The 57671-nt window shown below is 60.5% G+C and carries 50 protein-coding genes, 2 tRNA genes and 1 riboswitch; of the genes, 20 read left to right on the forward strand and 32 right to left on the reverse strand.

Annotated features, from left to right (window positions below; genetic code table 11):
* Positions 1–277: 277 nt before the first annotated feature.
* Positions 278–439 (forward strand): hypothetical protein, encoded by a 162-nt coding sequence (locus CS903_RS09345; protein WP_164996671.1) that lies wholly within the window; start codon positions 278–280, stop codon positions 437–439.
* Between the two features lie 70 nt (positions 440–509).
* Here the strand turns inward: CS903_RS09345 and CS903_RS03990 are convergent, their stop codons facing one another.
* The gene (locus tag CS903_RS03990) at positions 510–1331 is read right to left on the reverse strand and encodes an META domain-containing protein (protein WP_099332279.1); all 822 of its coding nucleotides are present in this window, start codon (positions 1329–1331) and stop codon (positions 510–512) included.
* A 111-nt stretch (positions 1332–1442) separates the two neighbouring features.
* Here CS903_RS03990 and CS903_RS03995 point away from each other — a divergent pair, with 111 nt between their 5' ends.
* Complete coding sequence (locus CS903_RS03995) at positions 1443–2054, forward strand: methylated-DNA--[protein]-cysteine S-methyltransferase (protein ID WP_207203750.1); 612 nt, start codon at positions 1443–1445, stop codon at positions 2052–2054.
* A 15-nt stretch (positions 2055–2069) separates the two neighbouring features.
* Here the strand turns inward: CS903_RS03995 and CS903_RS04000 are convergent, their stop codons facing one another.
* From CS903_RS04000 to CS903_RS04025, 6 genes are all read right to left on the reverse strand, one after another.
* Positions 2070–3809, reverse strand: a complete 1740-nt coding sequence (locus CS903_RS04000; protein WP_099332281.1) for a VanW family protein — start codon at positions 3807–3809, stop codon at positions 2070–2072.
* A 103-nt stretch (positions 3810–3912) separates the two neighbouring features.
* Positions 3913–5316: a DUF2130 domain-containing protein gene (locus CS903_RS04005; RefSeq protein ID WP_099332282.1), complete on the reverse strand. Its 1404-nt coding sequence runs from the start codon at positions 5314–5316 to the stop codon at positions 3913–3915.
* Positions 5317–5919: 603 nt separating this feature from the next.
* A tRNA-Ala gene (locus CS903_RS04010) sits at positions 5920–5995 on the reverse strand.
* A 117-nt stretch (positions 5996–6112) separates the two neighbouring features.
* Entirely contained in the window at positions 6113–7237 is a 1125-nt protein-coding gene (locus CS903_RS04015; RefSeq protein ID WP_099332283.1) for a hypothetical protein, read from the reverse strand.
* A gap of 113 nt (positions 7238–7350) precedes the next feature.
* Positions 7351–8043: a GNAT family N-acetyltransferase gene (locus tag CS903_RS04020; protein ID WP_099332284.1), complete on the reverse strand. Its 693-nt coding sequence runs from the start codon at positions 8041–8043 to the stop codon at positions 7351–7353.
* 8 nt (positions 8044–8051) lie between these two features.
* Complete coding sequence (locus CS903_RS04025; protein ID WP_099332285.1) at positions 8052–9287, reverse strand: molybdopterin molybdotransferase MoeA; 1236 nt, start codon at positions 9285–9287, stop codon at positions 8052–8054.
* Between the two features lie 124 nt (positions 9288–9411).
* On the opposite strand from CS903_RS04025, the gene CS903_RS04030 reads away from it, so the two are divergent.
* The 3 genes from CS903_RS04030 to mscL all read left to right on the forward strand — a co-directional run bounded on the left by CS903_RS04030 (position 9412) and on the right by mscL (position 11082).
* A complete protein-coding gene (locus tag CS903_RS04030; RefSeq protein ID WP_099332286.1) occupies positions 9412–10047 on the forward strand; it encodes a 5-formyltetrahydrofolate cyclo-ligase in 636 nt (211 codons plus the stop codon).
* Positions 10048–10112: 65 nt separating this feature from the next.
* Positions 10113–10589: a hypothetical protein gene (locus CS903_RS04035; RefSeq protein WP_099332287.1), complete on the forward strand. Its 477-nt coding sequence runs from the start codon at positions 10113–10115 to the stop codon at positions 10587–10589.
* A 49-nt stretch (positions 10590–10638) separates the two neighbouring features.
* Positions 10639–11082, forward strand: a complete 444-nt coding sequence (mscL, locus tag CS903_RS04040; protein WP_306345673.1) for a large conductance mechanosensitive channel protein MscL — start codon at positions 10639–10641, stop codon at positions 11080–11082.
* Positions 11083–11088: 6 nt separating this feature from the next.
* Here mscL and CS903_RS04045 read toward each other — a convergent pair whose 3' ends face one another.
* Together CS903_RS04045 and CS903_RS04050 are read right to left on the reverse strand one after the other, a co-directional pair.
* A complete protein-coding gene (locus CS903_RS04045) occupies positions 11089–11337 on the reverse strand; it encodes a hypothetical protein (protein WP_099332288.1) in 249 nt (82 codons plus the stop codon).
* 14 nt (positions 11338–11351) lie between these two features.
* Positions 11352–15653, reverse strand: a complete 4302-nt coding sequence (locus CS903_RS04050) for a PDDEXK-like endonuclease domain-containing protein (protein WP_099332289.1) — start codon at positions 15651–15653, stop codon at positions 11352–11354.
* A gap of 330 nt (positions 15654–15983) precedes the next feature.
* Here CS903_RS04050 and acs point away from each other — a divergent pair, with 330 nt between their 5' ends.
* Entirely contained in the window at positions 15984–17882 is a 1899-nt protein-coding gene (gene acs, locus CS903_RS04055; RefSeq protein WP_099332290.1) for an acetate--CoA ligase, read from the forward strand.
* A 200-nt stretch (positions 17883–18082) separates the two neighbouring features.
* Entirely contained in the window at positions 18083–18706 is a 624-nt protein-coding gene (locus CS903_RS04060) for a glycerophosphodiester phosphodiesterase family protein (protein WP_242491766.1), read from the forward strand.
* 3 nt (positions 18707–18709) lie between these two features.
* Here the strand turns inward: CS903_RS04060 and CS903_RS04065 are convergent, their stop codons facing one another.
* Both CS903_RS04065 and CS903_RS04070 read right to left on the reverse strand, forming a co-directional pair.
* A complete protein-coding gene (locus CS903_RS04065; protein WP_129587594.1) occupies positions 18710–19972 on the reverse strand; it encodes a hypothetical protein in 1263 nt (420 codons plus the stop codon).
* A gap of 50 nt (positions 19973–20022) precedes the next feature.
* The gene (locus CS903_RS04070) at positions 20023–21081 is read right to left on the reverse strand and encodes an LLM class flavin-dependent oxidoreductase (RefSeq protein WP_099332292.1); all 1059 of its coding nucleotides are present in this window, start codon (positions 21079–21081) and stop codon (positions 20023–20025) included.
* 170 nt (positions 21082–21251) lie between these two features.
* Here CS903_RS04070 and CS903_RS04075 point away from each other — a divergent pair, with 170 nt between their 5' ends.
* From CS903_RS04075 to CS903_RS09695, 3 genes are read left to right on the forward strand one after another with little or no spacing between them, the layout of a single operon-like run.
* A complete protein-coding gene (locus tag CS903_RS04075; protein ID WP_099332293.1) occupies positions 21252–21863 on the forward strand; it encodes a DUF4956 domain-containing protein in 612 nt (203 codons plus the stop codon).
* Entirely contained in the window at positions 21856–22257 is a 402-nt protein-coding gene (locus CS903_RS04080; RefSeq protein ID WP_099332294.1) for a VTC domain-containing protein, read from the forward strand. The genes CS903_RS04075 and CS903_RS04080 overlap by 8 nt, the downstream gene beginning before the upstream one ends.
* On the forward strand, positions 22229–22492 hold the full coding sequence (locus tag CS903_RS09695; protein ID WP_370737642.1) for an ATP-binding protein: 264 nt from the start codon (positions 22229–22231) through the stop codon (positions 22490–22492). Before CS903_RS04080 ends, CS903_RS09695 begins: the two co-directional genes overlap by 29 nt.
* On the opposite strand, the gene CS903_RS04090 is transcribed toward CS903_RS09695, so the two are convergent.
* From CS903_RS04090 to CS903_RS04110, 5 genes are all read right to left on the reverse strand, one after another.
* Positions 22489–23310 (reverse strand): siderophore-interacting protein, encoded by an 822-nt coding sequence (locus CS903_RS04090; RefSeq protein ID WP_099332296.1) that lies wholly within the window; start codon positions 23308–23310, stop codon positions 22489–22491. The two genes, CS903_RS09695 and CS903_RS04090, sit on opposite strands and share 4 nt — an antisense overlap.
* 246 nt (positions 23311–23556) lie before the next feature.
* Positions 23557–23629, reverse strand: a tRNA-Arg gene (locus CS903_RS04095).
* A gap of 98 nt (positions 23630–23727) precedes the next feature.
* Entirely contained in the window at positions 23728–24654 is a 927-nt protein-coding gene (locus tag CS903_RS04100) for a universal stress protein (RefSeq protein ID WP_099332297.1), read from the reverse strand.
* Between the two features lie 188 nt (positions 24655–24842).
* Positions 24843–25472, reverse strand: a complete 630-nt coding sequence (locus CS903_RS04105; protein WP_242491753.1) for a C40 family peptidase — start codon at positions 25470–25472, stop codon at positions 24843–24845.
* A 116-nt stretch (positions 25473–25588) separates the two neighbouring features.
* Positions 25589–25754, reverse strand: a riboswitch (cyclic di-AMP (ydaO/yuaA leader).
* A gap of 84 nt (positions 25755–25838) precedes the next feature.
* Entirely contained in the window at positions 25839–26555 is a 717-nt protein-coding gene (locus CS903_RS04110; protein WP_277984871.1) for a metal-dependent transcriptional regulator, read from the reverse strand.
* A gap of 101 nt (positions 26556–26656) precedes the next feature.
* Here CS903_RS04110 and serC point away from each other — a divergent pair, with 101 nt between their 5' ends.
* Positions 26657–27775, forward strand: coding sequence for a phosphoserine transaminase (gene serC, locus CS903_RS04115; RefSeq protein WP_099332299.1), 1119 nt, complete (start codon positions 26657–26659; stop codon positions 27773–27775).
* On the opposite strand, the gene CS903_RS04120 is transcribed toward serC, so the two are convergent.
* The 4 genes from CS903_RS04120 to CS903_RS04135 form a co-directional block, all read right to left on the reverse strand.
* Positions 27772–29127, reverse strand: a complete 1356-nt coding sequence (locus CS903_RS04120; RefSeq protein ID WP_099332300.1) for an MFS transporter — start codon at positions 29125–29127, stop codon at positions 27772–27774. The two genes, serC and CS903_RS04120, sit on opposite strands and share 4 nt — an antisense overlap.
* Positions 29128–29157: 30 nt before the next feature.
* A complete protein-coding gene (locus CS903_RS04125; RefSeq protein ID WP_099332301.1) occupies positions 29158–30627 on the reverse strand; it encodes an NCS2 family permease in 1470 nt (489 codons plus the stop codon).
* Between the two features lie 153 nt (positions 30628–30780).
* Complete coding sequence (locus tag CS903_RS04130) at positions 30781–31641, reverse strand: DUF3027 domain-containing protein (RefSeq protein WP_242491754.1); 861 nt, start codon at positions 31639–31641, stop codon at positions 30781–30783.
* Positions 31634–32008: a cold-shock protein gene (locus CS903_RS04135; RefSeq protein WP_099332535.1), complete on the reverse strand. Its 375-nt coding sequence runs from the start codon at positions 32006–32008 to the stop codon at positions 31634–31636. The genes CS903_RS04130 and CS903_RS04135 overlap by 8 nt, the downstream gene beginning before the upstream one ends.
* A gap of 240 nt (positions 32009–32248) precedes the next feature.
* Between CS903_RS04135 and CS903_RS04140 the strand changes: the two genes are divergently transcribed.
* Both CS903_RS04140 and CS903_RS04145 read left to right on the forward strand, forming a co-directional pair.
* Positions 32249–34375 (forward strand): TPM domain-containing protein, encoded by a 2127-nt coding sequence (locus tag CS903_RS04140; protein WP_099332302.1) that lies wholly within the window; start codon positions 32249–32251, stop codon positions 34373–34375.
* Positions 34376–34457: 82 nt separating this feature from the next.
* The gene (locus CS903_RS04145) at positions 34458–35177 is read left to right on the forward strand and encodes a PspA/IM30 family protein (protein ID WP_099332303.1); all 720 of its coding nucleotides are present in this window, start codon (positions 34458–34460) and stop codon (positions 35175–35177) included.
* An 86-nt stretch (positions 35178–35263) separates the two neighbouring features.
* On the opposite strand, the gene glpK is transcribed toward CS903_RS04145, so the two are convergent.
* The 3 genes from glpK to CS903_RS04160 all read right to left on the reverse strand — a co-directional run bounded on the left by glpK (position 35264) and on the right by CS903_RS04160 (position 39521).
* Complete coding sequence (glpK, locus tag CS903_RS04150) at positions 35264–36781, reverse strand: glycerol kinase GlpK (protein WP_099332304.1); 1518 nt, start codon at positions 36779–36781, stop codon at positions 35264–35266.
* Between the two features lie 79 nt (positions 36782–36860).
* Positions 36861–37661, reverse strand: coding sequence for an MIP/aquaporin family protein (locus CS903_RS04155; RefSeq protein WP_242491755.1), 801 nt, complete (start codon positions 37659–37661; stop codon positions 36861–36863).
* Between the two features lie 132 nt (positions 37662–37793).
* Positions 37794–39521: a glycerol-3-phosphate dehydrogenase/oxidase gene (locus tag CS903_RS04160; RefSeq protein ID WP_370737643.1), complete on the reverse strand. Its 1728-nt coding sequence runs from the start codon at positions 39519–39521 to the stop codon at positions 37794–37796.
* Between the two features lie 227 nt (positions 39522–39748).
* Here CS903_RS04160 and CS903_RS04165 point away from each other — a divergent pair, with 227 nt between their 5' ends.
* Positions 39749–40693, forward strand: a complete 945-nt coding sequence (locus CS903_RS04165; protein ID WP_242491768.1) for a sugar-binding transcriptional regulator — start codon at positions 39749–39751, stop codon at positions 40691–40693.
* A 141-nt stretch (positions 40694–40834) separates the two neighbouring features.
* Complete coding sequence (locus CS903_RS04170) at positions 40835–41533, forward strand: uridine kinase family protein (RefSeq protein ID WP_207203751.1); 699 nt, start codon at positions 40835–40837, stop codon at positions 41531–41533.
* Here the strand turns inward: CS903_RS04170 and lysS are convergent.
* From lysS to CS903_RS04195, 5 genes are all read right to left on the reverse strand, one after another.
* A complete protein-coding gene (lysS, locus tag CS903_RS04175) occupies positions 41530–43092 on the reverse strand; it encodes a lysine--tRNA ligase (protein ID WP_099332307.1) in 1563 nt (520 codons plus the stop codon). The genes CS903_RS04170 and lysS overlap by 4 nt on opposite strands.
* Positions 43093–43159: 67 nt before the next feature.
* Positions 43160–43567 carry an aspartate 1-decarboxylase gene (gene panD / locus CS903_RS04180; RefSeq protein WP_099332308.1) on the reverse strand — a complete coding sequence of 136 codons (408 nt, stop codon included), beginning with the start codon at positions 43565–43567 and terminating at the stop codon, positions 43160–43162.
* On the reverse strand, positions 43560–45284 hold the full coding sequence (panC, locus tag CS903_RS09545) for a pantoate--beta-alanine ligase (protein WP_242491756.1): 1725 nt from the start codon (positions 45282–45284) through the stop codon (positions 43560–43562). Before panC ends, panD begins: the two co-directional genes overlap by 8 nt.
* The gene (locus CS903_RS04190) at positions 45281–46951 is read right to left on the reverse strand and encodes a PH domain-containing protein (protein WP_099332309.1); all 1671 of its coding nucleotides are present in this window, start codon (positions 46949–46951) and stop codon (positions 45281–45283) included. Before CS903_RS04190 ends, panC begins: the two co-directional genes overlap by 4 nt.
* Positions 46951–47430 carry a PH domain-containing protein gene (locus CS903_RS04195; RefSeq protein ID WP_242491757.1) on the reverse strand — a complete coding sequence of 160 codons (480 nt, stop codon included), beginning with the start codon at positions 47428–47430 and terminating at the stop codon, positions 46951–46953. The genes CS903_RS04190 and CS903_RS04195 overlap by 1 nt, the downstream gene beginning before the upstream one ends.
* A gap of 189 nt (positions 47431–47619) precedes the next feature.
* Here CS903_RS04195 and CS903_RS04200 point away from each other — a divergent pair, with 189 nt between their 5' ends.
* Together CS903_RS04200 and CS903_RS04205 are read left to right on the forward strand one after the other, a co-directional pair.
* On the forward strand, positions 47620–48615 hold the full coding sequence (locus CS903_RS04200) for an HD domain-containing protein (protein ID WP_129587595.1): 996 nt from the start codon (positions 47620–47622) through the stop codon (positions 48613–48615).
* Between the two features lie 136 nt (positions 48616–48751).
* On the forward strand, positions 48752–49045 hold the full coding sequence (locus tag CS903_RS04205) for a WXG100 family type VII secretion target (protein WP_099332312.1): 294 nt from the start codon (positions 48752–48754) through the stop codon (positions 49043–49045).
* 59 nt (positions 49046–49104) lie between these two features.
* Here the strand turns inward: CS903_RS04205 and groL are convergent, their stop codons facing one another.
* Entirely contained in the window at positions 49105–50724 is a 1620-nt protein-coding gene (groL, locus tag CS903_RS04210) for a chaperonin GroEL (protein WP_099332313.1), read from the reverse strand.
* A gap of 215 nt (positions 50725–50939) precedes the next feature.
* Positions 50940–51581 carry a LytR C-terminal domain-containing protein gene (locus CS903_RS04215; protein WP_099332314.1) on the reverse strand — a complete coding sequence of 214 codons (642 nt, stop codon included), beginning with the start codon at positions 51579–51581 and terminating at the stop codon, positions 50940–50942.
* A 92-nt stretch (positions 51582–51673) separates the two neighbouring features.
* Between CS903_RS04215 and CS903_RS04220 the strand changes: the two genes are divergently transcribed.
* Positions 51674–52342, forward strand: a complete 669-nt coding sequence (locus tag CS903_RS04220; RefSeq protein ID WP_099332315.1) for a uracil-DNA glycosylase — start codon at positions 51674–51676, stop codon at positions 52340–52342.
* Here the strand turns inward: CS903_RS04220 and CS903_RS04225 are convergent.
* Together CS903_RS04225 and CS903_RS04230 are read right to left on the reverse strand one after the other, a co-directional pair.
* Positions 52339–53643 carry a DUF4032 domain-containing protein gene (locus CS903_RS04225; RefSeq protein ID WP_099332316.1) on the reverse strand — a complete coding sequence of 435 codons (1305 nt, stop codon included), beginning with the start codon at positions 53641–53643 and terminating at the stop codon, positions 52339–52341. The genes CS903_RS04220 and CS903_RS04225 overlap by 4 nt on opposite strands.
* A 153-nt stretch (positions 53644–53796) precedes the next feature.
* On the reverse strand, positions 53797–54918 hold the full coding sequence (locus CS903_RS04230; RefSeq protein WP_099332317.1) for an ABC transporter ATP-binding protein: 1122 nt from the start codon (positions 54916–54918) through the stop codon (positions 53797–53799).
* Positions 54919–55065: 147 nt separating this feature from the next.
* Here CS903_RS04230 and CS903_RS04235 point away from each other — a divergent pair, with 147 nt between their 5' ends.
* Together CS903_RS04235 and CS903_RS04240 are read left to right on the forward strand one after the other, a co-directional pair.
* Entirely contained in the window at positions 55066–56709 is a 1644-nt protein-coding gene (locus CS903_RS04235) for a serine/threonine-protein kinase (RefSeq protein ID WP_099332318.1), read from the forward strand.
* Positions 56710–56843: 134 nt separating this feature from the next.
* Positions 56844–57650 (forward strand): DsbA family protein, encoded by an 807-nt coding sequence (locus tag CS903_RS04240; protein WP_099332319.1) that lies wholly within the window; start codon positions 56844–56846, stop codon positions 57648–57650.
* Positions 57651–57671 lie beyond the last annotated feature (21 nt).

A 57671-nucleotide genomic window follows, 5' to 3' on the forward strand; every position in this document is an offset into this window, starting at 1 on the left:
CCACCAAAAAAGACGGCAGCCATCCCAACCAAAAAAACACCAACAAAAACAAAGAATTTATTGAGTACACTCAAAAATCAAACAAAAAAACACACTATCAAGTTCACAAACAACACCCACACAAAAACATTGGAAGTGGATAGCCAGTCTAGAAGGGCCCCTTTTCGGTTCCTACCTCGTTCACCGGCAAGAAGAAACTCTACCGAAGACCCCCTGCCACGTCTAGTCCGTACCCACATGACGGGCATCACACCGACTCAAACACAGCCTGACCTGCATGTTTACAAGATCTCCCTGCACGTCTGGCGGTCCGGCTTCGGGCGTGTTGGGAACTGTTTTGGTCTTCGACAATGCTTGGCCCCTTGAGTACCAGCAAGCCCTCGGCAATGCCTGGTCCCTTGAGTGCCAGCAAATGGGAGCTGGTGAGTCCGACCCTTAGATGCGATAACGGGGACCAAGGCAATCGCCCTCGTCCCCGCCATCAAGCTGAGCCTGTGCCCCGCTACCTACTACTCAGTCACCGACTTCAGGTAGTTCAACTGCACGCCTTCACCAGTAAGCGTCAGCTGGTCCCCGGAGACTCGTCCGCCTGTTACCAATGCCAGAGCCTCGGTGTAGGAGGACTCTGTAACCATCAGAGTCTCGTCACAAGCCATCTGGGTAAGGGCCATCGGGCCGACCTCAATCAAACCATCCGTGATGGTCAATGCGCCCGAGTAGTTGTTGCAGCCCGACGTTCCACCAAAGGTCCCGTCAGCTTCAATCACGATATCGATCGGGGCCTCATCGGTTGGCATGATCATTACGCCGTCGACACCAGCACCGTTTGAGAGTGTCCACGTTCCTGCAAGTGCTTCGGTGGATAGGGGCTCAGCCCTCTTGTAGTTCAGTTGCGTGTCCTCACCGGTCAACACCAGGGTGTCACCAACGACCTCACCAGCACGCACCGCCTCGAGAGCCTTGGTGTAGGCGCCCTCAAGTTCCATGGTGTCCTCACAGAACATCATCGTCTGCCCAATCGGACCAAAGTCGATGACTCCCTCCGCGATGGTCAAAGTACCCATGATCTGGTTACAACCACTGTTCCCAGAGAAGTTTCCATCCGCCAGAATGTTCAGTTCAATGGGTTGGTCCGGAGGCGAGATGACATAGCCATCCGCGCCCTTACCATCAACCAGGATCCAGTCCCCGGCCAGAGTTTCGGTCGTAAGATCCGCCGCGGCAGTGCCTGCACCATCCGTCGTCGACTGGGCGTCACCCCCACCTGCACAACCAGCAACGCTGATCGCCATGATCCCCAGGGCCGCAGCAGCGGTCAAAATCTTCCTCATCTGCACATCTCCATCTAGTCGCTCAAAGCCTCACAATAGGGAATTATCGCCCCTTTGGAGATTCTCAAGATCAGGTCTTCCAAATCGTGCTGATCCTGCAACAATTGGATGATGAAGAAGACCCCGCTTCCAGTTACCCCCCTGGTTCACAAAGTCATTGCGTCGCCCGTGGGTCTCGTTCTAGCACTGGCTAGCAGGCGCGGCCTCGTCAAGATCCAGTTCCACCCCGAAAGCCTCGACCGCGACAGCGCCGTCCTCACCCTCAGCGGAAATGCCCAATCAAACCCTGGAAACCGTGACCACCCGGGCTACAGGATTCTTGAGCAGCTTCAAACTCAGTTGGGTGAGTACGGGCGGGGGGAAAGACGCACATTTGCCCTCGCCCTCGATCTTCTCCCAACATTTGATGTCGAGGACGATGCGGGCCTACACGCAGTTCCTAACCCCTGGGTCTCCGCACACGGACGATTCCGCCAGCAGGTTCAGGTTGCCCTGCAGTCGATCCCCTACGGTGAGACCGCCTCCTACGGCGAAGTCGCCACCGCCGTAGGGACGCCCGGGGCGGCGCGAGCAGTTGGCACTGCCTGCGCCACCAACCCTCTTCCCATCATCCTGCCCTGCCACAGGGTCACCAGGAGTGACGGGACGCTCGGTGAGTACACCGGCGGCGTGGCAATTAAAGAAGCCCTGCTGAAACTAGAGCGCGACAACTGTGCGGCCTAGGGACTCCAACCGTGACTATGACTTGGGTTGGACACACTCAACGCCGTTAACCGGCTGGTAGCGCCATCCCTGTGACTCCGTTTTGATCAGTTCAGAGTTCTGGTAAAAGTAGCGGTAGACAGTAACTAGGAAACCCGGTTCGCCCGGTGCCTCTGGGATGCAACCGGCCCGAGTCGACTTCACGGTCGTGGCCGGAACGATCTCTGAACGGCCGCTGGAACCGGCCTCAATGTCCCACACCTTGGTGCTCCAGAACGCAACGGTAATCTGACCATCGGCAACCCAGGCCTCGATTAAGACGCCATACTCAGAGTCGTTCTTGAACTTGACGTCAATTGAGGGAACGAAGATTGTCGCCTCGCGTCCCTCGGGATAGCGCGGAATGTACTGGGAGTGAGGCTGGTGCTCCACGTCCTCGAGCCCAGCAAAGAAGACCGCGTTGTAAAGGGTGGTCGCCAGTTGCGATAGACCGCCGCCGAGGCCGTCAACCAGCACACCATCAATAATGATTCCGGCATTGCCATAGCCGCGTTCTTCAGTAATGGGTCCCAGGGTGTCGAGCAGGCTGAAGGTTTCCCCAGGTAGGACGAGCACACCATTGATCGCCGCAGCTCCCGTAATCAGGTTCCCCGTGCGGACTGAGTCGCTGGTCAGGTTGGTAGTGAAGCTCGAGATCTGCTCTTTGACGCCCAGGGCTTCCACCTCCGCTGTCGTCAGGTCGGCCTCGACCTCGGCTAACTCAACGGTAACCGCCCTATCTTCACTGTGAATCGCCGTGATGACCGCGCCCGAAAGCTTCTCAAAGTTCACCTCGGTGCCGGTTTGGTCCGGAGTGATTTCTGGGACCCCGCCGTTGAGTTTCACCGTCGCGTTTCGTGGCGCCTGCTCCAGTTCCGGAATCTGCTCACGGAGGTCCTGGGCCAAAATCTTCCCATCAATGATCATCTCTAGCGTCGGACCGTTTGCTACGAACGAGGCCGAAGACGCCAGAGTGGCTGGCGCTAGTTCGGTGGAGTTGTCACCGACCGTTGCGTGGACCGGACCTGCCACCAGTGGTTTGGCATCTTCATTTAGCGCACGTTCGACCTCGGCGTCACTAATCGCCGGATCTACCACCTTCGAGGGCAGCGGCAGGGGGCGGCTCCCGGTAAGCCACTTCTCCCTGATGGTCTCTACCGCGCCGGGGATGTCAACTTCCAAACCTGTTGCAGATGGTGATGTTTGGGGCTGTCCGTCAACGAACTCAATCATCCCGTCAAGGGGAAGGATTGCAAAGCTATCTGTCATCCCCTCAAGGGTCGCTGTCAGTGCCTGAGTATCAACTTCGCTGACCGGCGCAACCTCACCCCCACCTGCAATGTGCCTCCAAAGGCGGCCCGGCGAGAGGTTGAAACCAACCAGCTCATCCACGGTTGCCTCAGCGTCAAGGGCAAGTCCAGCGTCTGCGGGAGTGAACTCTCCCTCGACCTCATCGACAACCACCGTCATCGGATCTGTGGTCTTAGCTTGCAGTGACGAAGCCAGCCGCTCCTTGGCGCTAGCTGCCGACATGTTTCCGAGACTCACCCCCGCCACTGTCGTACCCCGGGGGACGCGATCGGAGAGAAGCCATGCTGCGCCAACATAGGCGATCAGAAGCACCCCAACGACGCTGAGGGCGATGATTAGCGGCAGTTTTGCGCGGGCCCCTGAGTCTCCCTGCACGACACTGTCGTCAGGTTGATCAGAAGTCGTGGTTTCACTCGGTTCAAGCACAGGTCAATGTTAGCCTTTCGTATCCGGAGCCCGACCAGACAGGTCAGCAAGATCAAACGGAACTGCCTCCGCTAGACCACGGTGGGCAGGCAGCCCTCAGTTCCTACGGCGTTTCGTCGCCGCCCTCTAGTTCGGCAAACCTGGCCTTCATGGTGGGGTTGTTACGCGTCAACCGCTTTAGCGAAACCCCCTGCGCCTTATCGTTCGCCAGGCGGAGCTGGCGTTCCGAGCCGATCAACGACTCTTTCACCTTTTGCATCCGCACAATTGACTTATCAATCTCATCAATAGCCGTCTGAAAGTGTCGTGCCGCCAGTTCGTAGTTCCTACCGAACGCATCCTTGAAGCTATCCAAGTCACTCTCAAAGTTTGTGATATCGATGTGTTGTGCTTTGACGAGGGCGAGTTCCTGCTTGTACTTGAGCGCATTCATGGAGGCATTGCGCAGGACGGTAATCATCTGAATGAAGAACTGCGGCCTGATGACATACATCTTGGGGTAGCGGTGGGACACGTCAACAATGCCGGTGTTGTAAAGATCGTGATCCTCTTCAAGCAGGGAAACCAGGACTGCGTACTCGCACCCCTTCTCATTCCGGTCCTTGTCCAGCTCTTTCAGGAAGTCCTCATTGCGGCGCTTGGTCGAGGTCGTGTCACTCTCATTTTTCATTTCAAACATGATCGAGACAATCTCGGTTCCGCCCTCATCAAAGTCACGGAAGATGTAGTCCCCTTTTGACCCGGAGCGAGCGTCATTGTCCTTTTCAAAATAGGCCCTGGGAAAGGCGGTGGAACGAATCTTGTTCAACTCAATCTCACAGTGCTGCTCAAGGGTCTCTCCGACCATCTTGGTCGACAGCTTGGCCTTTAGATCCCGCAGTCGCTCGATCGCTTCATCCCGGTCCTTTATTTGCGTCTCATACTTGTCACGCAACGATGTTTCTGCCAGCTGCTTCTCGAGCTCCATGCGAGTGAGGTTGCTCTTCAACTCATCCCGTTCCTTGGCAACCTTCCCCACCGCCTCGGAGACCTCAAGTTTCTTCGCAATCTCCGCAGCCTCTAGGCGTGACTTCAAGTCCTGGATCTCAGAGGCACGAAGCGCTGCTTCCTTCTGCAGTTCAGACTCAAGTCGAGCAGCGGCCAGTGTCGCCTCAGCCTCTTTCTCTTGCGTCACGCGAGAGAGCTCATTGGTCAGGTCATCGCGTTCTTTGGAGACCGTTGCCAGTGCTTCTTGCACCGCCAACTGCTTCTGCATCTCAGAAGCATCGATGCGGGCCTTGAGCTGTTGAATCTCAGTTTCCTTGGCGGCAGCTGCCTTTTGCAGTTCACCCGCCGCCCTGGCTTCAGCGAGTTCCAACGAGCGCTCCTTGTCCTGTTGCGCAACCTCAAGGCGATCATGCAACTGCTGCTCGAACTCTCGGTCCCGAACCTGCAGTGCGATCTCGGCATACCCGGCCTCATCAATCGAGAACATCTTTCCGCAGTGAGGACACTTGATTTCGTGCATTCCAGGGACTTCCAGTTCTCGAGGCCGATGCAACGTCCTCTTCCCATTGAAGACCGCTGCGTAACGCTCACCAGCCTACGTCGACCCTCCGACATCTGCTGCGATCGAGAGTCGAAACCACAAGCCAGACCCCGACAAGGTGCCCTCAACCGCCGCAGTGGTTCCCTGCAGGTGTCGCGGACCCACACAGGGGCTGATCTCGGTTGAAAATGCACAGAATTACGCCCTGCGGAGGACCAAGACACCCGCGCGGGACCAAGGCCAGAATGGTGAGGTCTGGTCAAGGCTGGGTCAAGGTTGAAGGCGAGGTTCAGGTTTAGGTTTAGGTTTAGGTCGACGTCCAGGTCGAGGTCCAGGTCGAGGTCCAGGTCAAGGCCAAGCCTTCAGCAAGCGTGCTTCATGGCTCCGGACAATCATCGTTGACCGCCATCTTGAGATCGGTACGGGGCACATGGAACAGACGTGGCACGAACGTGCGATAGAGGAAGCGAAAATAGGGGTTTTGGGGGTATCGGTGACTACTTGGCTGTTTGCTTGCCATGGGGACTTTGCCCTGTGTTTATAAGGGAAAACCCTGCTATTTCAAGGGTGTCAGAACTGGGGTGGTGGAGCTAAGGGGATTCGAACCCCTGACCTTCTCATTGCGAACGAGACGCGCTACCAACTGCGCCATAGCCCCCGATGAACCCTCAGGTTCAGTGCCTAAAAATGTTAGCACGCCCGAGGTGATGGTTTGTCACCAGGGGCGTGGTAACTGAAGTGGTGTGCGGACTCTCTACGGGTTCGCGCTCTTTTCCTACTGGGCTCGGCGTTGCTCCAGAACCGCATCCAGGTCGAACCTGAACGTTGGTCCGGTGAGGGCGGCTGCAGTCGCAGAAGCCGCTGCCACCTGGTCGGACTTACGCAACGGACGGGCCGGAACACCCTTGGTCCTGCGTTCCAGAACGGGGACAAGGTCGGTATCGGCGTGAACGCGGCGGTTGATAACCGGAGCTGGCCGACTGCCTCGGGCCGGGGGAAGCTGGATGGCGTCCCAGGTGCGGCGCTCTTCGGCCTTGGGGCTGGCAGCTCGGGTCTCGACGACCACTTCCTCGCGTACAGCCTCTTCACGAACAGTGACGACCTTGACGGTGGTTTCGGGCGCTGATTCAGCCGTAGTTTCAACCGCTGTTTCCGCAGCCACCTCAACGTGAGCAACGACGTCCTCGACAACTTCCACGAGTTCTCGGTGAGGCTTCTTAGGAGTGTCCTTTACGGCCTCCATCAGCTTCAAGGTCCCGCGCTTGGCAGCGGCTTCACGGCGACGGGCGTCCCCTCGTTCGCGCTGCTCGGCGATGGCAACCTTGATCTCTTCAAGCTCCACCATCTCTGCAGCATTCTGCTGCTGGGCGCGGTACGCACCAAGGGCCGAACTGATCACAGTGCCAACCAGAAGCACCCCGGGCACAGCCAACCAGGCCCACGCCATCGCACCAAACGCGGCAACGATTGTGAAAACCAAGGTCAGCACAACGGCAAGCCCAGCTGCGACAATACGTCGCTGGACAGCGGCCTGCTCACGGGCCAGTCGCGCCACCCGTCGGGCCCGCAGCGCAGCCATCTGCTGCGTGGGGCTAACCGGACGTGCCTTCGAGGTACGGGGTGCTGACGCGCCTGAGTCGGCGCCGGAAGCTTCCAGGTGTGACATGTGTGTCCCTTCGCTACTTGCCGCATGGGATGTGGAAAGAAGAGGTCGGGTGGAAAGTGAGTCCTGCTTCCGGGCAGCGCTGCCCGATTCAAACTCAACCAGTTCAACCCCGGGAGAGAACCTATCGCCCTCACGCGAACTGACCACGGCTTTTCGTCGGGCTATTGCTGCAGGCAGCGCGTACACAACGATCATGCACGCGATCACGGCTACAAGAATGCCAGCAAATTCCACGGCTCCAACATAGGCAGACTCCGGGGCAATTAACGCGTGCCACTCCGCGCGTCGCACGCAATTGGACCTGTGACTTGAGATCTACTGCCGAGGGCGCCTCCCGGTACTGCGTCTCAGCTATCTTGGCGGCGAATCCAGGCAGTCACTAACGAATGTCCAGGAAGGCCCTTGAGGTCATCCTGATCGATAGCAAAACCGACATGATCAGCCCACTGCCCATTGATGTGCATGAAGCGCGGCTTGTACCCCTCTTCGCGCAGATGCAGCTTGCGCGCGAGCCCGAGCGACGGAACATTCTCCGGCCTCACGTTCACCTCAACTCGGTGCAGCCCCAGGTCTTTGAGGACGAGGTCGATCACCGCTGCAACCGCAAGCGATGTAATCCCCCTGCCGGCCCACTTCTGTGCAATCCAGTAGCCCAGCACCCCCAGCTGCATGGCGCCGCGTTCGATAGCGCCCACCGAGACCAAACCCGCGATCTCCCCGTCGACCTCGACCATCATCGACAGGGCCTCACCGTCTTCTTGGCGACGGTCCATCAGGCCCGGGAACTCTTCCCACGTCGGCACCTGCGAGCCGCTCTCGGGGGGAATACTGGCCTCCCACTGCCCCAACCATTCGACGTTGCTGCGTCGCACCCGTTCAACCGCGTGGTGATCGCGCCCCACACAGGGCCGCAAGACCACCCTGGTGGTTCCGTGTCCGAGGTGAAGAAGCTCGTTCAGTTCCTCGCCCTCGAACCTTACTTCGAGGTCCTGCGGTAACCAGCCCCATATGGAACGACGAGGACGAAAAAAGGTGAACATTTCGGTCTCTAGTCGAGCAGCATGCAGGTCAGCAGCGTCCCCTCGGGGACGTTGGTGGTCTGTTCGGGAACAACCGCCAGGGCATTTGATCCGGCCAGCGCAGAGAGCCACAGCGAGTGCGGGTCACCAACCGGGTGCGCCTCATAGCCCGAGGACGGCGATCCCTGAATGCGCACGCGCACGAACTCGCGAATACCGCGCGTGGATTTAAGGTCGGTGGTTGCGCGGGCTTTCACCGAGGGACGGTTGAGGGTTTTCCAGCCCTGCATCTTTCGCAGCGCTGGCCGAACGAACACCTCAAAACACACCTGGGCAGCCACGGGATCCCCGGGAAGGCAGAAGATCGGGGTGGCGGTGACGTCGTCCTCATCCCCCTCAACGCTGACTGTTCCCACGCCCAGCATGGTTCCCGGATAGGCGGCAACGTTGTCGAAGCGGACTGTTCCTGCGGTTCCCAATGCTTCACGCACCGTGTTGCCGGAGCCGTGTGACAGGCCTCCGGTGGTAATGATGAGGTCGGCCCGCATTAGCTGATCATCGATCATGCGACGCAATGCAGCCCGGTCATCGGGGACGGCCGTGGTGCGGAAGGTTTCTGCGCCCACTTCGGTCGCAGCGGCAGTCAGGGACTGTCCGTTGACATCGAACGTGCTGCCTTCGAGTGGGGCCGCGCCCGGTTCCTGCAGTTCATCCCCAACGGAAATAATGACGACACGAGGACGCGGGTGAACGAGGACGCGAGCGCGCCCCACAGCAGCGATGGCGGCAATCTGGGCCGGGCCGAGACGGGTCCTGGTCTTGACGATCACCTGCCCCACCCGCATGTCCTCTCCTCTGCGGCGCACATTCTGGCCCAGGGTCACCGGGGAGGCGATGGTGACCGTGGACTCTCCGTGGTCGGTGTCCATCAGATCCACCACGGTGTCGGCCCCGATGGGTAGGGGTGCACCGGATGCGATCCGCACCGCCGTGTTGGGGGCGAGGCCGCCCGGATGGGCCTGCCCGGAAGCCACCTCGGCAGTTACGGGAAGTCCCACGGGGGACAGTGCGCTCACTCCGGTGAGATCCTCGGCCCTAACCGCATACCCATCGAGGGCTGCGACGTTCTCTGACGGGTGGTCGAAGGGCGCGGTGACGTCCTCTGCCAGAACACAACCCACCGCATCGAGTAACAGGAGGTCGAGGGGGTCCTGCTGGTCAGCGTTGCGCAGGCAATCCTGATAGAAATCGGCAACGGAGCGCATAGGGTCACCTTCTGGTTGCAGCAGTGAAATCGCAACCCCCAGCGGGTTGCCTGCACCAGCCTAACCGCTCAGCGTTGAGGGGAGCGAGGACCGACATGCTTCAGGGCCCCGCTAGCATGGCACCATGAGTTCCGAGGCCATCTCCACCCAGAAACGGCACTGGCGAACCGCCTACCTGGCACGGCGTCTTGCGGGCGCGACGATGCGCGGTGAACCCGAAGTGAGTCAGGGCGGATCGGGTGGAAACCAGGGTGTCAGCGCTTCCCTTCTGGAGCCGCTGCTGGAGACTCTCCCCGCGGGAGCGGTGGTGGCCGGTTACCTTCCGCTTCCCGCCGAAGTTGATGTTCTTCCGCTGCTCGCCGACTGGGTGGGCCGGGGAGGACGTGTCATCGTGCCCACTTCTGACGCGCTGCTTAGCGGAGGACGAACCACCCCGAGCTGGGAGTTCCTTGGGGATGACTCAAATGAAAATGTCCGTCCCGAGGACGCCGCCCTCATCCTGGTTCCCGGGATTGCTTTTGGATTGGACGGACGACGTTTGGGACGGGGCGCCGGGTGGTACGACCGGGCACTGCCGACATTCGCTTCGGAGTGTGTGAGGGTGGGGGTGTGCTTTGAGGACGAGGTGGTTGGCCCCGGCCTCATCCCCACGGAATCCCATGACCACCAGGTTGACTTTGTCCTCACACCCAGCAGTCTGACCCGGGTGGGTGAGTTGAGGGAAGGGCTTCCCAGCGACGGTCCCCAGGTGCGCCGCTAGGGAGATCTCCACAGGTAGGCGGCGAACCGCCGCTGGCTGATGTCAGCTCACGGCAGGGTTGCCCTATGACTCCAAAGCGTGATGCTCCCTCCCCCTCGAGACTGGGTGGCTACAGCAGCCGCCTCTTCCTGCGACGGATCTTTCTGTCTGTTGTCGCCCTGCTCCTGGTTGTGTTTGCGATTCTGGCCCTACGGGCTCCCTGTGATTGCACCACCCCACTCGGAGCGGAACCTCAATCGGAAGCGAGGCCGGAGGTCAAGCCTGGGTACGCGCAAACTGTCATTACTTCCGGTTCAAACCCGGTGGCGCTCGGGCCCGGTGACAAGGTCGAAATCTGGGGTCCAGCGCCCTCGTGCCCCGAGGACTCCTGCCCCATCGACCTGCTTGCCGCAAATGTCACAGTGCTGAGCGTTGAGGAACCGATGGGAGAGCTTTTCGCTGATGAGAGGCGGCCTCTGCTGACCGTGAGCCTGCCTGCCGGCGACATTGCCGGTGTGCTGCAGGCATCTGACAGCGACAGGATCCACTTCGTAGTTCGATAATGTCCAGGTCCGCCGGGTCCGCAGTAGTTCCAAGGGGCCGGCCCTCTTCATGAAAGGAACTGAAAAGGTGCTCAAGGGATTCAAAGACTTCATCAGTCGCGGTAATGCCATCGATTTGGCCGTGGGTGTTGTCATCGGCGCGGCATTCGGTGAGGTGATCAACGGCCTGGTGAACGACTTCCTCAACCCCCTGATCGGGGCTATCTTCGGAAAGCCTGACTTCTCCAGCCTGTTCGAGTTCCAGATCCAGCTATTCGGTGAGCCAGCCCTGGTTCGCCCGGGGGTCTTCCTGACCGCGCTGCTCAACTTCCTCATTGTGGCAGCTGCCCTCTACTTCTTCGTCGTCCTCCCGGTGAATGCGATGAACAGGAAGAAGGACGCGGTTCTCGGCCTTCAGGAGGACGCGAAGGAACCCGAGGTGGCTCCTGAAGTCGAGCTGCTCAAGGAGATTCGCGATCAGCTCAAGGCTAATGCCGGAGCCTCTGAGGCCTAGTAGCCCCTACCAGTGCGGTGGAACATTCTCCCTCAGCCAGCGGTCATCGCCGCTTTCTGAGGGAGGTGTCGTCTCTGGGGAAGCGTCCCTACTGGCCTCCATATCAGAACCCAGGGGGCTGAGAGTGTCGTCGCCGACCACAACCTCAGGCTCCTCACCTCCATTGTCGACCCGGGTGACGTAGACGGCCCGCCGAGGCTTCTTCTTTCGTGGCCTCTGCGCCCCAGAAGTCTGGGAGGTCTGCTGGGAACCCATGGCTGGACCGCGTCCTACTTACCGGAGGTGCGTCGAACCACGTTGGCGAGGACGGTGTGGGACTGGGCGCCCCTGCGGCGCAGACCAATGGCTTCCCGGAGCGCCTCAACCTGGTCTTCCTCACTTGCTCCGGGATGACGTGCCCAGAGCCAGGTTGCCACCTCATCCAACTGGTCATCACTGTAGGCAGCGAGTGGCAATCCCTTGGTAACCGGGGGCCTGGGGCCCACTTCAACCTCAGGGACCTCAACTACTTCGATGACCTCTTCCACCTCGGGGACCGCATCCTCAAGCTGGACCCGAACCAGGTCGGCATCATCAACCTCGACTGCGGTCTTCTCCAGCAGGTCTGCGGCCTCAAGAACTTCGGACAGGTCCCCTTCCACTCCTTCATCCGGAGCGGGGGCACCTTCGACCTCGGCAACCTCATCGACCTCGTCGAAGATGGCGATCGGTTGGCCCGGCTCATCGTCCTCGGGGTCTTCCGCAGCTTCTACGGTTACCTCAATGGGACTATCTGACTCAACTTCGATCGCTTCGTCGTTTTCATCGAGGCCGTTGGACTCCGCGGAGTCCACCTTCGTCTCACCAAGGAGCTCTGCCCCCTCGGCAGCCAGAGTTGCTGCCGCGGCCGGGGTGACGGGTTTGCCGATGCGAATGTAGTACTCATCGACAGCGTCAAGAACCAGTTCAACGATGTGCTGGGCTTCCTTGTTCGGGTCGATAAAGACCGACATCGAAAGTTCTGTGCGGACCTTCCAGCCGGCGTTCTCCAGCTGCTCGGGCCAGTAGCGATCACGCACACGAAGCGAAGGTTCACCGCGGTAATTGGGGTCGTCGGTGAGGACCGCCACCAGCAGTTCACCCGGCACCTCCGGGTGACCAACAGCCAGGGGAATCCGGGTCGGACCCACCCCGAGGTTGGCAACAATCGGTAGTCCAAGCCGGTGCAGACGATCCGCAAGATCAACCAGCAGGTCATCGGGGACGTGTTCCCCACCGTCGCCTGTCACGTCGCTTTCAGTGCGACCTTCGGCCAGCGCCAAGAGGTCAACGAGGGCGAGCGCCCCTGCATGACGGAGTCGGGAGCGGTCGATCTCCGTGGACTCCAGGCTCGTCACCACCGTCAGATCACCCACGGAACCCTGAGCGATCTGCTCGATTGCCTCAATCCCCTCGGGGGTCGACAACACCCCGAAGTCATGAATGACCCTGCCGTGAGCGGTCTTGGCGAAGCCGACGGAAAGTACCGTGCGCTCAGGTCGGTTCGCGGCCAGCTGTTCGGGTAGAACCACCATCTTCTCAAGCTGAGCCGGCATACCGAGCCGTGATGAGAGGTTGCGGTCCAACCCCATGAGGCGCCTGATGGAAGCTCGGACACGGTCCGCATGACGTTCGCTGAATGTCACGATGTTAATGGTCTGCCCGGTGTTACGAGCCATGTGATCCAGCAGGTACTCAGCAGCCCTGTCGGCCTCACCCAGTGAAGACTCAATGGCAACCGTGGTGGGGGCTGGCATTCCTGAACCCTCGACCTTGATGTACTCAATGGTGCTGAGGGGACGGGGAGCCGGAACCGCAACGATGCTGGTGTCTGGCTTGTACTTCACAACCAGGTCGGCGAAGTGGCCGTTGATGGTGGCGGGCCGGGCCGGGAGTTCATAGACGGGAAGGAACTTGGCCATCTTGGAGAGCCATGAACCAGACTTCACGTCCTCGGCCGCGCTTGCGAAGGCGATAACATCGCTACCCCGCGCAATGATAGGTGCGAGTTCCGCCAGGGCGGCATCGGCCATGCCCACCAGGAGGACGGTATCGACCGGTCGCCTGCGGTTTGCGACCGCCGGAACCAGGGCCGGACCCGCACAGACAATGGGAAGCAGGTCCCATGCCAGGGAGTACTCGCCGAAGAGCGTCCGCGCCGGAACTTCATCACCGAGGGCAGCGATCAGCTCAGCGTGCTGTTCAGGGTAGACGGAGACCGCGTCGCGGCGCCCCGACTTGACGCGCTCAACCACGGAGTGGCCGAGGCTCTCAACCTGAGCCTGGTCAAGCACCCGGATCTCACCAACCAGCCCCTGGAGGAGGTCGGGGTCAAAACCACCGAGGCGTGGTTCGGCGGCCAGCATGAGCCCGAGGGCGGAAGCCCACCAGGAGAGGTCAAGTTCGAGGCCGAGCAGCTCGCCCTCAATCTGTCGGGTCCTGAAATCTTCCACCAGTTCACCCAGACCGAGAGCATCCAGCTCTTCAGTAACACGCAGGCGCTGCGGAACCAGCCGGGCTCCATTGGTATCCTCGGAGAGCGCCTCAATAATCGGGCACAACTCATCGAGCGGCATTGACCCCAGATGACCAAAGGCGGGCTCAAGGAAGGGGGCGATAACGCGCACCTGTGAGGTGGCCTCATCCAGGGTTTGCACGCAGCCCTTAAGCCCCTCGGGGATGGTTGGCCACGGCTCTTCCTCCGCTGCGGCAAGACGCCACTGATGACGGCACTCTTGGACCTGGCCGAGAGCATCGTGCAGGTCGGCCACGTGGACCCCTGGTCGCACCAGGTCTTTGGCCTGCTTCACCATCTGGCGACGGCGTGAACCCTTGAGGTTGATCCCCTTCTGCTTCCGCCACTCGGGGGTGGCTGTGGCAATGACGAGGTCGGCCGGTGATCGTTCGAATGCTTCGGGACGGAAGAGGTCCAGCAGTGACTGGGCCCGCTCTATCAGCTCCAGCTGCAGTCGCCAACCGTCGAGGGTAGTGGCTGTTTTCAATCCGGTTTGGCCGGCCACACGAGCCATCTGGACACGCACTGCCGGCAGAATCTCTTTCGCCAGCGCCTCGGTGGCGTCAAGGACCCTCTGGACGTCAGCGACGTCCCGCAGCTTGATACCATCCCAGCCACTCAGTGGTTCCTCGGCGTTAAAGATGCCCTGCCTAGAAGCTTCGTCCAGCAACTCCCGCGCGCGGATGCCCCCGTCCTCGGAAAGGTTCGCGAGGGTAGCCGCACCGAGGCGAACCCTGGTGCTGGGACCGTCGGGGTCCGAGGTCAGTTCAGTGAGAACCTGGAGAGCATCAAACGGGGTGACCCCGAAGTCCTCAAACTCTGCGTGCAACTGCTCTTCATAGGCTCCGAGGGCGGCGCGGGCGCGGCGCAGGGCCACCCGCATGTTCTCAATCTCGGCCTCATTACCAGACGGATCGAGGGCGCTGAGGGCAGTTGCTAGCCTCTCACTAACCCTTTCCGGATCCGTGCCGGGAAAGAAGTCAGCGACAATAGAGCCGATCTGCTCGCGTTCAAAACGGCTTCCCAGCGCCTCATAGCTAGCAGAATCGTTGGCGACGACGAGGACGGACCTGCCCTCTGCGGCCAGTGCGGCAGCCGAGGAGACCGCCGCCCCGATCAGGTCGGCACCATCGGCCGGCTTCACAACATATGAGCCACCGCTGATGACAGCCTCGATAACATCCTGGACAGCCGGGGACTGATCGCCAACGCCGACCTCTTTCCACGGGTCGCGGTCCGCGGGGTTAGGAACTATTTCAGTGTCTGTGCGTTCCAGCTTCTCTCGGGCTTCAGAATCGCCCGTAATACCCCGGAGCACCTCTGAACGTTCCAGGAACGCGGTGTCAGAGAGGTCGCGGAAAAGTGAGGCAGTCGGGTGGGTGAGAATCTCCAGGGAGAGGTCATCACGCAGCTTGAACTTCTCCAGGTAGGTGCCAACCTCTGCGATAGCCTCCAGAGCCGCTGCCGGTGCGAAGCCGCCGGGCCCGTGGAGTGCTTCAAGGAGCAGGCCACGATCGACCTCGACGCCCGCAAGCGAAGCCTCCCGCAACAGGCGAGCTGAGACCTCAACCCCGGGGAGCAGGTGCAGGGTCAGCTCCCCGTCCTCGTCCTCACCAATGACAACCTGGCGCATAAAGACGGGAATCTTGGTGGCTGGCCTGGGGCCACCCCATGAGGCCCGCCCCACCGCAAGGTGGACCACAACGTGGCCGTGTTCAGCTGCCAGCTGTTCAGCAAAGGCACGGAGCTCACCGACTTTAGCGGTGACCTCTGCCAGCGAGGTTTCCTCACGAACCAGGTTGGAGAGTCGGGTGGGGGCGTCGGCGTACAGCGCGGCTAATCCGCCGGGGTGGGCGCTGGAGAGCGCCACCGCTCGGGCAGCTGCCTCGGTGGCATCAACACGCGCGGCCGTAGCCAGCTCGCTGCGCCACAGGGACGACAACTCGGAAAGGGGTAGCACAACCTCGTCCTCTTCGAGTTCTTCGGTTTCTTCGACGTCAAAGGGAGCCGTGGGGATCACAGCTTCACCTTTTGGCACCTGTTTTTCAGGCGTAGCTAAATCCGGTGCACCTGCTTGTGACTGCACCGATTCTGGATTCTGGGCATGGTTACGCGTCTCCCGTCGGGGGCCCTTGCGCGAGAAGATTGAACGTGCCACAACGCAACACTAGCTTTACTCAACCCCCGCGCGTGGTCAGCGTGGCCGGGTTTACTGGAAAAGCTCCCACGTCCTTGCGTTCCACCCCTCGGGATTAGCAGGTGTGAACTTCCCCGTTTGGTGGGATTCTGGGACCTAGCTCACAGGTCATCCCAAAGTAGCCCCTGTGACTCCAGGTCGATGCCGAACTCGGAAAGAAGGAACCAGAAGATGACGGAACCGCAGTCCGACCTTCCCGACATTTACTACCCCGATGAAACCACCCTAAAAAATGCAAGGATCAGGGACTGGCAACAGGTTGAGGAGGAAGCGGCAGCAGACCCCGTCGCCTACTGGGAGAAACGTGCTCGGGAACTGACGTGGTCAAAGCCGTGGACACGCACCCTCGATGACGATGATGCCCCATTCTTCAAGTGGTTCGTCGGCGGCAAGACCAACATTGTCACCAATGCGATCGACCGCCACCTCGACGGCCCCCACAAGAACAAGCTCGCCCTCCTGTGGCAGTCCGAGGATGGGAAAGAGACACGCACCTTCTCCTACTTCTCCCTCAACCGGGCCGTCACCAAGATGGCCAACGTGCTGAAAGCCCTGGGGGTTCGCAAGGGCGACCGTGTCACCATCTACCTGCCGCGCATCCCCGAAGTCTTCTTCGCCATGCTGGCCTGCGCCAAACTGGGCGCCGTCCACTCGGTCATTTTTGCCGGTTTCTCTGCCGACGCACTCACCGCCCGCATCGACGACTCTGAGTCCAAAGTGGTCATAACCGCCGATGGTTCCTGGATTAACGGTTCCGTGTTCCCCCTGAAGGACATCGTTGACCAGGCAGTGCGTTTCTCCCCCACGGTCGAAAACGTCCTCGTCATCAAGCGCACCGGTTCCGAGGTGACCATGGACCCGCTCCGCGACCACTGGTACCACGACCTCACAGCCCTGCCCATTGCCCGCGGTGCCTGCGAAACGGTCCAGGTCGACGCGGAGCACCCCCTCTTCATCCTCTACACCTCGGGATCAACGGGGAAGCCGAAGGCCGTCCTCCACACCCACGGCGGCTACATGGTGGGAACCTATGCGACACTTCGCGACACCTTCGACCTGAATGACGGGGATAGGTACTGGTGCACGGCAGACGCGGGATGGATCACCGGGCACTCCTACGTCGTCTATGGGCCACTGCTGAACGGGGCGACTTCGTTCATGTACGAGGGCGGACCGTCCTACCCGCACCCGGACCGCTGGTGGTCGCTAATCGAACACTACGGAATCACCACCTTCTACACCGCCCCCACCGCCATCCGCTCGCTCATGCGATTCGGGGACGCCTGGGTGAACCGCCACGACCTCTCCAGCCTGCGCCTGCTCGGCACGGTCGGCGAACCAATCAACCCGGAGGCGTGGCGCTGGTTCTACGAGATTGTCGGCCAGGGCCGCTGCCCCATCATGGACACCTGGTGGCAAACCGAAACCGGGATGTTCCAGATCGCCGGAGTCCCGGCTATGCCACAGAAACCCGGCTCCGCTGGGAGACCCATATTCGGCCAGGTTGCTGAGATCGTCGACGAAAAGGGTGACCCGGTCCCCGATGGAACCGAAGGTTTCCTCACCCTGCTCAACCCCTGGCCGGCAATGATGCGCACCCTCTACCGCGATGACCAGCGCTACCTCGACACCTACTGGAACGTCTATGCCGGACGCTACGCCACCGGGGACTCGGCCCGTCGGGACGAGGACGGCTACTACTGGGTGATCGGACGCACCGACGACATCATCAAGGTCTCGGGACACCGACTGGGAACCGCGGAGGTCGAGTCGGCGATCACCTCCCACTCCGCCGTGGCCGAAGCAGCCGCAATCGGACTGCCCCACGAAATCAAGGGGAACGCCATCCACGTCTATGCCGTCCTCAACCCGGGCCACCAGGGCAGCCGCGAGATGACCGAGGAACTGCGCGCCCATGTCGCCACCCACCTCTCCCCCATAGCCAAACCAGACGAGATCATCTACGTAGAATCCCTACCGAAGACTCGCTCAGGCAAGATCATGAGGCGGGTTTTGCGTGCCCGCGCCCTCGGTCAAGATGAGGGGGACCTGTCTACACTGGATGGTTAGAACCCCGGAACCCAGGGCGGGTTCCGGACCACCACGCCAGGGGGTTGCCGTGAGCCACGCCAAACCATCCAGACACGTCCCGCAGGCCAAGAGGATCGTCTACGCTCACCGCGGCTCCAACCAGTTGGCACCACCGACAACTGCCCGCCTTCGAGCTGGCAGTTGTCGGTGGTGCCACCTGGATAGAGACCGATGTTGATATCACCGGAGATGGTGCGCCCGTCATCATTCACGACTCCTCACTGGACAGGACCACCAACCGAAGAGGCCCCCTCGTCGACCTCGACTCCTCGGAACTGGATACGGTCGACGCGGGCGCCTGGTTCGCCCCCGCCTACCAGGGGGTCCGGCTCCCGAGGCTCGCCGAACTCATCGACTTCATCAACGACAGGGCCATCAACGCCAACATTGAACTGAAGTCCCACGAATCCGGTGAAGCGGGGACCAGCCAACTCATCGATGCGGTCATCAAGGAACTGGCTCGCCTCGACCCCGAGCGAGAGATCATCATCTCCTCCTTTTCACCGCTCGTCCTCGACCGCTTCCATCAGAGGGCGCCCGAGTACACGATTGCGATGCTGTGGACTAAAGAAACTCTCGGTCCGGACTGGCTGTCAGTACTCGAGATGGTTGGCGCCACCTACGCTCACCTTGAGAATGAAGGACTCACCGAGGCCATAGTCAAGGCGATTACCTCCGCGGGCTACGGGGTGAGCGTCTGGACAGTGAACGATCGCGCCCGGGCCAACGAGCTTTTCAACTGGGGCTGCACCGGGATCTTCAGCGATGTCGCCACCCACATGCTCGACTTTCAGCAGGTGTGACGACTAGTTGATGTCATCGAGCTGCGCGGCGGACTCCGGAGGGGTTGCCAGAAGGGCCATCTCACGCTTGCGTACCGCGATGGTCAGCGAGAACATGACGACTAGAAGCGCTACCGCCCAGGTGAAAATATAGAAAATCTGGTGGTCAACCATCGCGTTCCAACCCCCCTGGTCAAGCCCGGCAACGACGTGGGCCCAACCCTTCTGGGTGTCGAGCCCCTCGGTGAGGGCGGTGGTAAACGGATCGGTTCCGGAGGGAACCAAACCACCAAGGACCTGCGCTATGTACTCATTGGAGAGCGCGTGGGCCAGTTTGCCTGGGGTCAGACCAACCAGTCCGAGAACGGTGACAATGCTGGCGAACAGGGTTGGAGGAAGGACGGTCTTGACATAGAGGTTCTTCTCGCCCGCCGCGATACTGACAACCGAAATCACCTCACCAATCAGGAAGCCGTAGACGGCCCCGGCGGTTGAGATGTCGAGAAGGAGCGCCGGTGACACCGAGTCGAGGAGTGCCATTCCAAGCGGACTGAACTGTCCTGTAGAAAGCGGGACGACCACGAGGGGAATCAGAGTACCCACGAAAACACCGCCGGCAGCTCCGAATCCGGCCCAGGTACCCAGGCTGACCGCCACCTGCGACAGGGTGATGCCGCTCGCGGTACCGCGGCGCAACTGCAGCAGGGAGACGATGACGATGGTGAGGATGTAGGCGACAGTCCAGCAGGTCGCCACCAGAAGGGTGTAGAAACCAACCGCGTGGGAAAGGAAATCCGAGGTTTCGTTTCCCCTGACATTCATCAGAATCGAAGCGCCCAGGACCCCCACCACACCCGGAAAGATAACCAGCACCGCGCCGATGTTGACGACCTTGTTGATATGGGTTGCCTCGGTGCGGTCCTCAGCCCGAAACTCGCTTGTGTCCAGCGACTCCCAGTTCGGCAGGGCAACCCGCTTGGCAAATCTCAGGTGTTTCCTAATTAGTCTGAGGTCGTTGCCGTGGCCCTGATTGAGCAGGATGAGGGCGGCCCACAGAGCCAGGCCCACCAGGACCAGACCCCCGAAGATCCACAGCATGGCGGCCGGCGCGATGGTTCCGCTGAGCAGGGCCCAGAAAACCATTGCGGCCGAAATGATGAACGAAATCAAACCAAGTACCGCGTAGACCCGGCGCCGGCTGCTGCGCTTCTCCCGGTGGGAAAGCACCGCGCACAACAGACTCAGCCCCAGGAAAATGGCTGACAGACTCACGGCCCAACTACTCATAGGCCAACCCTAAGTCACGGGCAGACCGCTCGCAGGGGCGGAACAGCCCCTCACAGCAGGTGCTCGGCCAGCAGTTGAACGGTCCTCTCCCGGTTTCTAGCCTGCTCCATGGGGTCGCCAGCATATGCCCCCGCGACAGGACTGATCATTAGCTCATTCGCCCCGACCTCTCCCGCGAGATTGAGGAGGCGCTTCGACACCGTCTTGGCGTCACCTACGAACAGGAATGGCTCACCCATGTTGCGGTGCGCTACCTCGGCTGCGGTCCAGGCGTAGCCCTCTAGCTCTTCTACTGGGCGCTGCGGTTCCATCTTGCCCCCGGTGCGCAGTCGCGCGCTCTGCAGCCTGTAGGCGAGGGCGAGCCGCTCGGCCTCATCAGCGGTTTCCCCCACCACCACGTTCACCGGAATCAGTGTGGTCGGCTCTGGGAACTGGTCGGACGGGTGGTAGCTATCCCGGTAGATCTGCAGGATCTGCGCCATGCCGGGAATGCCAAAGTGGTTGGCAAAGACGTAGGGCAGCCCCATCTGAGCCGCCAGCTGGGCGGAGTGTGCCGAGGAGCCCAGCAACCACAGGTCCACTGCTGAGGTTGGGGCCGGAGTGGCCTGGATGTCATAGCGCCTGCCGCCGACATCGAGGGCAACCGCTTGTCCAAGTGGGGTTACTCCGGAGCCCAGCATCTCCCTCAACAGGGTGACGTCATTGGCGTAGTTCTGTACGCCGTCCCCGGGAAGTCCCTGGCGCAGAATGGCAGCGGTGAGCTGGTCACTGCCGGGGGCTCGCCCGAGCCCCAGGTCGATCCGACCGGGATACATCGCCGCGAGCAGCGCGAACTGCTCCGCAACGGAGAACGGGGCGTGGTTCGCCAGCATCACGCCGCCGGATCCAAAGTGAATCTGTTCCGTCCCTTCTGCGAGATAGGGGATCAGAACCGCGGGCACCGTCGACGCGATGGGATCAATATTGTGGTGCTCTGCCACCCAGTAGCGCGTGTAGCCCAGGCGGTCTGCAAGGCGGGCAAGCTGGCGGCTGGACTGCAGTGTCTGGGCTGTCGTCTGCCCGCTGCGAAGTGGAATGAGGTCGAGAATACTGAGCTTGATGTCTGTCATTCCCCCAGCGTATCCAGCCTTCCCCAGAGCTGCTCCGGGGCTTAGCTACCAGCCGAGCAGGTAGTCGACTCTCTCATGAAACCACTCCCGTCCTCACATGTTCTTCACATATTCACCTGGAATGTTGGTGCCCAACACAATCGAAAAGCAGCGAGATATTTGGAGTGACTGTGGACTGGACATTTCTAGTAGCCGACCTGGTGCTGATCAGCATCCTGGTTCTGGGTCTCTATCGTCGTCGTCACGGGCGCAAAGACCTGGTCATTGCACTCTACGGGTCAAATGTTGGCGTGATGATCGTGGCATTTGCTCTGCAGGATGTCTCTGCGACCACTTCGGTTGGGGTTGGCCTGGGACTCTTCGGCGTTCTCTCCATCATCCGTCTGCGTTCGACTGAACTGGAGCAGTACGACGTAGCCTACTACTTCTCCGCCCTCGCCATGGGACTGCTGGCCGGGCTTAACGTCGGAGTCTGGTGGGTTTCCTGTGGTCTTATGGCCCTGCCTATTCTGATCCTCGGCCTGGTTGACTCGCCCCACTTCATGCCCGGATCTCGCCGCCAACGCGTCACCCTGGACGAAGCAGTGTGCCGTGAGGGCCTGCTGCGAGCACAGCTCACCGAGATCCTCCAGGCGCAGGTGACCCAGATCAGCGTGGTCCAGACCGACCTCGTCCAAGACAAAACGATTGTCGATGTCGTCTACAGGGTCAACCCCAGGACGGTCGAGAAGCAATCTGCACCAGCCAGTGGATACTCACCCGATGTGGTGAGCCATGCCTGACCAACTTGATCTTGCAGCTTGGGAGTTACCGCCCGTTAGCCTGGACGAACTCAACGCCGAGGCCGCACTTCAGACCCGTCATGACCGCAAGTACCTGCTGAACGCGAACGAAGCTCTGCACCTGCTGCGTTGGATCGCCTCCGACGAGCGCATCGATAACCCCCGGGTCGTGGAACACCTTTGGCTCCGCTCCCACAACTATGCCTCCACCTACTTTGATACGTCCTCGTTGCAGTGCTACCGAATGGGCCTGCAGCGTTCTCCCCATCGGTTCAAGGTCCGCAGCCGCACCTACGTTGACTCCGCGGTGACGTTCCTTTCAGAAGCACACCCCGGGTGGGACACATGTCGAAACATCATTGACGGTGCAAGACGGCAGTTTGGCGGTACTTAGAGTCGCCAATGATGGGCCTTCTATTAGCCCTGAACTGCAGGAAAGAGTCTTCGACAGGTTCGTCCGCTCAGACTTGGCACGATCCACCCTGCAGGGCTCAACCGGACTTGGCCTCTCAATAGTCCGTTCTGTAGCCCGGACCCACGGGGGAGACGCCTCTGTTGGCACCGAGGGATCGTGGACCATTTTTGAGCTAACTCTGCCTCTGTCCCGAAAGGGCGGATCGACCACCTAGTCGGGATCGCTGGGGTCGAGTGGAGCATGGTGATCCAGCTCAGCCACCCCCTGCTTCCAGTACCCCTGTGCGTCCATATGCACCTTCGGTAGGTTGAGTTCACGGCGCAGGTAGCGACGCAGCGGCGCAATGAGACCCGCTTCCCCCGCGAGGAACACAAAGGTGCCCTCGTCAAAGCTCAGTCCCCGCAGCTCATCCGCTACCTCTTCGGCCCTACCCTCACCTGCAAACCAGCGCAGATCTGCCGGCAGATCATCGGGGAAGTAGGCGAAATCCTTCGGGTTCGCAGCTACCAGAAGCGCTGTCACCGGAACCGAGGTAGGAGTTCCATCAATCCAGCGCAGAGCAGCTGAGAAAGCCGACTCATCAGCGACAATCACCATGCTTCTGATGTTGTCGGGAGGCAGATGTGAACCTCGCGGACCAGCTACAGCGAGCTGATCCCCCTTCTCAGCACGCGCTGCCCAAGCGGAGGCAGGGCCCTTATCCCCATGGAGAACGAAGTCGATGTCCAGCTCCCCCGATTCACTTCGATACTCGTGAGGCGTGTAATCGCGAGCGATTATCTCTCCCTCTTCGGGGCGCCGGATTCCTTCAGCCGTGACAACCGGGGTCGTCAATGTGCCCGATGCGTCGGGAAAGAAAAGCTTGACGTGATCGGCCGGACCAAGGGAGGTAAAACCGGCTAGCTCATCCCCCACCAGCGTGATCCGTACCAGGTGTGGGGTGAGTTGGGTCTTTCGCGCCACCTCGAGGTGACGAACTGCAAGCGGGTGACGGACTCGTTCGCGGGTAATAGAAGAAGCAGCTTCAGGCACACCGGTTCCTTTCAGAAGACGCAGGGAGAAGAACCCTGGAGGGCTGGAGGCCGAAGCCTGCCCGGAAAGTATTAGGTAAGCATAACCTAACCTAATTCTTCAGTGCCTTTTTGAGCGCAGACCCTCGCATCTCAATACGACAAGACGGAAAGGAATCTACTTCGACCATCGGAAGACGGGGAGCAATGCAAGGCAACTTCGTCGACGCCTCTGCAGGCTTACTGGTGAGGCGCCACGCCACAACTGTGCCCTCGATACGATTCGAACGTACGACACCCACTTTAGGAGAGTGGTGCTCTATCCCCTGAGCTACGAGGGCGGGAAAAGCAGGATTCATAATACCCCACCACCCAGTGCATCATTAATCAGGGTAGCGAGGAGATGATCACGCACCTTCGGAGAGCATGCGCCACTCCCCTAGCGGCGCTCCCAAGCCTGGGCCGGCCCTGGGTTCCTATCCCGGTGGCGCGAAGGGACTGTCATCACCGGACAGGTCGAGTGGTGCAGAACCGTCTGGGAGGTTGAGCCGAGCAGCATTCCTGCGAACCCGCCCCGTCCACGAGTACCAACCACGACAAGATCAACAGCCGTCGAGAATTCTGTCAGCAGTGCCGCGGGGCTGCCGTCGAGGGCATGCCTTGCCACCCGCACCTCACGATCCTCAACCGCATCAGCAATAGCCGCATCCAAACTTGCCATTACTTCGGCCATCATGCTCTGACGGTTGATTGCGGGGGGAACCCATCCCATCATTCCCCCACCCGTTGCGATGGGAATGGCTGTGACAACTGTCAGGTCAGCGTCCCACAGGACGGCCTCATCAACCGCCTTCTTCAGCGCACTGGAGGCCATATCTGAGCCATCTGTTCCCACAACGATACGACGCACCGGAAGGAACGGCTTTCCAGACCTGTGAGGCGGAACCACGACAACAGGGCACCTGGCATGAGCAGGAACCGACGAGGAAACCGAACCTAGAAGACGATCGGCAAAACCGCCCCCACCCTTGGAGCCAATGACGACCAAATCGGCCTTATCTGACAGCTCGACGAGGACCGAGGACGGATCACCAACCTCCACCTGGGTCGTGACCGGGACTCCCGAAGGGACTGCCACGGCGGCCGCGTCTTGAACAACCCTTTCAGCCCCGAGCCGCAGTGCGGCATCATCCATCACAGCTAGACCACCATCGAGGGCGGCTGCGGAGTACGAGGCGATGGCATATGCACAGACGATCCTCACCGTGGACTCCGTGCGTTCAGCATGGGCAACCGCCCACCTCACAGCATCAAGTGCCTCATCGGATCCGTCGACACCGACCACTAGTTCTTGGATGTGTGCCATCGCTACTTCGCCCCTCAGGTTTTTGCCACTGCACGGTTGTGCACATACCCCCATTCTGCCCCAAGTGGTACCCGTCACAAAGTCGAAACCGCAGGTGCCGGTCGATGCAGATGACTTAAAAGCAAACGTGCCAGGTAGTTACCCGGCACGAGTGCTCATTCACAAATCGCAGACGCGAAAGGACCGCCTTAGATTCGCGAGAAGTAGTAGGAGCCCCAGAGGCCACTGACCTTAACGCCCGTTTCAGGGGTGGAGGCGTGGACTACCATTCCATTGCCAATGTAGATGGCAATGTGGCTGTCTCCCCAAACCACGAGGTCACCGGGCATAGCTTCTGCAGCCGAAATAACCGTGCCCGCCCGACCCTGGTCACCAGAGATACGGGGCAGACTAATGCCGTGCTGCGCAAAGACGTGGAGGACGAAGCCCGAGCAGTCGAAGCCTGCAGGTGAGCTGCCACCGTAGACGTAGGGGTAACCCACGTACTGCATAGCAGTTTCAACAATGGAACCTGCCGCCTGCGGAGGCGCAGCGGTGTAGGTCTGCTCTTCGTAGCCGCGATCGTAGTCACGATCAGCTGCTACATCTTCCTGGACGACCTCAACGACCTCTTCGACTACTGGCTCTGCAGCAGTCGCAGCCACCTCATCACCCGGTTCCCACTCCACGTCCAGGGACACGAGGGTTGCCGAGTCGGTTGCTTCAAGGTTGGAGACAAAGTCATCCGAAGGCTTGGTGGGGACTGTCGAAGCCAGGGGACCTGCAAAAGCGGTACCTGCAATGGTGGCCGTCAGTGCAACGCCGGTAGCGGATGCCACCGCTACACCCTTCTTCGGAAAGCCGCTCGATACGAAAGTATCGGTAACAGCAGATAGCGGTGTGCTGGTCTTTTTAGCACTGCGGTGACGCGGTGCGAATTTTGTCGCTGTCAATCAAAATCTCCCGTGTGAGCCTGCGAGGTTAGCTGTCGGATTAGAAACGGAACGTCCTGTCCTCCGAAGAGGACTTCACCCCAAGATCTTGCGATCAGTTGTGGGTCCCCCACTCTGCGTCTTCATTTTCTAGTCATCAAAACGACGCAGATTCGGCTGCTTTGATGACGGATCATCGGAGGAATCCGATTCACCTTCTAGAACCCTAGGGGAGGGACCCCCATTTGTCACGTAATGATCACGAAACTTTTCTCACAGACCGGGGATGTCTGCTACCACAAAGAAATGTGGGACAAAAGTCCGGGGTAGCGAGACGGGTTGCCCGGGCAAAATACCCTCTTCTTCTCCCGTACCAACCCTGACAGCAATGACATCCAGCGCTCCACCACGGTCCCGCAGCACCACTCTGCTTCCCGGCCTGATCTGCGTCCGGTCGAGCTGCCCCAGCAGGATCGCTTCCGCCTGGATGGGTTCTCCGATTCGGGAGACCGTGACCTCTACTGGCCCGTTGTATCGAGACACCACAACCTCGGCAGACTCTTCACCGCGCACCCCCCGCCCGAGGCCTGGAACCGGGTTCCCATACGGATCGATTGTCGGGTCTCCGAGAAGTCTTACCAACTGCTCCTCTACCTTCGCTGACATGACGTGCTCCCAGCGGCAGGCTTCATCATGGGCGTCAACCCAATCCATCCCAATGACGTCAACCAGGAGCCGCTCAGCCAGGCGGTGCTTCCTCAACACGTGCCGGGCCTGTGTGCGCCCCACGGGTGTCAACTCAAGCTGCCTGTCCGCACGGACAGTCACCAGGCCATCACGCTCCATGCGCGCCACTGTCTGTGACACGGTGGGCCCGGAATGCCCGAGTCGTTCAACGATTCTGGCCCTCAGGGGGACAATTCCGTCCTCCTCAAGCTCCAGGATCGTCTTGAGGTACATCTCTGTTGTGTCAATAAGGTCAGCAGACACTGGTCCCCCTCACAAGTTCCACACACTGTTGCCCACGATACCGCCCGTCCGCGTCCCGGCGCCCCGTGAATGAAGAGGTGAAACTAACTAGCCTTGGCTCCATGACAAACACGGCGCCTTTCCCAGCACACCTTCTTCCCGGCGACGGGCGTTTTGGTTCGGGCCCCTCTCGAATCCGCGACGAGCAGATGAAGGTGCTTTCCCAAGCCAGCGAAATGGGAACCTCCCACCGCCAGGCACCGGTAAAGGCCCGGGTTCACTCGATCAAAGAGGGGCTCCGGGAACTATTTTCTATACCGGAAGGTTATGAAATTGCCTTCGGGATGGGTGGGGCAACGGCATTCTGGGCAGTGGCTACCACCTCCCTGATCCACCGCTCGGCTCACGCAGCTGTCTGTGGTGAGTTCGGGGCCAAGTTCGCCGCGGACATTGCCGCAGCCCCCTGGGCTTCAGTTGATGTCACGGAAGCCCCCGCCGGTCAGTTGGCGCTCATCCCAGGGGATGCTCCGCCTGCCGACACCTACGTCTATGCCCAAAATGAAACCTCGACGGGAGTGGCCTCTCCCCTCTACCGCGTCGGCTCCTCCCCCTCACTCACCCTCGTGGATGCCACCTCAATCGCCGGTGCAACCGAGGTCGCCTGGGACGAGGTCGACGCCTACTACTTCTCTCCCCAGAAAGCCTTCGGATCCGAGGGCGGACTGTGGGTCTCTGTACTCTCACCCGCCGCTGTTGACCGAGCCGAGCGTTTAGCCGGGGCGAAAGACCGCTACATGCCGTCGTTTCTCAACCTGGCGGAGGCCCTCAAGCAGTCTCGTCTGGATCAGACCCTGAACACCCCGGCCATCGCCACCCTCGTCCTCTTCGATGAACAGGTGAAATGGATGTTGGAAAGTGGTGGAATCAAGGCCATGCAAGCCAGGGCCCACGCCGGGTCAACCCTGATCCAAGACTGGGCCACCGAGCGCCCGTTTGCATCACTGTTCGTCAAAGAACCCCAGTGGCTCTCCCCGGTGACCACCACGGTTGATTTCGCTCCCGACATTGACGCGGACACCCTTGCCAAGAACCTTCGCCAGGTGGGGGTGGTGGATATCGAAGGCTACCGAAAGCTGGGGCGCAATCAGCTGCGCTTCGCCTCGTTCCCCTCGATCCCCACCGAAGACATCCAAGCCCTACTGAACTGCCTGGACTGGATGATTGAGGGCGAGCTCCACTAGTCCTTGAGCTCTTCGACCTCGGTCTCGGCCTCAACCTGTTCGGCGAGTGACCCCGTCTCTTCGGGTGAGAGTTGAACGGGGATCGGTCCGAGTGGGATCTCGGGAACCACCAGGCGGGGGGCGAAGCGGCGCCCCTCCCAGGACAGTCGGATCTTCCAAACAAAGAAGCCCCACAGAGCTGCGATCAATGCGGTCAGAATCGAGGCAATGGCACCGACACCCATTGCCCAGCGGGCTCCCCACTGCTCACCAATCCAACCAATCAGGGGCGCCCCAATGGGGGTGGTCCCGAGAAAGATCATCGAGTAGATCGCCATGACACGGCCGCGGAACTGAGGCTCTGTCGAAATCTGCACCGCGGCATTGGCCGAAGAGATCAGGGTCATCGAGAGCACGCCGGTTGGAATCGCAAGAAGAAGGAACGCCGCGTAGCTCGGAGCCAGGGACAGCAGTCCGAGGAAAGCACCGAAGAGAAGACCCGCACTAACAATGAGACGAAGACGAGGGTTGTTGTGGCGTGCCACCACCAGCGAGCCGGACACCGCACCGATGGCAAGGAAACTACTCATCAGGCCGTAACCACCGGCGGGAATCCCGTAAACCTCAGTTGCCATCAGCGCCGAAGTGATCTGGAAGTTGAGCCCGAGACAGGAAATGACACCCATTATCGTGAGGATGAGGATGATGTCCTTACGCCCACGAATGTAATCAAAACCAGCCTTGAGCTGCCCCTTTTCGCGCTCTACCTTCGGGGGTGTCGAAAGCTCGCTCGGCCTCATCAATGCCAACGTTAGGACCGGAACAAGGAAGAGGGAGGCGTTCACGATGAAGACCCAACCGGGTCCGACAGCGTCGATGACGAGGCCGGAGACAGCCGGGCCGATCAGTCGTGCTGAGTTAAATGCAGTTGAGTTCAGCGCAACCGCGTTCGGCAGCATATGTACGGGAACCAGTTCGGAGACAAACGCCTGGCGAACCGGGTTGTCAAATGCACCGGCCGTTCCCCCGAGGAACGCAATTAAATAGACCATCCACAGCTCTGCGGTTCCGGTCAGAACCAGGATGCCGAGGATCAGTCCACAGAGCGCAACCAGCGACTGGGTGATCTGCAGGAGGTGTCGACGATCCATGCGGTCAGCCACCACCCCGGCCCAGGCCGAGAAAAGGAGAATGGGGGCAAACTGCAGGGCCGTAACAATGCCCAACTCGAGGCCGCCGCCCTGCGTGAGTACGGTCAGAACCAACCAGTCCTGGGCCACCCGCTGCATCCACTGTCCGGATGAAGCAAACACGTTGCCCGTAAACCACAGCTTATAGTTGTGGTAGCTCAGTGACTGAAAGGTCTTACTCACGAAGAGCGGCGCCCCCTTAGGTGGTTTCGATCAGCCGCCAATCACGGCCTGGATTGGACCCAGCGCGAAGTACACAACAAACATAGCGGAGACCGCCCACATGACGGGGTGAATGAACTTCGCTTTTCCGCGCGAGACCTGAATAACTGTATAGAAGACGAAGCCTGCTCCGATACCCGCTGTGATTGAGTAGGCGAAAGGCATCATCGCAATCGTGAGGAAAGCGGGGATGGCGTACTCAACATCCGTCCACTTAATTTCGGTGACCTGGGTCATCATCAAGAAGCCCACGAAGACCAGGGCCGTCGAGGCTGCCTCAGCGGGAACGAGAGCCGCGAGTGGCGCGAAGAACATCGCCACGAGGAACAGTGAACCCGTGACAACCGAGGCCAAACCTGTCCGAGCGCCCTCACCCACACCCGCTGAAGACTCAACGTAGGCCGTGTTCGAAGAGACCCCACCCAGTCCACCGAAAATGGCTCCGAGAGAGTCGATCACCAGGATTGCGCGGGACCGCTCCGGGAAACCCTGCTCATCAAGCAGCTTGCCCTCTGAACCCACGGCAACCATCGTGCCCATGGTGTCGAAGAAGTCCGCCAGCATCAGAGAGAAGATCACCAGGAGGACGGGAAGGATACCCAACTTGGAGAATGCCCCAAAGAAGTCAATCTGGAACAGAGTGCCGAATGAAGGGAGCTGAACTGGTGAACCCTGAAGCTGAGGAATCGTCGACATCCACCCACCGGGCGTCTCCTCTGCAACCGCAGGAATCTTGGCGATGGCCTGGACCACGAGCGCCGCAATCGTCGCAATGGTGATGCCGATGAGGATTGCGCCCTTTACCTTGCGGGAGTAGAGGATAACGATCGAAACCAAACCGATGACGAACACCAGGGCTGGCCAACCGATTAGTGAACCATTGACTCCCAGCTGAACCGGGGTTCCACCGGGCCGGACGATGCCCGCGTTGACCAGACCAACAAATGCAATGAACAGTCCGATGCCAACCGAGATTGCTGAACGGAGCTGGCGTGGAACCGCACGGAACACCGCTTCACGGAAGCCAGTGAGGACAAGGAAGAGGATGAGGACACCCTCCCAGAACACCAGACCCATGGCCTCCTGGTAGGTCAGACCGAGGCCGAGGCCGAGGTTGAAGGCAACCAGCGCGTTGAGGCCCATTCCCGCGGCCATTGCCATCGGGAAGTTCGCGAAGATACCCATGAGAACGGAAAGGATGCCTGCGACGAAGGCGGTGCCCGTTGCAATCGCGGCGATGGTGATATCGGTGCCCTCCGTGTTGGCGGAGAGAATCGCTGGGTTGAGGATCAGGATGTAGGCCATGGTGATGAAGGTGACGACGCCACCTCGCACCTCTTGGGTCACCGATGATCCACGGCGTGACAGTTGGAAGAAATTGTTGAGGAATCCGGATTGCTCGACTGATGGTTTCTGCGACTGTTGCTGTTTTTCAGCTACCTGTGTGTTCACTTGCCCCAGTGTGTCTTGAGGGTGCGCAAAGGATCCCGGTGGTCCCGCACCGTGGGCAACCGGGGATCAGCTGGTATAATGGGGGAACCCCAATTTCTAGGTGACCTGGCACCGAGGCCGAATCAGACCCAGACCTTTCCGCTCTATTACGCGGAACCTTCGCTAAAACTCTTCGAAGTCGATCAGGTCGTCATTCACCCGTGAATCGACAATTGGCCACTGTGAACGCTCCTGGGGCTGATCTGTCTCAGAATGAGCGCCGCAGGAATGATCGAGTGAAACCACTGATCCGTCGTCCGGGGACCACTCGTTGCCGCACACCCCAAAGAGGGTTCCCAGGGAGCCCTGCATTTTGATCAGGAACCCACAGCTGGCACACATCGCATTGGGTTTGACGCCAGGAACTGCACCGTGGGGTGAGTCGTACCAGCGGTCAGCCGCCAGATCGAGGCCGTACTGGGACAGGACTCGCTTGCGTCCGTGTCCCATTTCTTCGATGCCAACCAGCTCGGCCTCATCGGAGTCGACCTCTTCGAAACCATTCTGAAGACGAGCGTCATTGGCGTCGTAGGGAAGGATGTCAGAGCGGGAGATATCCCCCGGCTGAAGGCGATCGCGCCAGGGAATCCAGGCGGGGGCAAGACGGACATCGGGTCCCGGGGCGAGGTCGATTTCGCAAACCGTGGCCTTGCGCGAACGCGGCGCACGACCGAGGGTGACCTCCCAGTACCAGCCCGGGTACCCCTCATCCAGACAGTTAAAGCGGTGGGTCGCCAGACGATCCCCCACCATTCGAACTCCGGCGTGCTCTCCGATAGAGCCCTCACGGGCCACCGTCAGCGCTGCTTCACGAGCAATGCTCACGGCGTCCATAAGGACCGCGTCCTTACGCCAGGCACGATTGCGCTTAGCCCTCTCGGCCATGTCTACCAGTGGCGCCTCGACATCTACAGCCGGCACCTCTCTAGGAAGGCTCGGCTCTTGGGCTTCAGGGGCGTCTGGTGAGCCTGCTTCTTTAGGCATTAAAGTCCTCTGCAACTACGTGGAGCAGTTTTGCAATCTGCTGGGAGTTTGCGGGGTAACGCCCCCTGCGAAGTGAGTCCGAGGAGTTGTCCAGCAGCTTAATGAGATCTTCGATAAGTGGAACCATGTCCTGCGGCTTACGTCGCTGGGCTCGAAGAATCGAAGGCTGATCGATTATCTTCACAGAGATGGCCTGAGGACCCCGGCGACCGTCCGCCACCCCGTACTCAACACGGGTGCCGGGCTTTGGAGCCGGGTGATCAGCGGGCAGAACGGAGGCGTGCAGGTACACGCGCGCACCGTCGTCACCAGCGATAAATCCAAACTGGCGATCAACGTCAAAGAACTTCACTTTGCCGGTTGGCACTGCTCTCTCCCACATCTCGATGTTTACCCTCCAGCGTGATGCTGGGTTAATCCATTCTACCGGGTTGTGCAACCTCGAGCATTCCAGTCGGCTTTGCGCGGAAGCATGTTCATTTGCAGTTTTTGGAGAGAGGCTCGGTTGTGTCGGATCCTCTCGGTAGTATGGGTTCAATCCTGGAAACAGTGACCTGGCGCACCTCGCGCAAGGCGGTAAATGGAAAGCATAGGCGGGCCGGACGAAGTGAAAACTGGTGAAGCAAAGAGCTCCTTCAAGGACCAGCGACGGGGGTGGATGGTTACAGTCATCGCCCTTCTAACCGCGCTATTCATGGCATCCGGGTTGACCATGTCTTCCGCTGCAGCAGCTACGCCCGCTCCGGGATCCGTCCCCTCTCTGCTGCCGACAACCAATCCCATGCCCCTGACGGAACCCGTTACCGACCCCTCGAAGTTCCTCTCAACGGCAGAGGCGGGGGCTATCCGGAACGAGATTGCACTGGTTGCGAGCCGCGGGATCAACACCTACGTCGTCCTCGTCCCCGATTTCTCCGGGTACGACCCAACTGACTGGTGCTCGCAGGCGGGGAACCAGTCTTCACTTTCCGGGGACTCAATAATCTTCGCCCTCGCGTACGAAGAGCGGGACTCCTCTTGGTGCACGAACATCTCTGAGGGATCTGAGGTCATCAGGGACCGGGATATCGACCGGGCTTGGGACGACGCACTCTCCGTGGCGGGTCAGGTCGATCCGATGGACGGGGCCACAGCTTCCGAGGCCGCGGTAACATTCGTGTCCGGGATTGGCGACTCCATCGGCTCGGGATCATCCGGGGGGTCATCCGAGGGCGGGGGCAGCACGTTCCTTGGATTCATCATTTTCGCCCTGGTCATCGGCCTCCTTGTTCTGATCTTCACCCGAAAGGGCAGGAAGAAAAAGGCCAGACTCAAGAATGCAGGTATGTCGGCCCCGGGTGGCCCCAAGGCTCAAGAAGAGCGGATTGGCGCAGCCCAGCAGCAACTGCTCGCCGCAGACGAGCTCCTTCGTTCAGCAGCAGATGAGGTCCAGTTCGCCCGGGCAGAGTTCGGCTATGCGCAGGCTGACACTCTGGACGCAGCCGTGCAGACCGCACAGCAGGCTGTCGCACAGTCATTCCTCCTGCTTCCCAAGCTGCAGGACCCGATCCCCTTGAATGAAAAGGCGCAGGTAGCAGACCAGATTCTTCGGACTATTGCCCAGGTCATGCCCCCTGTTCAACAGGCACAAGCTGAACTCAAGCAAATGCGGGACAGTCAGACCAACGCGGATCAGAGACTCTTTGACCTAGAGGCGCGGCTCAATGAGGCGCAGTCGCAGGTTCAACGCAGTAGGCAAACCCTTCAGGACCTCCAGTTGCGCTTCACCCCCACCCAGCTGCAGTCCCTCCAGAACCAGCCAGCACAGGCCGAGGCTCTGATTGGGGCTGCACGCCGCAACTGTGATGAGGCCCGGTCACTGCTTACCTCTGACCGCGGCGCCGCGGTTGAGTCACTTGATCGCGCCACCACCCAGCTGCAGTCGGCGCTGGCTGCCCTCAGTGCCGTTAACACAGCAGAGCAGACCATTTCACAGTCAAACCAGGTCCTCGGTAACGCCATTGCCTCCATTACTGCCGACCTCGACGACGTGACACGCCTAGCGGCGAACCAGGGCAACTTCCAGTCTCTGGTTCGGGATGCCCAGGCGGCGATCCAGGCCGGGCAGGCTGCCCGCAATGGCCAGGGTGATCCCCTGTCTGCGATGCAGCAGCTGCGGAATGCAGAGGATGCCCTCGACCGGGCTCTTGCCCCACTCCGTTCGGCCAACGACCAGCGGGCCCGCGGCGTTTCGCTGGCTGCCGAGCGTGTCATGGCTGCCCAGACCATGGTCTCGCAGGCAGAGGCAATGCTCTCTGCCAACCGCTCCTCCGGAAGCATGCAGGCCCGCACCTCACTTGCCAACGCCCAGGCACAGTTGGCTCAGGCACGCAGTCTGCAGCAGAGTGACCCGCAGGCCTCAATCAATGCCTCAAACGCCGCCCTGGCAGCTGCTCAGAACGCCATGAACTCCCTCCAGTACAGCCAGCCCCAACCGGTGAACTACCGCTCCACGGGAAACAACTCGCTACTCTGGGGCGTCCTTCTTGGCCAGATGCTCGGAGGCGGGGGTTCGAACCGCGGGGGTGGCTTCGGCGGCAGCGGAGGCGGATTTGGCGGCAGCCGAGGCGGATTTGGCGGAGGATCTCGTGGCGGCGGCAGCTTCGGCGGAGGATCTCGTGGCGGCGGAGGGTTCCGTGGCGGCGGGGGCGGCTTCCGTGGCAGTAGTGGAGGCGGGGGACGCGGCAAGTTCTAGGAAACACAAGAGAAACACCCATTAAAACGATCGTCCAAACCGGCGGGAAGTCCTCGCCAAAGATCAGAAAAGAGAAAACAGAATGACCCAGAAGCAATCAGTCTTTGGTCGCATGTCCCAGCTGTTGAAGGCAAATATCAACGCCCTCATCGATAAGGCAGAAGACCCCCAGAAGATGATCGACCAGCTCATTCGCGACTACACAAATGAGATCGCAGAAGCTGAGAAGGCAATCGCTCAGACCATCGGAAATGTCCGCCTTCAAGAGAAGGATCTTGAGACAGACCGTAAGGCTGCGGTTGAGTGGGGCTCGAAGGCCCTGGCCGCCTCGAACAAGGCAGATGTCGCTCGGGCCACAGGCAACGCTGCAGAGGCCGACAAGTGGGACAACCTCGCTAAGGTTGCCATTGGCAAGCAGATCTCCTTTGAAGAGCAGGCCAAGGTCATGGAGCCTTCGATCATTGCCCAGAATCAGACGGTTGAGCAGCTCAAGACCGGCTTGAATGAGATGAAGACGCGACTTTCCGACCTTAAGGTCAAGCGCGACCAGCTGGTAGCCCGGCACAAGACCGCTCAGGCACAGGCCCAGGTGGCTGACGCTCTCGGTTCTATCAACGTCATGGATCCCACCTCTGAGCTGGCCCGCTACGAGGATAAGGTGCGCCGCACTGAAGCCCAGGTCATGGGCCGCCAAGAACTGGCTACCTCATCGCTTGAAAGCCAGTTTGCGGAACTAGAGACCGACTCTTCGGTTCTTGAGGTTGAGGCACGCCTGGCGGCACTCAAGAACAAGAACGTCTAGCACCCACTTACTTGCGGGAACGCCAAAGGGGGCCGGTCAGTCGACCGGCCCCCTTCAGTGTCTAGAGAGAAGACAATCCTTCGGGACTACTTCACGTCCTCGTCAACCCAGTCCATCGACTTGGTGACAGCCTTCTTCCAGAGGCGGTAGGTGCGCTGGACCTCGCGCTCTTCCATGTCAGGCTTCCAGCGCTTGGCTTCCTGCCAGTTCTCGATGACATCAGCCTCACCGGCCCAGAAGCCCACTGCGATACCGGCTGCGTAGGCAGCACCGAGCGCGGTGGTCTCAGCGACAACGGGTGCAACCACATCGACACCGAGGACATCGGCCTGGAACTGCATCAGGGTGTTGTTGGCAATCATTCCGCCATCAACACGCAGTTCCTTCAGCTCAACACCTGCGTCAGCGTTCATCGCATCCAGAACTTCACGGGTCTGGAAAGCGGTGGCCTCAAGGGCTGCGCGAGCCAGGTGGCCCTTGGTGTTGTAGCGGGTCATGCCGACAATGGCGCCACGGGCATCATCGCGCCAGTAGGGGGCAAAGAGACCGGAGAACGCCGGGACGAAGTACACGCCGCCGTTGTCATCGACAGACAGCGCCAGCTCCTCAACCTCGGGGGAGGTCTCAATGATGTTCAGGTTGTCGCGCAGCCACTGGATCAGGGAACCAGCAACTGCAATCGAACCTTCGAGTGCGTAAACAGCCTTCTGATCACCGATCTTGTAGCAGAGCGTGGTCAGCAGACCGTTCTTGGAGAAGACGATCTCTTCGCCGGTGTTCATGAGCATGAAGCAACCGGTTCCGTAGGTGTTCTTCGCCATGCCGACCTCGAAGCAAGCCTGGCCAAAGGTTGCTGCCTGCTGGTCACCGAGGATGCCCGCAATCGGGATATCGGTGAGCAAACCCTGGGCGCGTCCGACTCCGTAGACTTCGGAGGAGGAGCAGATTTCAGGGAGCATCGACATCGGAATGCCGAAGTCTGCGCAAATGTCGGGCTCCCACTGCAGGGTCTCAAGGTTCATGAGCATCGTGCGGGATGCGTTGGTGACATCTGTCTTATGAACGCCACCGTCAACACCACCGGTAAGGTTCCACAGAACCCAGGTGTCGGTGGTACCGAACAGCAGGTCGCCCGCCTCGGCCTTTTCACGTGCTCCCTCAACATTGTCGAGGATCCACTTGATCTTGGTACCGGAGAAGTAGGTGGCAAGGGGCAGACCAACGCGGTCCTTGTACTTGTCCACGCCCTCGTCGCCAGCAAGCTCACGAACGATCGGGGCGGTGCGGGTGTCCTGCCAAACAATGGCGTTGTAGACCGGCTGGCCGGTGTTCTTGTCCCACACGACTGCGGTCTCACGCTGGTTGGTGATGCCGATAGCCTCGAGTGAATCCTTGTTGATCTCTGCGGCTACCAGGGCGTCCGCAACAACCGAGCGAACCGATTCCCAAATCTCTAGGGCATCGTGCTCAACCCAACCCGGGTTCGGGAAAATCTGCTCGAACTCTTTCTGACCCACACCGACGATCTCGCCGCTGTGGTTGAAGACGATGGCGCGCGAGGACGTTGTCCCCTGGTCGATCGCGAGAATGAACTTCTCAGTCATATGTTGATTCCTTCCACTTCCTTGTGAACTTTGGATATGTCAAAGGTGGGGGTCGAATCCGACCCCCACCTTCAGTTTGTTACAGCGGCAGTGCTGCGGTGATATCGATCGAGCCGAGGCCGAGCAGGTAGACAACGACGACAGCTACAACTGCACCAATGATCGGGCCAACAACGGGAACCCAGGAGTAGCTCCAGTCCGAGCCACCCTTGCCCTTGATGGGCAGAACGGCGTGTGCAACACGGGGGCCGAGGTCACGGGCCGGGTTGATGGCGTAACCGGTCGGGCCACCGAGGGAGGCGCCGATACCGACGATGATCAGAGCGACGGCCAGCGGACCAACCGAGCTCGGGGTGCCACCGGCAACCATGACGAAGACGATAAGAACGGCGGTGCCCATGGCCTCAGTAACGAGGTTCCAACCGTAGGAACGAACCTCAGGTGCGGTTGCGAAGACACCAAGCTTGAGAGCCGGATCGCAGTCCTGATCGAACTGCTTCTTGAAGGCCAGGTAGGCAAGAACAGCACCGACGAATGCACCGAGGAACTGGGCCACGATGTAGACGATGACGTTCTCGAAGTTGACCGCAACGGCGGTCTCGCTTCCGACTGCGGCACCGTTCAGGGTGACAGCAGGGTCAAACCAGTAGGCAACGACCTTGGCAATGGTGACCGCGGGGTTCAGGTGACCACCGGTCTTCCATGCTGCGTAAACACCGGCGAAGACTGCAAGTCCCCATCCGAAGTTGATCATCAGCCAGCCGCCACCGCGACCCTTGGACTTGGGCAACAGGTTCGTTGCCACAACGCCAGCACCGAGCAGCAGCAGCACTGCCGTGCCGAAGAACTCAGAGGCGAATACATCCCATAGATTCCACACTGTGCTGTGAACTCCTTTCGCGCCGTAGCGCATGTTGGTATTCGAGTCGACGTCCCACCGCATCGGTGCGGTGGGATCGCAAAGACTCAAATCTTATTTGCTGCGATCCTACATTGGATCGGCGTAAACGTATCAGACCTGTACGAAGGGCCTAACAGGTTCGACCATTCCTCGAATGGCCTGAGCATCCTTCTCCTCGGGCAGCTTCTGTGCCTGCCACACCGCCTCGCACGCATCCCTGTACAGGTCCATCTCGCGCTTCTTGGTGTCTTCGTCCCACCCGAGGTGCTCCGCCATGAGATCAGCGATCTCTGGCATCGCCGCAAGACCGGAATCTTCCTGTTCGTAAACCAGTCGAACCCGGTGTTGGAGGATATCCTCCAGGTGCAACGCACCCTCGTGCGTCATACCGAAGACTACATCCGCGCGCAGGTAATGCGGCGCATGTTCGAGGCGTTGCCCCAAGTCTGCCCGCTGATCGATCATATCGAAGATGACCTGGATATCGCTGCCGTAGCGATCCAGCAGGTCTTCAACCTGATCGACGGTCAATCCACGCTTCTCCGCGATTACCTCGCGGCTGTTCCACAGCGCAAAGTAGCCGTCGGCGCCCTCGAGCTGGGTCTTGGCCGTAACGGACGGGTGCTCCTTCGTGAAGTCTTCACCCATCGCGAAGTCAACAGCATCCTCAGCCATCTGACGGTAAGAGGTGAGCTTGCCACCCGCGATAGCGGTCATGCCTGGGGCGACCGTGGTCACGGTGTGCTCACGCGAGACCTTGGTCGACTGGCTTTCATCAAGGGTGCCCGGCTGCAGCAGCGGACGCAGTCCGGCAAAGGTTGAAACGATATCGTCCTTGGTCAGCGGATCCTTGAGGACGGAGTTCGCCTCTGCCAGCAGGTACTCGATGTCCGTTTCGTCTGCCACCGGATCACGGAAGTCCTCGTGGTAGGCGGTGTCTGTGGTTCCGATGATCCAGTAGTACTTCCACGGGATGATGAACAGAACCGACTTCTCAGTGCGCAGGAAAAGGCCGACCTCAGAGTCGATCTTTTCCTTCGGAATCACCAGGTGGATTCCCTTGGACGCAAGAACCTTCAAGCCACCGGTGGAATCGGCAAGCGCCTGGCTCTGCTCGGTCCACACGCCGGTCGAGTTGATGATGCGCTTGGTCTTGACGTGGAACGTCTCTCCGGTCTCAAGATCCAGGAGATCGGCACCATTCACATGGCCGACCTCATTCTTCGTGACCTTGACCATCTGGGTCCTGCTGGCCGCGAGGGCGCCGTAACGGACAGCCGTGCGAACCAGGGTGATAACCAGGCGTGAGTCGTCGACGCGTCCGTCGTAGTAGACGATCGATCCACGCAGGTAGTCGGGCTTAAGCGCCGGGCACAGCTTGAGTGATCCCTTACGGGTGTGGTGACGCTGCATAGGCACCGAACCCCTGTGAGCCCACTGGGCGAGGCCGTCGTACATGCCGACGCCGACTGCGGAGTACATGCGCTCGATGACCGGAATCTTCAGCGGCCACAGCAGCGGCTGGGCTTTAACCAGGTGGGGGGCATTCTGGGTCAGCAGCAAACCGCGCTCACGAAGCGACTCTGTGACCAGATGGAAGTCCAGCTGGTAGAGATAGCGCAGTCCCCCGTGGACCAGCTTTGAGGAACGCGAGGAGGTGCCGGAGGACCAGTCTTGGGCTTCAACGATGCCAACCCTGAGACCGCGGGTAGCAGCATCGAGGGCAATCCCGGCTCCGGTGACACCACCTCCAACCACAAGGACGTCGAGGACGTCACCTTGTGCCATGTCTTCGAGCGCTTCACTGCGCCCCTGTTTTGAGAGAACCGGACTAGCCACGTTGTCTTCTCCGTCTAACTAGGAATCTTGGACCTTGGTTCGGGTAGCAATGGTCCGGGCTAAGCGCCACAACGGGGAATGATTTCTGCCTGTTTCAGCGCCAGTGCCGTAGACCGTGTTTCCAATTATCCCCTGTCTGGATGGGTGTTCGAGTTGCTTGCACGAACGTGCAACTGAGACACTGAGGTGTGAGTATTCGACGCGAGCAGGCACACCTAGCAGCTTCTATGTATTACGAGCAGGGTCTAACCATGGACGCGGTGGCCCGACGTCTCGACGTTTCCAGGTCCTCTGTGTCCCGGCTTCTGGCTTTTGCCCGAACTTCCGGCATAGTTCAGATCCGGGTCTCAGCACCCCTGACCGAACCCGGGACCCTCTCGGCAGAGTTCCAGCGCCTCTTTGGGGTGCGAACCCTGGTGGTGCCGACGCTGGATGTCGACAGTCCAGCCACCAGGTTGAACGCGGTTGCATCCGTGGCTGCCAGTCGCCTCACGGAGCTCATGGGCCCCAACAAGACCCTCGGGGTGGCCTGGGGCAACACCGTCTCGGCTGTCATCAAGCACATCGCCCCCCACTCAATGCCCGGGTCCACCGTTGTGCAGCTCAATGGGGCGGCAAATGCCTTCGACTCGGGCACCCTCTACTCCGACTCCATCATTTCCGCCCTCGCCACCACCTTCGACTCATCAGCGGTTCACTTCCCCGTGCCCGCTTTCTTCGACTACGTCGAAACCAAGGAAGCCCTCAACAAGGAGCGCTCGATCCGCCGCGTCCTCGACGTCATCAACTCCTGCGACATCGCCCTCTTTGGGGTGGGAGCAATGGACCCCGCCATGCCCAGCCATGTTTACGCCGGCGGCTACCTCTCTGCTTCTGAACTTAGGGAAGCGCGCGAAGACGGGGTGGTGGGTGACGTCTGCACCGTTCTGATTCGGGAGGACGGAAGCACGGACATGCCCCTCAATGCCCGCGCCTCCGGACCCATTCCGTCCCAGCTCAAAAGGATCCCCACCCGACTCTGCGTCGTCTCCGGGAGCGCCAAGGTACCCGCCCTGCTCGGAGCCCTGCGTTCGGGAGTCCCCACCGACCTCATCATCGACTCCTCGGCCGCACGCGCCCTCATGCAGCGTCTTCGTGAGAAGGGTCGCTCAGAGGTCAAGACCTACTACTAGACGAACCCTGCCGAACCGCGCCAAACCGCTTCCAACTGGCGGTGTGATCATTGTCGTCGTGACGGCCGTAGTTCATACTGTTCGGGAAGGTTTCGCTATCCTCAATCCGAACCCACTTCGACCCGGAATCGGAGAGACCTGATGGCACCCGCGCAAGACGAGCTTTTTCAACTTCCCCCCGGCTTTCGGCGTCCCCGGGCACAGGTGATAATTCTGACCGGCCCCTCGGGGTCAGGAAAGACCTCCCTCTCCTCCAGGGTTGGTGTTCCTTCACTTGCCCTCGACGACTTCTATCGGGGGGACGATGAGGACGGTCTGCCGATGATCTCCGACAATATTGTCGACTGGGATGATCCGCGTTCCTGGAATGACGAGGCCGCTTTCGCCGCCGTCGCCCAGCTCTGTATCGAAGGCCAGGCTGAGGTCCCCATCTACGATATTCCGTCCAACCGTCGCACGGGAACCCGCACCATCACCCTCGGGCGTAACCGCCTCTTCATCGCGGAGGGCATCTTTGCTTCCGAACTGATTCCGCGCCTGATTGAAGAGGGGCTGATGGCGGATGCTATCTGCATCGCACGCTCCCCCCTGCGCAACGCCTGGTTCCGTTTCCTCCGCGATGTTGCAGAGGCCCGCAAACCTGTTCCCGTCCTCGTCCACCGAGGCATTCGTCTGGCGCGACAGGAGCCAAAGAAGATCCGTCAGTGGAAGTCGCAGGGGTGCAGGCCCGTTCCCTCACTTGATGCGGCTGAGGCCGACCTCAAGTTGCTCCACCACCGGTCTCGCTTGACTCAGCCGCAGGAGAGCCAGTCTCCCGCGGCCAAATCTGACAGGGGTTAGGAGCGGGGTTTCACTAGGGGGAAGAGGATAGTCTCGCGGATTCCCTCTCCCGTTAGTGCCATGAGCAGGCGGTCTAGACCCATGCCCATTCCAGCTGCCGGCGGCATGCCGTAGTCCATCGCCTCGAGGAAGTCCTCATCAACCGACATGGCTTCCGGATCACCGTTGGCGGCCGCCAGGGCCTGGGCGTGGAAGCGCTCCCTCTGGACCACGGGGTCGTTCAGCTCCGAATAGGCGGTGCCCAGTTCGAAGCCGCGAATGTAGAGGTCCCACTTCTCCGTCACACCCGGTGTGGAGCGGTGCCCCTTCACCAGCGGAGAGTTATCGGCAGGGAAGTCCCGCACGAAGGTCGGCAGGTACAGCTTGTCCCCCACCAGTGCCTCGAACAGCTCCTCGGCAATCTTGCCGTCAACGTAGTGGTCCGGGAAGCCCATGTCGAGGCCGTCGGCAATCTCTAGCAGCTTCTTCCTCGGAGTCAACGCCGTCACTTCGAACCCCAGGGCTTCCGAGAGGGAGCCGTAGAGCGAAATCTCGTTCCACTTACCCGAAAGGTCGTAGGTGGTGCCGTCGGGAAGCGGGATCTGCAGGGTCCCCATCGCATCCATGGCCGCGCGCTGAATCAGCTCTCGAGTCATGGTGGCGTAGGTGTCGTAGGTTCCGTAGGCCTCATACGCCTCAAGCATCGTGAACTCCGGGTTATGGGACGAATCAGCGCCCTCATTACGGAAGTTACGGTTCAGCTCAAACACCTTGTCGATACCGCCGATGAGGGCGCGCTTCAGGTACAGCTCCGGGGCAATACGCATGAAGAGGTCGATGTCATATGCATTCATGTGTGTCACGAAGGGACGGGCTGCTGCACCGCCGGCGAGCGTCTGCAGCATCGGAGTCTCAATCTCAATGTAGCCGCGTTCGTGAAGGAATGAGCGAACCGAATGCACCACCTGGGCACGCTTACGGACCATCTCGCGGGCCGAGGGACGCACTATGAGGTCCAGGTAGCGACGTCGCACCCTGGTGTCCTCAGCCAGCTCCGTAACCTCGCCCTCCTCGGTTTGGAACACCTTCGGGAGGGGACGCAGGGATTTGGTGGCCAGCTGCCACGCAGGTGTTTCTTCGTCTTCGCTGGGAGCCGCCATAATCGAGAGCTCACCGCGCCGAGAGGAGATCACGCGGCCGTGGACAAAGATGATGTCACCGAGGTCAACGTCACTCTTGTAGGCAGCCAGCGACTCCGCCCCCACCTCGCGGGCGGAGAGCATGACCTGCAGACGGTTACCCTCCCCGTCCTGAATGGTCGCGAAGCAGAGCTTGCCAGCGATACGCGAGAGAACCACACGGCCAGCCAGACCGACAATATCCTCGGTCTCTTCACCAACCTCAAGGTCAGCATACTGTTCACGCACCGCCGCAATAGAGGAGGTGATGGGCAGTTCAACCGGGTACGGGTTGACTCCGGACTCGATTAGGCGCTCACGCTTATCCGAGCGAATCTTGATCTGCTCGGGCAGGTCACTCGAAAAATCAGCTGTGGACGCGGGGCTTTCAACGTTGTTCATCACCCCAACATGTTAGTCCAGCGGGGAGTCACTTTGACTGCGTCGGGTGTCACCCCCTACCCCCGGGCTACTTACCGAGGTCGGATCCCAGGTCGGCAATGTGGTTCTTGGCGTCAACATGAACGATGTGCGGCTGACGAGTTCGAGCCACCTCCTCGGGAAGGTGGCCGTAGGCAATGATAATGACGAGGTCGCCGACGTCAACCAGGTGGGCGGCCGCACCGTTGAGCTGGATGGTGCCGGAACCCGCCGGAGCCGGGATGGTGTAGGTCGACAGCCGCGCCCCATTGGTGACGTCAACGACATCAACCTTCTGCCCCACCAGGATTTCCGCGGCCTCAAGTAAATCGGTATCGACGGAGATCGACCCGATGTAGTCGATATCCGCTCCCGTCACCGTGGCACGATGAATCTTGCCCGTCACCATCTCACGGTAGATAGGTGCTTGGAATGCAGGTCCCTGGACCTCAGTCATCAGCCTTAACCCTCACAGTCACATTGTCGATGAGTCGCGCGGGTCCAACCTGCGCGGCTACTAACAAGTATGCTTCTGATCCCGGCTGTAGAACAGTGAGATTTTCTACGCCCAGACTGCTACTGCCACCTGTCCACAGGGCTGCGACCTCGAATGAGTCAGCGGCTGCAAGGGCGACGTACTGTGCTTCAACGCCCGGACTGGCAGCGAGGTGGTCGGCAATCTTAGTCACGGCTTCCTCCCCGCTTCCCCCACCGTCTAAAACCTCACGTCCCAGTTCGAGGGCGCGGTTCAGGGCGAGGGCCTGCACCTTCTCCTGGTCGGAGAGGTAGGCATTGCGGCTGGATAGGGCCAGTCCGTCCTCATCCCGCACAATCGGGGCTTGGACAAGTTCCAGCGGAAGATCAAGATCCTCAACCATCTGGCGGATGTTGACGAACTGCTGGGCATCCTTCTGGCCGAAGACTGCCACCCGGGGGCGAATCAGGTTCATCATCTTTCCGACCACCTGCAGGACCCCGGCGAAGTGTCCGGGACGCAGCGCTCCCTCGAGAGTTGTTGATGCGGGACCCGGGGTGATGTGGATGCGTGAGGGGTGTGGGTAGACCTCGGACACCGGCGGCGCGTAAACGATGTCAACGCCAACTTCAGCAAGCGCGGCCACGTCCTCTTCCAGTGTGCGGGGATAGCTATCGAAGTCCTCCCCCTCTCCGAACTGCTCCGGATTGACGAAGATTGTCACGACCACCTTGTGCCCGCTGCGCGCCACCAGCTTGACAAGGGAGAGGTGTCCGGCGTGCAGAGCACCCATGGTCATCACCAGCGAGGTCGGTCTTGGGTCGTCTTCGAGGGCGCGTCGCAGCTGCTCCCTGGTGTGCAGAACAAGGGGTTCCGCGGAATCACCCTTCAGAGCAACCCGGGTGGCCTGCACCAGTGAGCGGTAGGTCCGGGCCACGTCTCGCAGCTCCGGGTCGGCCTCCAGCGAAGCGATGTGGGCGTTGACCGTCGCGTCATCCCCGCGCACAACCGGACCCGTCAGACCGTCGATACCCTCGGTGAGGGCGCGCTCCACCGCGGCCTCAACCAGGGGGCGCATGGCTTCTCCGGGGCCGTCCACCCCCGCCGACTCCAACACATCCTGGGCCTGGACCAACAGTGTGACCAGGTGGTTAGCGGCGTGAGCCAGGCCCGCGTGGTAGCGCGGCCGGTCGGCCTCATCCAGTCGCAGTGGCACCCCGCCGAGATACTCGATGAGGGCGAGGGCGACCGGGCGAGCAAGCTCGGACGAGGTGTAGGCAATCGGGCACCCCTGCAGACGACGAACATCGAGGGAGGTTCCTGAGAAGGTCATTGCCGGGTGCAGTGCAAGTGGGATGGCGCCGATTGCAGAGGCAGCCGCAAGCGGATCGAGGCCGACGGCACCGCTGAGGTGGGCGACAACCATTCCCGGACGGATTCCCCCGCTGGCAACCAGGTGCTCGGTAACCGCCTGGATCTGCCCGTCGGGAACGGCAAGGAAGAGGATCTCAGCCTGTCTACCAACCTCGTCCTCGGTCAGAAGTGGCACCCCCGGCAGCATGGCATCGGCCCGGTCACGGGCCGCTGCCGACCTGGCGGACACCCCGACGATCCGCGCACCTGCCGCGCGCAGCGAAGAGGCAATGGCTGGTCCGACGTTTCCCATGCCGATCACACCGACCCGAACACCTGCACTCATGCTTCCTCCGCTGTTTCAACCGGGGCGAACCTGGTGTCACTCACCTCGCTGCCACTGCCTTCAAGTCGCTCCTCGACCTCGGTAACCCTAGTCCCTTCCTCCTCCCACTCTCGGTCCTGAGTGGGGGCCTGCACACGCTCGAACCACCGCTCTGGTGGCTCGGAGGCGCGAAGGACACGGGACTTCGCATCCAGTTCTTCGCGGATTTGCACGCCGGTTGCAACGTCGAGGTGATAGATCGTTGACTGGACAGGTCCCGGGACCAGGCAGGCTGTGACATTGGTGAGGCCGAGGCGGCGTTCGATCGGACCCTGCTCCTGCCGGACCGACTGCACCCGTTCGTAGGGGGTAAATGAGGCGACCCGGGTAATGCGTCCGTCTCGGACCACGACGCAAGTCTTGGTGAGAGCGATGCCGCGGCGCTTCTTTACCAGCGGATCGAGGAGGCGCGCCGAGTGGGGAACCGTCGAGAACGGCGAAGCGGGAACCAGCCCGCGCACGGCCTCGTCAAAGAATGCGACGGGGTCTTCGACGCCCAGGTCGGGGAGGACAAGCCACAGCGCCAACATCGCTTCTTCACGGGTTCCGACGGGCAGTAGAGCGTAGGACTCATTTTTAGTGCCCTGGCTGCTGGAGACACCGGTGGCCTGGCTGATCTCAACCCGGTACCAGTTTCTCTTGCGCCACAGGAGGGGCTGGATGATCTTCACGGCGTGGATGCGACGGGGCGGAATCGTCTCCGCCTTCAGCTCTAAGAGACCACTACGAATCCTGATGCCATCGGGAGAGACTGCAGCCTGGAAGTTGAACTCCTTGGCGAATCTTGACCACAGCGCGGCACCGATGACCAGGATGGGAGCCAGGGTCCCTGGGAGAACTGCAAAGGACACCTCCCAACCGACCACGAAACCAATGATCAGAATGGCGGCTAGGAACGCCACGATGATGAGGATCCCCACCATGAAACCAAGGCTGAGGGCAAGTGAGGTGGCCAGAGTCCGGGCGTTGACCGCGTAGAGCAGGCTCTCAGATGCTTCCCGGGGTTGCGCCAAGGCGGGAGTCTGGGGAACCGAACCGCTCTCTTCCCCTTCAGCCGCGGACACCGGGGCGTCCGTGGCGGCAGAGCCTGCCTGCGAGTCTCCCCTGTGAACCCCGGCTGCGCGGGCGAGGATATCGGCGCGAAGGGCCGAGAGTTCTTCGGAGCGGAGGAAGCCAATCTGCAGTGACGAGTCTCCGCCACCGGCGGCCTCAACCTTCAGGCGACCGAGGCCAAAAATACGTCCCAAAAGAGGGTGGGTTACGTCCACGGCCTGGATGCGTTCAAGGCGGACGTGGCGCTGTTGCCGGAAGATAATCCCCCGCCTCAACCACACCGCCTGGTCGGTTACGGCGTAGGTCATGGCCCGCCAGTAAAGATAGGAGTAGATGGCAACGATCAGGACCACCGCCGCAACCCCGGCTAGGAAGTACAGAACGAGCCGTCCCACACCAACCGAGCCTGCCAGTTGGCTGACGTACTGAATCTGCTCCAGGTTTTGGAAGACCACAACGGCAATCAAGATGGCGATTGCCTGCCAGCTGTTCAGGACCGGGGTGATCGGGCTGACCCGTTTCCAGGCCTGCGGGTCAACCCCTGCCTCAACCACACCGCTACGTTCGCGCACCATTACAGCCCCGACAGACTGGAGACACCGTTGGCGACAAGCAGGTCGCGAAGTTCGGCTGCCTGCTGGGCTGGAAGACCGTCAAGTGCGGCATCGGTGGTGGCGGAGGCCGTGTGGAGCTGGATGGCCGCAATGCCGAGCTTGCGGGCAATGGGCCCCTCTTTGACATCGACGTACTGGATGCGGCCGTAGGGAACAATGTCCAGGCGACGGAACATGATGCCCCGACGCACCAGGAAGTCCGTTTCTGTGGTGGCAAACTGCATCGCACGAACCTGACGTGGAATCAGCCAAAGCATCCAGATGACGAGCACCAAACCGAGGGCTGCCCCCAGGTAGAACCAGGGATCGATGAAAATGCCTAGGACCACGAGAGCCACGGTGGGGATCCCCGCATACACCGCAACCCCGATGAGGCGCACAGTCGCGAGGGATTTTGATACGCGTCGGAACTGCACACCTTCGGGGGATAGAGCATCCATCAAGTTCATCCTTACTGACCGGTATTTCAGGGCATTAGTAGCACCTGAGCAATCGTTACACACTCTTTGGGGTGGGTGAGAACCCGACCGCAGTGACGGTAGTGTGATCAGGGACTAGCATGGGTGCGCAGGTAGTGAGGTACCCGCTGCCTGAAGGTGCGCTTCGGCGCTAGAACAGTGGTGGAGGCAATGGTTTCCAGTACACCCCCCTGGTTACACGTGACGCTCGATGACGCACTCGTTTCCGCTGGGGCTACGGCTCCGGAGGAGGATCGGCGCGCCTTCATCGACAGAATCATTGAAGCCTGGAACTACAAGGGGCGCAGCTTCCACAACAGCCGCTACCTCGCCTATGTCTTTGAGCGTCTCGATGAACTTGAGGGCGCCATGTCTGACCCGGAGCTGCTTCGACTTGCAGCCGCACTTCGCGGTGCAATTGAAGAGCCGGGCTGGGAAGAGTCTGAGTCTCAGCGCACCCCCGCGGTCATTCCTGCCCTGGTAAACATCGGTGACCTGCTCCGGCTTGGGATCCCCAGTTCGACGGTTGAGCGCATCGGATCTCTAACTGAGCAGCTTGCCAGTCACAGTCCAAGCCCCGAGGACCTCGACGCCAAGATCCTGGTCGATGCAGACTTGGCTGCGCTCGCAGCCCCACCCCAGCAGTACCGCGAGTTCCTCTCGCACTTTCGAGAAGAAGCCCCCCACCTGTCCGAGGTCGATTTTCTGAAGGCTCGGCAGAAGGTTCTCAAACTCCTGTGCGGACAGCGAAGAATCTTTGCCACCCCGCTGGCTTCGCAGTGGGAGGATGCGGCAAGAGAGAACCTAGAGGCTGAACTAGACACAACCAAGCGGAAGCTGAAGTCCCTGAGGAGTAGCGCGGACACTGATGCGGATGAGGAACCCGTAGCCAAGGAATCGCCCGAAGGTCCGCGCGAGAGGGGCACCTCCCGGGTCCTGCGGATATCCCGGGCACACAAATCAGAGCAGATTCGCAGTATGGCCGAGCCCAATCAGAGCCATCTGGAAGTCACGGCCACCCAGATGCTAGAAAACGCGGTGGCCAAGGAAGAGCAGGAAGCAGCGCAGCGGGGTGAAGAGTCACACGGAGGTAACCCGGTAGCCGATACCTCCACCCTTGAGTCGGTAGCAGACCTCATGGACCGCCAGACACGGGGCCGCAAGTAGAAGGTGCACCGCGCTGGCGCCCCTCCCCACTACCGACGCAGCGGCCTTTTCCCCAACTTGAAAGCCCTCCCCTTCAGTAGGCGTGGCGCACGGGTCAGAGTTGCCCCAACCAGTCCAAAAAGTTCAAGGGGGAGAAATGACCATCTACCATGTCGACGCCGCACAGATCAGCGCGGGCGCCGTTGCCGCGAATCAAACCGCAGACACCATTCGCTCGGCGGTGGCAACCCTCATGGCCCAGCTGCTGGGGCTCGAAGCAAGTTGGGGTGGCGCCGCAGCCATGTCCTTCCAGGGGGTGATCAGTCAGTGGCAGGTGACCCAAGCCCAGGTTGAAGCATCACTGGAGTCTGTGGGAGCCGCTTTGGCCCAGGCTTCTGCAACGTACTCGGAAGCTGAAGGGGCGGCATCCGCTCTCTTCAGCGGGCACTAGGCAAAAGAAAGGACCCGGTCGCAGAATGAACTGCGACCGGGTCCCCTCAACTAGATGACCTAGTACATGCCACCCATGTCATCACCAGCACCGGCCGGGGCTGCCGGCTCAGGCTTATCGGCCACAACGGCCTCGGTGGTGAGGAACATGGCTGCGATCGAGGCAGCGTTCTGCAGCGCGGAACGGGTGACCTTGACCGGATCAGCAATGCCCTGGTCAAGCATGTTGCCGTACTCGCCGGTGGTGGCATTCAGGCCCTCACCTGCCGGGAGGTGACGAACGCGGTCAACGACCACTCCGCCCTCAAGGCCCGCGTTGGCAGCGATCTGACGCAGCGGCTCAGCGACGGCCGACCTAACAATGGTGACACCAGTCGCCTGGTCACCGGTCAGCTCCATCTTGTCCAGGACCGCCTCGGAAGCCTGCAGCAGTGCAACACCACCACCGGCGACAATGCCTTCTTCCGAAGCAGCACGCGCGTTGCGGATCGCGTCCTCAATACGGTGCTTGCGTTCCTTCAGCTCTACCTCAGTTGCCGCACCGGACTTGATGATGGCCACGCCACCGGACAGCTTCGCGAGACGCTCCGAGAGCTTCTCCTTGTCGTACTCAGAATCCGAGTTCTCAATCTCTGCGCGGATCTGCTTGACGCGAGCGTCCAGGGCATCCTTGTCGCCGGCACCATCAACGATGGTGGTCTCATCCTTGGTGACGACAACCTTGCGTGCGGTACCCAGGTGTGACAGGTCAGCGGTCTCAAGCGAAAGACCAATCGTCTCTGAGATGACAGTGCCACCGGTGAGGATGGCGATGTCCTGCAGCATAGCCTTGCGGCGGTCACCAAAGCCGGGAGCCTTGACTGCAACCGACTTGAAGATGCCGCGGATCTTGTTGACAACCAGGGTTGCCAGGGCTTCGCCCTCAACGTCCTCGGCAATAATCAGCAGCGGCTTCGAAGTCTGCATGACCTTTTCAAGCAGGGGCAGAAGGTCCTTGATCGAGGAGATCTTGCCCTCTACCAGCAGGATGTACGCGTCCTCAAGGACGGCTTCCTGGCGCTCTGGATCGGTGACGAAGTATGCCGACAGGTAGCCCTTGTCAAAGCGCATACCCTCGGTGGTCTCAAGTGTGGTGTCGAACGAGTTGGTCTCTTCAACGGTCACAACACCCTCTGCGCCGACCTTCTCGAATGCCTCGGCAATAAGCTTGCCAATGCCCTCATCGTTAGCCGAGATCGAAGCGGTGGCAGCAATCTGGTCCGTCGTCTCAATGGGTGTCGAGATCTCGTGGAGCTGGGCAACAATCGCCTCTACCGCGGCCTCAATACCCTTCTTGAGCGCAAGCGGGTTAGCGCCGGCAGCAACGTTGCGCAGTCCCTCGCCCACCAGCGCCTGAGCCAGAACGGTGGCCGTGGTGGTGCCGTCACCCGCGACGTCGTCGGTGCGCTTGGCAACTTCCTTGACCAGTTCGGCACCAATGCGCTCAAACGGATCTTCGAGCTCAATTTCCTTGGCGACTGAAACGCCGTCCTTTGTGATGGTGGGTGCCCCCCACTTTTTGTCGAGGACGACATTGCGTCCCAGCGGGCCCAGTGTCACCTTCACGGTGTTCGCGAGCTGGTTCAGCCCACGCTCCATACCGCGGCGTGCTTCCTCGTCATAAGAAATGATCTTTGCCATTTGCAGATGTCCTCCCTTTTGAACTACATGTTTGGTCCCGGTGCCCGCGACGGACGAACAACGCAGTTCAGAAAGGTTCTGAACCACGAGTCCTCACCAAGAACCCAAGTTTTCACTCTCTAGGGGAGAGTGCTAACTCTAAGTCTGGCACTCGACAGGAAGGACTGCAAGATTGCAGGCCTAATAATCATCCCCTCAAGCCAGGGGCGAAATACCTAGTTGATCAGGTAGACAACGATCGAGTCTGGAGCGTCTGCAAACGCCTCTTCGACCACAGTGTCGATTCCTGCCGCAGCAGCGACGGCCTCAGCCGTGGCCTTCAGGTCGGCAGAGGGATAGAAGACCGTGTTGACATCACTGGGGAAGGAAACGGCATTGTCAGCAATCACGTTGGTAAAGCCAACGTTCATCACGGACCCCGCGATCTCACCCGCGTAACCCGCAATCCCAGTTCCGTTGAGAACAGCCACCGGGTGGGCAAAGTCAGTCACGACCTCTGCTCCGGGCTCCTCAACTACGACCTCTTCCTCAACCTCATTTGGATCGTCAGGAGCCGCACTGGGTAGACCCGTCTCAGGGAGCTCCGGGGTCCCGGACTGCGTCGCCTCTTCCCCACCTGAAGACTGCGCGACCTCAGACTCTGTTGAAGAGGACTGACCGAGGGCACTCTCGATCTGGCTCTTGGGGACATTGCTTTGAATGAGGGATGCGACGCCCCACGCGAGCAGCGGAACCAGGACCAGCACCAGCAGGAACGGGATCACGGGGGCCCAGGGACTACGAACGCGACGGTGCACTCCGGCAGGGGCTCCCTGCGGGATGTTGTCAAAGTCGTCTGAGGGGTACGTATTGCTCACGTAGGGAAGCCTACCGCTCCGGTCCCAGAATTCTCAGGAACTGCGCCGTGAACCATAAGATTAGCGAGGAACGTACCCGCAAAAGGAGAGCCATGCCACAGCCGCTGGATAGTGTGATTGATCCCGGGTGGGCGAAAGCTCTAGCTCCAGTCGAAGGCGATATTCGCGCCATGGGACGGATGTTACGTGACGAGGCCGCGGCTGGACGCCGCTATCTTCCGGCCCCGGCCAACATCTTGCGAGCCTTCACCTACCCGTTTGAGGACGTCAAGGTTCTCATCGTCGGGCAGGATCCCTACCCGACCGTTGGTAACGCCGTGGGACTCTCGTTCTCCGTGGCACCGGAAGTAGCCCTCCCTGGATCGTTGCGAAACATCTACCGCGAACTCTCCGATGACCTCGGTTGCCCACCCCCGCCCAACGGAGACCTGACCCCCTGGGCCGAACAGGGTGTCTGCCTGCTCAACAGGGTCCTGACCGTTGAGGCCGGTCGGGCCGCCTCCCACCGGGGGCGCGGCTGGGAAGCAATCACGGACCAGGCGATTCGATCCCTCGTGGCACGGGGCAAACCACTGGTTTCCATACTCTGGGGGCGTGACGCTGCCACCCTGAAACCGCTGCTCGGTTCAACGAAGGCGATTGAGTCGGCCCACCCCTCACCACTGTCGGCCTACCGCGGCTTCTTTGGATCAAGGCCCTTCTCCAGGGCGAACGCAATCCTTGAGGACGAGGGGGCCCTGCCTATCAGGTGGTGCCTCTAGGAGTCGACCTCGTCGTCCTCACCCAACTCAGACTCATAAGAGTCATACTCGGTCATGTCGTCATAGCCAGCCAGAACCTCATTGGTAGAACCACTGAGCAGGACTGCCTCATCCCGTTTCGACGGCATGACCCTCTCCAGGTAGTCGGCAATTACCTCATCGAGCGGAACATCTACCTGGCGCTCCTGACTCATGTACCAGCGATGCTCCAGAATCTCGTGGAAAACCTGGCCGGGCTCCAGTTTTGCCGAAAGCTCCGCGGGGATCGCCCCGATGACGTGATCGTAAACTTCAGTGGTCCAGGCTCTGGCGACGTGCTCAACGGGTAGGTTCCACATCCCGTTGACCGCCCGGAACGTCTCAATATCCTCGAGCATTCTGCGCGCCTGAAGCTCTTCCACATCAAGCCCGGTAAGGCGCATCATCTGGCGGTGGTAGTGACCCGCATCGACGACCTTGGGTTGGATGATCAGGTGATCACCCTCATCACTGGTCGTCATCGTCAGCTCACCGACACTGAAACCGAGGGCCGCTAGTCGGTCGATCCGCTCCTTCACCCGCCAGTTCTCAGAAGCACTGATTCTTTCCGCTCCCGTGAGCTCTGTCCAGAGTTGGTTATACCGCTCAAGGATCCGGTTCCCAATCTCAATGGTGTCTTCGTCCTCGGGAAGGAACCCGCCGGCTTGCAGATCCATTAGCTCACCGATGATGTTGGTCCGCGCCAGGTCGACATCATACTGGCGCTGGCCATCGGTGAGTTTCGGATGGAGGTCGCCGGTTTCAGCGTCAACCAGGTAGGCGGAGTAGGAACCGGCGTCCCTGCGGAACAGGGTGTTGGACAGGGAGACATCTCCCCAGTAAAAGCCGAGAAGGTGGAGGCGAACCAGCAGGACGGCCAGAGCATCAAGGAGGCGGTTCACCGTATCCGTTGTGATCTTGCGGCTAAAAAGCGCGCGGTAGGGCAGTGAGAACTGCAGGTGCTCGGTGATGAGGACGGCGTTGAGCTCATTTCCTTCTGCATCTCGGCGTCCCGTTACAACCGCCGTCGGCTGAACGGACGGTGCTTCCATCCGGGAGAGGTCCCGCAACATCTCATACTCGTGGTGCGCGACCGTCTCCCCAATTTCCTTGACTGCGATCACACGCCCCGAGAGGTTGACGAAGCGAACTACGTGGCGGGAGATCCCGCGGGGGAGAGCCGCTAGAACCTCTTCGGGCCACTCTTCCAAGGCGATGTCCCACGGTAGATCAAGCAGGGCAGGATCGACGTTAGCAGCGGTGATCTGCAGGGTCTTAGCCATGGCCCTCTCTCTTTCGAATCTTTGCAAAACCTAGATCATAGTCCGATGGACTAGGGGCAATCCACACACTTTCCAAGGGGGCAGCGCCCCGGACGCAATGAAGGGTTGGTAGTCATTGACCACCAACCCTTCACCACGATCTGTCATTCAGCACTAGGCAGGAAGTCGAACACCCGTTGCCGCAGAGAACGTGTGCTGCTGGTCTTCGATGATCTCAACGCGCATCTTCGAACCAGCGGCAGGTGCCGAGTTCGGTGCGACACGGACAACGATCTGCTGTGCCCCGACCTCAACGATGCCGCGATCTTCACCGGTGCCCTCAAGGTGGCCGTAGACGTAGGCGTCCGAGCCAAGCTCTTCAACCAGGTCAATGACGATCGGAATACCGGTGGTGGCATTGTTGTCGATGACACGCAGACCCTCGGGGCGGAATCCGATGACAACCTTGCCGTCATCCTCGGGGGTAATGGCGGCCAGAGTTGCCGCGGACAGCGGAACAACTGCTCCACCGAGATGGGCATTGGTGCCATCAATCGTGAAGGTCGCGAGGTTCATGGCAGGGGAGCCAATGAAGCCTGCTACGAACTTGTTCGCCGGCTCGTCATACATCTCACGAGGTGTACCCACCTGCTGCAGCAAACCATCCTTCATAACCGCGATGCGGTCACCCATGGTCAGGGCTTCGGTCTGGTCGTGCGTGACGTAGACGGTGGTGACACCGAGCGAACGCTGCAGCGAAGCGATCTGGGTACGGGTCTGGACACGCAGCTTGGCGTCCAGGTTCGACAGCGGCTCATCCATCAGGAAGACCTGGGGCTTACGCACGATGGCCCGACCCATGGCAACACGCTGACGCTGACCACCCGAGAGGGCCTTCGGCTTACGCTCTAGGTAGGGCTCAAGGTCAAGGATCTTGGCGGCTTCATCAACACGCTTCTTGATCTCAGCCTTGGGCTCACCCGCGATCTTCAGGGCAAAGCCCATGTTGTCGCGAACGGTCATGTGGGGGTACAGAGCGTAGTTCTGGAAAACCATCGCAATGTCACGGTTCTTAGGCTGAACGTCGGTGACGTCACGATCGCCGATGTAGATGCGCCCCGCGTTGACGTCTTCAAGACCCGCGAGCATACGCAGGGAGGTCGACTTTCCACAGCCGGATGGGCCGACCAGGACCAGGAACTCACCATCGGCGATTTCAAGGTTCAGCTTGTCAACAGCGGGGTGATCCGAACCCGGGTAGACGCGGGTCGCGTTCTCAAAAGTTACACTTGCCATTTTTCCTCCACCGGCAGGTACGTGCCGGACGATCCTTAGTAGAGACTCTCTAGTGTCGGCCTCGACACTAGGACCCGCAACGGTGCGCACGTGGTCCGTCTCGAACCCTAGCACGTGGGCCACATCAAGGCACTCTAGAATGGCGGAATGGTGCAAAATTTGCCGGGATCCCCACCCGAGGGCGACCCATCTCACACCCCCGGCTGGGTGGGGGGCTACACGCTGCACCACCAGATCGGTCAGGGCGGTACGGGCACGGTTTGGGAAGCCGAGGACGAGGGCGGACACCGCGTCGCCCTCAAGCTGCTTCACCCCTCACTTGCCGCAACTGAGGAGGCACGCCTGCGGCTGCTTCGTGAAGCACGACTGGTCAACCAGGTTCGCTCCCCCGGGATCGTCCGCGTCCTCGACGTTGAGGCAGACGCCTACAGTCCCTTCGTCGTCACCGAACTGGTTGAGGGACCCACCCTGGAACAGGAAATCACCCGCCTGCGCTACCGGGGTGATGACGCCGCACAACTGGGAACCGAGATTGCCGGAACGCTGGAGGCCGTTCACGCCGTTGGGATCGCCCATCGTGACCTCAAGCCTTCCAACATCATCCTCTCCGCAACCGGACCGACCCTGATCGACTTCGGTATTGCCCACGGTGAGGGCGACCACCATCTGACTCAAACCGGAGGGATGACGGGAACGCCGGGTTACGTTGCCCCTGAACTCCTCTCTGCCACCGAACGCCCCTCGATGGATCAGCTCCAGCAGGGCGACTGGTTTGCACTCTCAGCCTCCCTCCTCAAGGCCATGACCGGATCCCCCCCTTTTGGGCGGGGACGGACGGACGCGATTCTCATGAGGGTCCTCAGCGGGGAACCTGACACATCTGGTCTCGACGATGCGATAGCCCTGGCCTTCTGGTGGGCGTTGCGCCCGGACCCGGACGAACGCCTCACCCCGTACGACCTCATTGCCTGCCTGGGGGGCGCCCAGTTAGTCCTGCCCGATGCAGATGAACTTGACGAGGACGAAGCCGCGGCAGAGACGACGATGTTGGTCGACCTTCCGGGTCCCCGCGCTCCCCTCCCGGTTGAACCGGTTTCACCCTGGCAGGCGGTTCCCACCACCGAGGTCTTCGGGACGCCTTCGCAAGCGCCTTCGTACCCCGTCGAGGCGTTTCGCCAGTGGGTTCCCCAGCCGGTCCTGCCCCCACCCCCCGGTGCTCCTCTGGGGGTAGTCGGCACCCTGGCCTCCCTGGGACTGATCGGATCTCTGGCTTGGCTCCCGGCATTTTGGGGTGTGGCAGGAGTAGGCGCCCTGCTGGCCGTCCTCTGTTTCTTCCAGGTGCTCGGTGCCGCCGCAACAAAACGATGGCAACTGTTGGTCGAACGGTCGCAAGGACTCACTCGCGGCGGCTTCTCCCGGCTGATAGCCACCTTCCGCAGCGGAATGGGTGGCCTGTTGAAGCTAGTTCCGGGAGTGGTGCTGGGAACCTTCACCTACTACATCGTGGCCCTCGTCATCCAGGGGGTCCTCGGAGGCGCTCCCGATCCCGACTCTCCCCTGGAATGGCTCGACCTCAACCCCACTGGTGAAGGGCGCGTCACCCTGGCGGTGTGGATTGCCATCACTGTCGGACTGGTTAGCTGCTGGATGATCACGACCTCACGACCTCTGCGTACCGGTGTCGCGGTGGCTCTGGATGCAGCCGGCCCAAAGGTTGGGGGGCGCTGGGTGGTGGCTGTGGTTCTCCTTATACCCGCGCTCCTCTGCCTGGGGGTTATGGCTGTCATTTAGCGGGTCGTTTCCCCCATAGGGTCAATGGATCTCTCAAAATTACGTCAAAGGTGAACCGGAGAGTTTCAACCTGTTTGCCAGCAGGCTATTCTGACTCCAGTTCTGAATCTGTCTCTCTATAGATTGGGTCCACGATGGCAAAGAAAAACGCCTCCCAGGCAGACGTTGCAATGCGCGATAAGGCAAAGCAGATGCGCGAGGCACAGGAAAAGTCTGACAGGCGCACCCGAAACATCATCATCGCCCTAGCTGTCGTGCTGGTGGCGGCCATTACCGTGGCGATAGTCTTCGTTGTTATCAATCGTCCCACCGCTGAAAAAGCAGCTGAGAATCTGCCCGAGCAGTTCAAGGATGGGGCGCCCATCGCCATCTCTTCGGAGGGCGTTGGCGTCACAAACCCGGACGCAGAGGACCTGACCTTCTACTTCGACTACTCCTGTGGGGCCTGCACCCAGATTGAGATTGGCCTACGACCCAACCTCTTCGATGCCGCTGAAGCCGGTGACTACAACCTGCTGCTGCAGCCGGTTATCACAGCCGGAGCCCCCTACAACCAGGCGGCTACCGCAGGCGCCCTCGTGGTCGCAGCTGAGGCACCCGACCTCTTCCTTGCCTTCCAGGACGGACTTACCGACTACTTCTATGAGGCATCGATCAACGGCAGCGATACCGCCTATCGCGATCTGGCAGCTTCCGAGGCAAAGGTTGCTGAGATCGCCAAGTCCGTCGGAGTTTCCGATGAACTCATCGCCACCTTCAACACGGATGCTGCCCTCAGCTACCTGACTACTTCCACCAACACATGGGTGGGCGCCGATATTGAAGGACGCGACAGGGTGGCCACACCCGAGTTCGTTGCCAACAACAAGAGCATCAACCTGACTGCCCAGACCCCTGAGGCCGTCATTGATGAACTGAAAGCGGCGCTGGCTGCCAAGTAGCCAGAAGATCGTTACAGTGTG

Origin of the sequence: Actinomyces minihominis (genome assembly GCF_900187855.1) — a bacterium.
GTDB lineage: Bacteria > Actinomycetota > Actinomycetes > Actinomycetales > Actinomycetaceae > Scrofimicrobium > Scrofimicrobium minihominis.

What these genes read in the sequence shown, in the direction of transcription:
- glpK (WP_099332304.1), bottom strand. Translation starts at nt 36,781, where the DNA reads ATGACTGAGAAGTTCATTCTCGCGATCGACCAGGGGACAACGTCCTCG.
- CS903_RS04030 (WP_099332286.1), top strand. Translation starts at nt 9,412, where the DNA reads ATGAGTTCCGAGGCCATCTCCACCCAGAAACGGCACTGGCGAACCGCC.
- CS903_RS04065 (WP_129587594.1), bottom strand. Translation starts at nt 19,972, where the DNA reads ATGAGTAGTTGGGCCGTGAGTCTGTCAGCCATTTTCCTGGGGCTGAGT.
- CS903_RS04235 (WP_099332318.1), top strand. Translation starts at nt 55,066, where the DNA reads ATGGTGCAAAATTTGCCGGGATCCCCACCCGAGGGCGACCCATCTCAC.
- lysS (WP_099332307.1), bottom strand. Translation starts at nt 43,092, where the DNA reads ATGAACAACGTTGAAAGCCCCGCGTCCACAGCTGATTTTTCGAGTGAC.
- CS903_RS04035 (WP_099332287.1), top strand. Translation starts at nt 10,113, where the DNA reads ATGACTCCAAAGCGTGATGCTCCCTCCCCCTCGAGACTGGGTGGCTAC.
- CS903_RS04230 (WP_099332317.1), bottom strand. Translation starts at nt 54,918, where the DNA reads ATGGCAAGTGTAACTTTTGAGAACGCGACCCGCGTCTACCCGGGTTCG.
- panC (WP_242491756.1), bottom strand. Translation starts at nt 45,284, where the DNA reads ATGAGTGCAGGTGTTCGGGTCGGTGTGATCGGCATGGGAAACGTCGGA.
- CS903_RS04070 (WP_099332292.1), bottom strand. Translation starts at nt 21,081, where the DNA reads ATGACAGACATCAAGCTCAGTATTCTCGACCTCATTCCACTTCGCAGC.
- CS903_RS04165 (WP_242491768.1), top strand. Translation starts at nt 39,749, where the DNA reads ATGTATTACGAGCAGGGTCTAACCATGGACGCGGTGGCCCGACGTCTC.
- serC (WP_099332299.1), top strand. Translation starts at nt 26,657, where the DNA reads ATGACAAACACGGCGCCTTTCCCAGCACACCTTCTTCCCGGCGACGGG.
- CS903_RS04145 (WP_099332303.1), top strand. Translation starts at nt 34,458, where the DNA reads ATGACCCAGAAGCAATCAGTCTTTGGTCGCATGTCCCAGCTGTTGAAG.
- panD (WP_099332308.1), bottom strand. Translation starts at nt 43,567, where the DNA reads ATGACTGAGGTCCAGGGACCTGCATTCCAAGCACCTATCTACCGTGAG.
- CS903_RS04080 (WP_099332294.1), top strand. Translation starts at nt 21,856, where the DNA reads ATGCCTGACCAACTTGATCTTGCAGCTTGGGAGTTACCGCCCGTTAGC.
- CS903_RS04045 (WP_099332288.1), bottom strand. Translation starts at nt 11,337, where the DNA reads ATGGGTTCCCAGCAGACCTCCCAGACTTCTGGGGCGCAGAGGCCACGA.
- CS903_RS04130 (WP_242491754.1), bottom strand. Translation starts at nt 31,641, where the DNA reads ATGCCTAAAGAAGCAGGCTCACCAGACGCCCCTGAAGCCCAAGAGCCG.
- mscL (WP_306345673.1), top strand. Translation starts at nt 10,639, where the DNA reads ATGAAAGGAACTGAAAAGGTGCTCAAGGGATTCAAAGACTTCATCAGT.
- acs (WP_099332290.1), top strand. Translation starts at nt 15,984, where the DNA reads ATGACGGAACCGCAGTCCGACCTTCCCGACATTTACTACCCCGATGAA.
- CS903_RS04170 (WP_207203751.1), top strand. Translation starts at nt 40,835, where the DNA reads ATGGCACCCGCGCAAGACGAGCTTTTTCAACTTCCCCCCGGCTTTCGG.
- CS903_RS04195 (WP_242491757.1), bottom strand. Translation starts at nt 47,430, where the DNA reads ATGGATGCTCTATCCCCCGAAGGTGTGCAGTTCCGACGCGTATCAAAA.
- CS903_RS04220 (WP_099332315.1), top strand. Translation starts at nt 51,674, where the DNA reads ATGCCACAGCCGCTGGATAGTGTGATTGATCCCGGGTGGGCGAAAGCT.
- CS903_RS09345 (WP_164996671.1), top strand. Translation starts at nt 278, where the DNA reads ATGTTTACAAGATCTCCCTGCACGTCTGGCGGTCCGGCTTCGGGCGTG.
- CS903_RS04025 (WP_099332285.1), bottom strand. Translation starts at nt 9,287, where the DNA reads ATGCGCTCCGTTGCCGATTTCTATCAGGATTGCCTGCGCAACGCTGAC.
- CS903_RS04100 (WP_099332297.1), bottom strand. Translation starts at nt 24,654, where the DNA reads ATGGCACACATCCAAGAACTAGTGGTCGGTGTCGACGGATCCGATGAG.
- CS903_RS04020 (WP_099332284.1), bottom strand. Translation starts at nt 8,043, where the DNA reads ATGTTCACCTTTTTTCGTCCTCGTCGTTCCATATGGGGCTGGTTACCG.
- CS903_RS04240 (WP_099332319.1), top strand. Translation starts at nt 56,844, where the DNA reads ATGGCAAAGAAAAACGCCTCCCAGGCAGACGTTGCAATGCGCGATAAG.
- CS903_RS04005 (WP_099332282.1), bottom strand. Translation starts at nt 5,316, where the DNA reads ATGCACGAAATCAAGTGTCCTCACTGCGGAAAGATGTTCTCGATTGAT.
- CS903_RS03990 (WP_099332279.1), bottom strand. Translation starts at nt 1,331, where the DNA reads ATGAGGAAGATTTTGACCGCTGCTGCGGCCCTGGGGATCATGGCGATC.
- groL (WP_099332313.1), bottom strand. Translation starts at nt 50,724, where the DNA reads ATGGCAAAGATCATTTCTTATGACGAGGAAGCACGCCGCGGTATGGAG.
- CS903_RS03995 (WP_207203750.1), top strand. Translation starts at nt 1,443, where the DNA reads ATGAAGAAGACCCCGCTTCCAGTTACCCCCCTGGTTCACAAAGTCATT.
- CS903_RS04225 (WP_099332316.1), bottom strand. Translation starts at nt 53,643, where the DNA reads ATGGCTAAGACCCTGCAGATCACCGCTGCTAACGTCGATCCTGCCCTG.
- CS903_RS04205 (WP_099332312.1), top strand. Translation starts at nt 48,752, where the DNA reads ATGACCATCTACCATGTCGACGCCGCACAGATCAGCGCGGGCGCCGTT.
- CS903_RS04200 (WP_129587595.1), top strand. Translation starts at nt 47,620, where the DNA reads ATGGTTTCCAGTACACCCCCCTGGTTACACGTGACGCTCGATGACGCA.
- CS903_RS04190 (WP_099332309.1), bottom strand. Translation starts at nt 46,951, where the DNA reads ATGGTGCGCGAACGTAGCGGTGTGGTTGAGGCAGGGGTTGACCCGCAG.